Below are 57,671 nucleotides of genomic sequence, written 5' to 3'. Positions count from 1 at the left end.
GTGTGTGCGTAAGAGCGCGACGGGGTGGCGCCCAAGGGTAAGGCCCGTGCTTTGGTAGTCCGCGACGATCGATTCTGCTTCTCGTGGCGCAGCCAGGCTCGGTGTGTGATCGTCCTGGCCAGCGTCGCGAAGCAGCGATTTTTCCGGTACCGATGCGATCGCTTGCCACAGGGCTTCCCGCCGGTGCCCGGCGATTGACCGCAGGGCGTCGGCCGTAGCCAGGATCTGTAAGTCGCGGCGGTTGAGATCGGCGCGCCGCCCGAGGTCTGCGACATCCTTGAAGGGCCGCATTGCGCGCGAGGCCTCGATACGCCAGCCAGCCTCTTGTCGTAGACCAGTAATTCGCGATAGGCCGAGGCGCACGGCCGGGCGCTCCATATCGCCTTCCAAGGTGCTATCCCAGTCGCTCGCGGTGATATCCACCGGCAAGACGGTGACGCCATGGCGTCTTGCGTCCTGAACCAACTGAGAGGGTGAATAAAAGCCCATTGGCTGACTGTTAAGCATGGCGCAGAGGAAGGCGGCCGGATAGTGGCACTTCAGCCAGCTACTCGCGTAGACGAGCAGCGCGAAGCTTGCCGCATGGCTTTCCGGAAAGCCATACTCGCCAAACCCCTCGATTTGTGCAAACAAGGCATCCGCGAATGCCTTTTGGTATCCGCGCTCAAGCATTCCGTTGACGATGCTGTCGTAATAGTGGCCAAGTCCGCCCTTGCGCTTCCATGCTGCCATCGCGCGGCGCAGCTGGTCGGCCTCGCCGGCGCTGAAGCCGGCGGCCACCATGGCGATTTGCATCACCTGTTCCTGGAAGATCGGCACACCCAGGGTGCGCTCAAGCGCGCCTCGCACCTCGTCGCTCGGATAGGAGATTTTCTCCAGGCCTTGCCGGCGCCGCAAGTACGGATGCACCATGCCACCCTGCACGGGGCCTGGGCGCACGATGGCAACCTCGATGACCAGGTCGTAGAATGTGCGCGGTTGCAGACGCGGCAGCATGCTCATCTGCGCGCGTGATTCAATCTGGAATACACCGATCGTGTCCGCCTGGCAGATCATGTCGTACGTCGCGCTGTCCTCAGGCGGAATGTCCTGCAGTTCAAAAAACTCACCGCGTTGCTCAGACACCAGATCGAGCGTGCGGCGAATCGCGGTGAGCATGCCGAGGGCGAGCACGTCGACTTTAAGCAGGCCAACGGCGTCGAGATCGTCTTTGTCCCACTGGATCACACTACGATCGGGCATCGCGGCGTTTTCGATAGGCACCATGCGCGATAGCTTGCCCGCGCTGATGACGAAACCACCGGAGTGCTGCGATAAATGCCGGGGAAAACCCAGCAGTTGGATGGCCAGCCTCGCCCACTGCTGAATCATGGGCGTATCGGCATCCAGGCCGCTTTCCACAAAGCGCGCAAGCAAATCCTCTTTCGAGTCGAACCAGTGGTGCGACTTGGCGACCTTGTCGATGATTGACGCATCGACACCGAGCGCACGACCTGCGTCGCGAAGCGCGCTTTTCGGTCGGTACGTGGCCACCGCCGCGGCAAGTGCTGCGCGATGACGGCCGTACTTTCGATAGATGTACTGGATCACCTCCTCACGCCGCTGATGCTCGAAGTCGACATCGATGTCAGGGGGCTCGTTACGCTCCTTGCTGATAAAGCGCTCAAACAGCATATTGCCGCGCTGTGGATCGACCTCGGTGACACCCAGGCAATAGCAGACAGCCGAGTTGGCGGCGGAGCCGCGGCCCTGACAAAGAATGCCTTCCTCGCGGGCAAATCGGACGATGTCGTAGACAGTGAGAAAGTAGGGCTCGTATTTCAGATCCGCGATGAGTTGCAATTCGTGCTCGATCTGCGCCTGTACGACATAGGGAATGCCGTTGCGATAGCGGCGACACGCGCCGATATACGTTTCCTGGCGCAGATAGGCAGCGGGGGTGACGCCGGGGGGAGCCAATTCGTCCGGATATTCATAGCGCAGCGTCTCGAGCGAGAAAGCGCATTGCGCGGCGACGTCGAGCGTTGCTGCAAGCATCGCCGGCGCATACACGTTAGCCAGGCGCAGACGCGCACGCAGATGCCGCTCGGCGTTGGGCTCCAGCGCATAGCCGCACTCGGCGATCGACTTGCGCAGTCGCGTAGCTGTGAGCGTGTCTTGAAGCGGCTTTCGGGAGCGCACGTGCATGTACACCCCGCCGAGCGCGACGATCTTCACACCGTACGCTGCGGCGGCGCTCTCGGCGCGCTCGCGCAGTAAATCGTCGTCTGGTCCGCCATGCAGCGCCAAGCCGATCCACAGTCGCGCGCCGAACGTGTCAAGGGCCCAGCCGACTTGCGTTAAAAACGCTTGGTCCACCTCTCCGGCACCAGACGGAGTGCCGACGATCACGGTGCAGTCGGGAAGGGCGCGCAGATGGCCATAAGGGCGTGCGGGCCGTGCGAAGTCGTCCCGGCCAACCTGGTAGGTGCCTTTGTCCGCGCGCGTGCGCGCCATCGTGATGAATTCTGAGAGGTTGCCGTAACCCTCCCGGTTGCGGGCAAGGATCGTGAGTGAGGCATCGGGTTGACCATCCGGCCCGCTCAGTTGGAAATAGGCTCCGATCAACAGCGGCATGCCCGCCGCCTTCGCTTCCGCATGCGCGCGAACCACCCCCGCGAGCGAACACTCGTCCGTGATGGCCAAGGCCGTATAACCGAGTGCCTTGGCGCGCGTTACCAGTTCCTCGGCGTGCGATGCGCCGCGCAAGAACGAGAAATTCGTGAAGCATTGAAGCTCCGCGTAGGCGGGTAGGAAGACGGATGCGAGCATGGCGCTTTACCCGAACAGTCCGTGCAGGAACCAGCGTGGGTCGGTATCGTCGGAGAGACTGCCGCGTTCCCGATAGATCCAATAGCAGCGATGGTCGGCGCCCTGCGCGACGAAGTAGTCGCGCGCGGCGAATGGTTCGCTCCACCAGCCAGCCTCGATGCGCTCAGGTGCGGATGCCAAACGCAGCGCACTTCCGTAGAAGGGGCGGTGATTGCGGGTTTTAAGCTCGATCGGCTTGTCCAATAACCAAAGCGGGCGACGCAAGTGTTTCGCGGGCGCGATTGTCCCTGGGCGATGATAGGGAACCCACCGGTTGGCGACCTCTGGTCGATGATCGGCAATCGGTGCGGGCCTGCGCAACCGCTCCTCGCCAAGGCGCGCGGCGAGCAGCTCGATCAGGCGCGCGTGATCGGCGGGAGTGCCGCCGGGCTCAGGAAAGAGCGAGTCGCTCAATTGCTCGGCAGCTCGAACATCGTCAACGCGCAAGCGCAGCACAATCGCTGGCGCCGGCAGTTCGGTGCGCTCAATGCGCTCTTTGATCAAGCGCTGGATACGGGTGGTCTCGTTGGCCGGCTCGGCGAACATCACCTTGATTTCTGTCGGCGCGACCGCGTCTCGCCCGCGCTCATGCTCAAGCAGTATGGTCAAAGCGGTAATCGCCCGAAAACCCGCGGCCAGCCAACCGGTCAATTGGACCACAAGGGCTTGCGCGTAGCAGGCGATCAGATCGGCGCGATCCGTGCGATCAGGTAGTTCTTGCCTGGCATCAAATGTCGGCGGCGGTATCAGCCATGCAAAGCCTTCAGGGACGGCGCCAACGGCCCGATCGAGCGCCAGTAAGAGGCCAGGATCAGCACGACGCGACAGACCTGCGCGCGGCAGGCGCAGTACCGCACCCAAGGTGTGGCATCCGACGCCTGCTAACCATGTTGCCGCCGGTCGCGCCTGTGGCAACAGCGCGACCGGCAAGGGTGTGATTTTGCGACGCAACGACGTCTCGCTTAGCGCAATTTGCGCGCGCCTGGCGAGAAGCCACGCCCCGGTACCGGTCGGCGAGAGCGCCACGCGGCCCGTCAGCGCGAGCACTTTGACAGTGTCGATCACGTGCCTGCGTAGCGCTCGGATGCCGCCGAACAGGCGCAAGCTCGCCCCGATATCCATTAACACCGTCGCCTCGCTTGCAAGCGTCACCTGCGGCGAGAAGCGCAGCAGTGCCATCCCAAGGGCCTGCAACACCGCGGCCTCGCGCAGCTCATCGCGCTCGACTAGGGTGACGTGAGGCGCGAGCGTGAGCGCGCCGGCGCGCCGCATGCCTGGGTGCACGCCTGCGTCACGTGCCGCGCGGCTTACCGCAAGCACGCTCTCGCGCTCAAGCACAACCAGACCGGCGCCATCAGGCGTCCAGGTCGGCCGATACGCTTCGAGGCAGAGGTAGGGGAGATGTACGCCGATCCACAGGCGCATGACGCTTGCTCGCAAAAGGTGAGGGGTAAAGCGGCACGAAAAGCGGCTCGTCGCGCGTGGGGCCACGCCGCTTCAAGAAAAACACGGACACGCCATCGGGCGCGGGCTCAAGGCGCAGCCGCAGCGGCGAGGGCGAGGCCAGATTGGCTGCATTCAATGGCCGGATCATAAAAAATGCCGTCTCGCTGGTTTGTGCGGCCAGATGCAGTCGTCTCAACGCTTCGGAGCGCACTTGTGGTTGCCAAAACAACAGCGCACCGGCGGTGCCGGCCCTTAAAATCTGCTCGGTCGACCACAGCGCGTCGGCTAAGGTTTGCGGTTCGACCAAGTGGAGCCCGCCTGTCGGTACGCCCCAATTGGCAAGGGCCTGCATGCTCGGGCTATGGGGCGGCGAGACGAAGAAAATGGGACGGGCTCCCAGGGAGGTCAACGCGGGCTGCAGCAGCCGCACCTCGCCGACTCCTGCGTGTGGAGTAAGTAGATCGACCAAAGTGCCGACGGGCCAGCCACCACCCGGCAATTCGGTATCCAGATGCGCATGTCCTGACGCCAGGCAGCGCGTGGCACCCCGGCCAAGGGAGGAGGCCCGCCACAGCGCTGGATGAATGGATTCGGGGGCGACAATCATGATGATCGGAGCGCTAGGCAATAAGGCTGTATGGATGCACAGTATCATTCACGTTTGGGATTTTGGCAAACGCCACGCGGGAAGCGTCGTCAATGTGATGAAACTGGATGGCGCGATGCCGTAATTTTTACGGATGCGGTACCGTGTCATTCGCCGGAATGGCTTGCTCGCGATGCGGTAGTTGCGCAAATGCGCGTCCCAAAAACGCAATACCCTAAAAGCAATATCAAACAACTGATGAGCGGCGACAGCGGGCAAACCCATAAAAAGCGCGGATCTTTACGTGAAGAGATGCCCGTTGTCACCCGCTGGATCGACGAGATGCGCGCGGCATTTGGTGCGGATACGATCGATCAGGCGATCCGATCTGGGGTAGGGGGAGAACCCACGTTCTACGCGAGAGAAAACGGGCGAGAGTTGGGCGTGAAATGTCCTCCCTCCCGCTTTGACGGTTTGCCGAGGATTTCGTCCCTTGATCGCGGCTGGTGCCGTGGTTGTCATGGCGAGTGTGTTGGTACTGCTCGCGAATGTGAGCGCTCACCAGCGTCTGCGGATTTTTGAAACAATAAGGGCACTCGGGTTCTAAACGCCGTAGTATTTTTCTCGCTCCTTCGAATCTAGCGAGTCTGTAAGCTCGTGGTGCAATAGCGAAATTGCGCGTCCGAGCACCTCGGCCTCTGATATTCCAGACCACTTCGCAAGCAGTTCGAGATCCATCCAACGTGAGGGATCAAGCGTGAATGATCTGCGACGAGCCGGACTACGTCCCAGCGACACTGTTACGAGATAGGGTTCTCGCACATTCGAGGACATTTGTGGCATCGTGCGGACTGCGCAGATTTCTTTGGGCTTGAGCGGCGGTACTCGTCCGGTTAACTTTCCCTTGTGCCATGGGATTTGATTAAACACAAGCGCACTTTCCGTTTTACTGAGGATCTTCTTTCAATAAAAGAAGATTTAACTATGCTCTTTGTGACGGACGAGTCGGCCGCGATTATGAGAATGGCAGGGACCGCGAGCCGGCATGAAGCGTCTTTTGTCACCGCCGCAATTCGGACATTTGTGTGACTGCCGTACTTCATCAGCTGCCACTCGATCCCCGATGACGCATATGGCATTGTCGGCTTAAGCTGACACTAATGCGGATTGGTTTCACGATAACTTTTAATCATGATTTAATGACAATGCTTCGGTGACATCGGGAGTATTGCGTTTTTACATGAGCCAGTTACGATCGCGTTAAAAAGACAAAAAAAGAGGAGTATACAATTGATCGCCTGCATCAACCGTCTGAAGAATTTCGGTATCTTCACCGATTTCAATGGCACGCAGATTCAAAAGTTCGGCAGGTACAATCTCGTCTATGGCTGGAATGGAACGGGGAAGTCAACTCTGTCGAATCTGTTCTCTTGTCTTGAACTTGGCTCCTTGATTCCTCGCTTCAGCACAGCTCAGTTTTTGATTACTTTAGAGAATGGGTCAACCATCACGGAAACAACTATTCCCGTATCTCAATTGAACATCCATGTTTTCAACCAACACTTCATTCACGAGAACATTGATTGGGATAAATCGGTAAAAAGCATTCTCCTGATTGCAAAAGAAAAGATTGATGAATTGCAGAAACTGGAGAAGTTAAAGGGCGATCTTCAGTCAAAGAGAAAGTCCTACAATGAGAAGCTAAGCGACGTCAAAAAACAGCGCGAAGCATTGGAGAAGTTTCTGACCAATGCTGCAAAGAAAATGAAGCTGGGACTTCAGGCGATTGACACAAGCGACAACTATTATTTGAATTATGATCGTCGCAAGCTCTCCTCTTTCATTCAAAGAAACGGCGATGCAATTGGCAAAGCCGAGTCGGTTCTTCCAGATGAAAAGGTCATTGAGCTGACGAATGCCTCCAAACCCGACCAGCTTCCAAGCATTACTTTCGCCTCAACGGCCATTGAACCTGATTACTTCAAGAAGGCGGCGGTTCGCCTCAGAGACCTAATCGGAACGACAGCCGTCAATCAAGCTGTCCAGCGCCTGACCGACAACCCCGACATCCGCGACTGGGTTCAAGCTGGCTTGGAAATTCATAAACACCATGCCTCGCAATCCTGCGAGTTTTGTGGCTCACCGTTCACTCCGCTTCGTGCAGAAGCACTTGCCGCGCACTTCAGCAAAGAATTTAAAGATTTCCAGAACCGGCTTCAGGGTGCCGCAACCTGGATTGAGTCTCAAGGTGCTCCAGCCAATCGGTTGCCTGCAGCGACGGAGTTCTATAAAGAGTTCTCGGGTGATTCAGAGGCGCTGCAAAAGGAGTACACAGAAGCTGCCCAAAAGATCAACCAGCAGATTGAAGGATGGCGGGAAGCTCTGAAAGCCAAAATCACAGATCCTGCAAAGACAGACATTCAGATTTCGGATGTGATTGAAGATGATGTCACAAAATTCAATAACATCATAAAATCGGCCGTTGAACTCGTCAGTAAGCACAACAACAAAACTTCGAACTTCAAAGCTGAGACCTCAAAAAGCAAGGTTGCACTAGAGCTTCATTTTGCTGCGGCAGAGGTGCAGGAGTTTGACTATGAGGCAAGTGAGAAGAAATGCAATGATCTTGAGGCTGAGGCAGAGAATGACTACAAGGATATTGAAAAACTCGCTCGCGAAATCGGTGCGATAGAGGCGCTTCTCTCAAATGAGACAATTGGGGCAAAAGAATTCAACGACATCTTACATCGCTTCATCGGCCGCTCTGAGCTCTGCCTGAGCTTTAATCAGAAGAAGAAGGGCTATGAGATTATCCGAAATGGGATAGGTGAACATGATGGGAATTTGAGCGAAGGTGAGAAGACTGCGATTGCATTTGTCTACTTCATAACGAAGCTCAAAGAGAACGGAAACAATGTCAGGGACACGATTGTCGTCGTTGATGATCCGGTCTCAAGCTTCGACTCAAATCACTTGTTTCATGCCTACTCGTTTCTGAGAACTCAATGCTTGGAAGCGAAGCAACTTTTCGTGCTAACTCACAACTTCACCTATTTCAAGCTGGTGAGAGACTGGTTTACTGGAACAAACCGAAATAGGATTGCCAAAGGCAAATCGGAGAATTGCTTCTTCTATCGCCTAGACGCTCCGCCAGGGTCGCCTCGCCATTCTTTGCTTGTGAACGCCGATGACTCCCTGAGAAATTATGGCTCGGAGTATCACTATATTTTCAAGAAACTATATGAATACAGGGAGCATAAGACTCTTAACAGAGATCAAGCCTTTTTAACGGCCAACCTTGCTCGCAAGCTTATCGAGTCATTTTTTACCTTCAAATACCCAAAGCGACGGAGCGACATCAGTCAATTAATGGACGTTGGTCTAAAAGATTGCACGATAACGACCTCCGAACTTAAGGAAAAAATATACCGTTTTATCAACAAATATTCACATAGCGATGTGATCGAAATCACTGAGGAATCGGCAGAGAACTTGGCCGGTGAAAGCCATAGTGTAATCGGAAGCATTTTTCAGTGGGTGGAAGAGGTAGACAAGAAGCACTATGACGAAATGGTTCAAGTTGCGAACTCAAATTAAGATCCATGCTCAGATAACTGTCTCGGGGAGCTTTGTTGTCGAGGACGTCAGGCGACGGCGTATGCGCAAAGTTCGACATGTCGGACGCACACGCCCCGAGCGGCTGCGATTGACGGTACAGGCGCCCTTTGAGGTCATCGGCACGGTGAGTCCCGGATGGCAGCTAGGGCCGAATGGCTGCCGACTGCAGTACCGTACGCCATCAGCTTGCACCCAGTGATACAGGGTAGGGATTGACACTTCGAGGTTCTTGCCAACGTCTTTGGGCTGTACGCCGTTTGCCAGCAGCTTCTTGGTCAACGCAATCTTGCTGTCGTTCAGGTTGCGATCACATCAGGCTGTCCGACGATCACCTCTGGCTCGGCGGCGCAAAGATCGGCGCGGGCAAGTTCAGGCCGCTGCCGCCACTGCAACCGCCTTAGCGTGCTTTATTTTCCGTTTTCTGAAGCGCCCCCAATTACGTCATCCACGATGCAGGCAAGGGCAGTGATGCGGCATCGTTTAGCATTCGATGGCGTCAAACGTTTGGCTTGACCAGTTCGGGCCTGTCATGCCGCACATTATTGAGCTCCCGGCTGACCTCATACCATTCGAATTCGTTCACTGCGCGACTGCCGTGGCGTGCGATTTCAGCGGCCAGCTCGAGCGGCGTCTGCGAATCCAGCCAAGTATTGGCGTCCTGTTCGTTCAGCGCGACGGGACGTCTATCGTGAATGTCCACCATGCCTTGGTCGGATGCATCCGTCACAATGACCACCCCGTCGACGAGCGCGCTGGCCTCAGGCGATCGCATTCCTGAATCCGCTTCGACCTTCACGTTTGTCAGTCCCGCGAGAAAAAGCGGCTTCTGGTCCTTTGGACGTAACAGATACGGTTGCTTTTTGCCATCCTCGGCTTTGATCCATTCGTACCAGCAATCCACAGTCACGATGACGCGACCGTTTTTCAGCATTGGCTTCCAGGTTGCTGTTTCGATCTTGTCCGCGCGTGCGTTGATCATCTGTGAAACCTTGCGCGTGACGGCCCAGTGGGGTCGGTAACCCCACCAGACGGGCCGCATCTCTCCCTGCGGATAGGCGACACCAATGCGTGTACCGGGGCCGGCATTGAAGCGGGGTGGGTGATCGTCGATCACCGCGTTTGCGCTACGGAACGCCTCAAGCGCTTCTACATACGATTGCCACGCAGAAAATTGTCCAATACGACCGCACATCGGGTGCCTCGAACTGTTGGAATGGTGACGAAGCGCTTACTTGGACCCGTTTATCAGAGCCCATGCCAATTCGTTTTGGATCTCCGTGATATCCAAGACGTGCTTTGCGCGTGTGCATGCGACGTACAACAATCGTAGCTCATCCTCGTCCAAGGCCGTCTTGCCATCCTCCTTTCTAAAGCGGAAGTCGTTCATCAGCTTCACGCGCCCCCATTCAAGGCCCTTGGCACGGTGAACGGTGGAGATGACGTAATCCGCTTTTTCCTCGGGTGTGATCATCGGCACCAGGCTGCGCAAACCGTTCGTACCGTATTCGTCGATGAACTCGACAATCGGTTGCGTGTCGCGGCCCGCGACGCTGCGCGAATAATCCTGCGCCTCTTTCCATGTCTCGAAAAGCGAGAACGCAGCCGGACGGAATGCTCGCTTGCCGGCCATCAGGGAATCGGCACCGTCCGCGTAGGCGAGTATTTCGGCCGCACTCATCCGAATCGCGGGCTTTTTGCCGGCGACCACGCCCGAGGCAAGCTCCCATATGGCTGTGACGTTTTTGCGGCACAGAACCGCATCAACCGGAGGCTGGATGGACGGATCGTAGACCACGAATGAGCCGAGATTCTCTTTGCCCCGAACCGGTGTTTTCTCACCGAGTACGCGCAGAATCTCGCTCGCCAATATTGCAATCCGTGAGCCAAATCTGAATGACTGCGTCAGCCGGCGCTCGGGCGCCTCGATCGCGGCCATCGCATTGATCGCACCACGCCATTCATAGATTTGCTGGTAGGGGTCACCGACGTAAATCGTTTGCGCATGCTTCTGACGGCTGAGCACAGAGAGCATGACACCATCGCTGTCCTGCGCTTCGTCAAAAAGAATGACGTCGGCGTTGATCTTCGGGTTGGATTGCGCCCAGACTTTCAGATAGACATCCGGGATGATGGCGCTGCGTCCTTTCGGATCGACGCTTTCTTGCCACAGTCGGACCACATGGGGCACGAGATTGGAGCGCAGCCAGGCGGCCGCGCGCTCGTCAACCTTCTCGTCGACGACGATGTGCTCAGCGAGCGGTACAGCATCGGCTGACCGACAAAACCGACCCAAGCCTTCAATGATCATTCTTCCGAGATCGAATTGCTCGAGATCGAGATCTCGTCCCGTTACCGATGGAACCCGAATTGGCTGGATCTTATAACGCGCGGCTAATTGATGAGGTGCTTCTTCCGGTAAATTGAGCCGTGCGGTAAGTGCCGCGTTGACTGACGCGAAGGCGAGCGAGTGCACGGTCCGGCAGTTCACGGATGCCGGGAATTTATGGCGTGCATGCTCGGCGATGGTTTTATTGAACGCGAGGTAGCTGCAGCGCCGCTCGCCCATCGCGCTGGCGAGCAGCTCAAGCGTGGAGGTCTTCCCGGCGCCGGCATAGGCTTTCACTTTGAGATCGCCGCCCTGCAGGGCCGCATCGATCACGGCGCTCTGCTCAGCGGTAGACGGGAAAAGAAGAGACATCGTCATGCCTTGCAGTAAAAGCGACGATCCATGCGGATGTACGCTGCCTCGCTGGTATATTCGCGACCGAGGACGCGACACGGCAGGCCATTATAGTGATGCGTGGGTGTGGCCATGATAGTGAACACCTTTTTCCGATCAAATGTCAACGCGGGGCGTAGCCCGCGCCATTCAATGCCCGCTGTAGCTTACCTACTGCGTCGCGGATAGCGTACGCTTCGTCGTTATCGACCGCGCACGCCTGCATGTCGCTGAATGTGAGGCGCTTGCAGAGCTGCGCAAGCGCCAGGGCCTCGACTTCAGTCATGTCTGCATTGCCGAGCGATGCATCAAGGTCTTTTATCTCGATCGTGAAGCGACTCATGTTGTCTTTTCCGGTTCATTCGACAGGGCGCATAGCGCCACGGCTGCATGCGTGGCACAAATCGCCGTCATGCGTGTTGCGGGCTTCAGTCCGGCAGAACGTGCAACGGTAGAGTCGATACATGGTCTTTATCCTATCAACGCTGTTTCGATGCGCGGTAGATTAAATAGATAGCGTGTACTGAAACTACGAATCCCATGTACCAACCAAAATTCGTTGCTACGAACCTAACAGGATGGTCTGCTTCAAGCATAAGATGCGACACGTCTGTGGGGTGCGACCCAGGTGGCAAAGTCGACTTCCATCCATAAATCCACGCTAAGACACAACAAAGAATCATCACCGTCATGATGGCGGATCGCATTAAAAAAAGGATGGTGACGATTGCGAAATCTTTGGCTTGCTCTGCGACACTAGCGCGCGTCGGAGGTTGCATTGCTCTTGTTCTGAAGCCCGTTATTCTCTTCATGATCTTTTCCGTTCAGTTCGCTTCGTGGGGTTGTAGCCCCCATTTTTGGTTGCTCTGTTTGCTCACAGAGCGCGCAAAAGAATCAATTACAGCTTGGTCCTTCGACGATATTCGATGCTTCGGAAGAATGTTGACCCCTGCAATCTGGAGTCCAGCCAAAAATACTGCGGCGATCAATGTCCCTACAACTAATCTCACATTAACCTTTCGTGACTTAAGGCGGTCGATGTCTTGCGGTTGCGTTTGCAACGACGAACGAGCGTCCATCTTCCTTCGCATAGCTTCGTCGTGTCTATAGCTGATCGCTTGGCCAATACCGAAGCAAAAAAAAATTCCGCCGATAAGACCGAATATGATTGCTAAATTGAAATCGCCCTCGGCCGCGCTTGCATAACTTACCAGAGCGAACATCAAGGCCAATACACAAAAGAGTCCGGCAAAAACATAGGTCGATAACGCAGCCCCAATGCTTGAGAGCCTGTCTATCCTGGATTGCTTCACCGATGTTTTCCTATCTCGCATCAGTTTTAACATCGACGTGCGGGCAATGTCTGCACTGTGCCGTGCTGTTAACGCCATACACGTAATGGCGCGTGCCTAGCTCGTGACCAAGCATCCAGCAAGCAAACTGTGCGCCGAACAGACGAGCCAATATTTCTCTCATTTTTTTCCGATGGTTACGCGAACCGTTCAATGAACTACTTAGACGATTCGCGGACTGCTACCGCGCAGATCTCGCTTTACCCACGTTGGCCATAAATGGGCATTCTGGGTTCGACATCCCAGGGTTTTACCCGGAAACTCTCGCCCACTTCCTCACCTGCTGAATTGAGCATGACCACGCGGATGTACGGTGCCTCGCTGGTATATTCGCGACCCTGTTGCTGTACCGGCTTACTCAACCCGCTTACTGTGCGGCATTCCGATTCAATATCGCATTTTCGAGGGCCGTTACAGCCCAATCCGGACAGGCGCGTGAGCTGGCCTTGTCTGGATCATTCAGCCACGAGCGCACCGCTCTAACGGAACATGGTCGCTGAGTCTGTTCGCAGATGAGTGCAGCACTCTCCGCTTGCGTCAGGCCGTGCTCCATCAGTAGTTGCTGATATCGCTCTCTATTGCTCATTGCTTTCATCGCCTGACACGACTACCTTCATCGTTCCCTCGGCAGGAACCTCCAACAATGATCGAATCTGGCGGTTGATTTTCCCGCCAAACTCGTCGGTGATTCCCGACGGATACTTCCCGACAAACATGCAAAAAAACACGAAAAGCATGGAAAAAATCAGACCAGCTCCAAGCATCCAGCAAATTCCATTGTTCACCTCTGCCGGGGTGGCCTGTCGCATCGCTCCGATGAAGGCCGTCACTTCCGACGGGCCAAGAACTTCAGCCACGATCAACGCGATGAACCAGAACACCGGGACAAAGCGGAGTGAATGTGCGACAAAGCGCCAAGCCGCCCAAAGATAATTTGCAGCCTGGATGACATAGAGGCGTCGGTCGGCACGTACCTCCCTAACGATCTTCTTGTACTTGTCGGCCGGCAACGCGCCGACCTCGATATCGTTCACATAAACCCTAGCGATGGCAGTGCCCATACCGGCTCCGTGTAAATTCGGAAAGAAAATAGGCGCGCGTGCCTATTGATTGAAGTATAGGCACGCGTGCCTATTTTGGTCAAGAAGGATGGCTATTTTTGCCCATCCCCCGAAAATTGAAAATCCTCACAAAAAGCCTGTCCAGTAAGGCTTGCCCGGTACGCTGCTGTCGCGGGTACGGCCCCTGGTGACATTGTTGTTGATCGCCGACTATGGAGCTTTGCCGTCGCTCGCCCCTGTTCTTGTGCGCGAACACGGCTTCGCTACAGATGAAGCGGCAGGCGCGGCCGGAATCGGTTCAAACAGTGCCTCAAGATCTTCGGCCGAGAACTTGACGGCACGAGCGGCGTCCTCGGAGAGGATCACGTCCGCGAGGGCTGCTTTCTGTTCCTGCATTGCGACGATCTTTTCCTCGACGCTGCGTGCCGTGATCAGCTTGTAGACGTACTTGGCAACCCGCTACTCAACAACAAATACCGCCACGGCATCGCGCAAACGCGCGGCCTGATGATCCAGCGACTGTGCGGCGGCCGCTGCCTCTTCAACCAACGCCGCGTCCGATTGCGTGACGCTGTCAAGCTGGCGAATCGCCTTGCCGATTTCTGCAATACCTTGGGTTTGATGCGACGAGGCTTGCGCGATATCGCGCATGATCTTTGTCACCGCGTCCACCGAGTGCAAGGCGTCGGTCATGGTCGTGCCGCAACGCTCGACCAGTTCCGAGCCTTGCTCGATGCGCGCGGTCGACGCCGTGAGCAAGGTCTTAATTTCCTTGGCGGCTGTCGCGCTGCGCTGCGCGAGGGACCGTACCTCGCCAGCCACCACGGCGAATCCACGCCCGCCTTCGCCGGCGCGTGCGGCCTCCACTGCGGCATTGAGGGCAAGTATGTTGGTCTGGAACGCAATGCCGTCAATCACACTCGTGATGTCGGAGATTTTGCGTGAACTCTCGTTGATGCCGCGCATGGTTTCGACGACGTCGCCAACGGCACGCCCGCCGCGCTCGGCCGCCTCCGATGCAGTGTTGGCCAGGACCGCGCCCTGCTCGGCGTTCTTTGCGTTGCCTTCCACCGTGCTCACCAGCGCATCCAGGCTTGCGGTCGTTTGCTCAAGCGCGGCAGCTTGTTCCTCCGTCCTCACCGAGAGGTCGTCGTTGCCCGATGCAATCTCTGTCGATGCAACCGCAATAGATTGCGTGGAGCGCTTGATGTCCGCGATCGTGCGCGCCAGCTGCGCGCGCATCTCCTTGAGTGAGAACAGCAGACTACTCGTGTCGCCTGGTCGTATGTCAATGTCCGCGGTTAGATCGCCCTGCGCAATACGCTGTGCAACACGCGCGGCTGCCGCGGGCTCGCCACCGATGGATCCATACACATCAGCCGATACGCGCCAAGCGACCGCACCCACCACGAGTGCAAGCACGACAAGCATGGCGGCCGACTTGGCCAGTCCTTTATAGAATTCGGCATTGATGTCATCAACGTATTCCCCTGCGACGAAATCCATTTGCCATGGTTCAAAGCGAGCAACATAGCCAATCTTGGGGCTCGGTTCCGTTGCGCCTGGCTTGGGCCACCAGTATTCGATATAACCTTCGCCGCGAGGCATGGCGCCGGCAGCAGCGATAGATCGGTACATATACTGTCCGCGTGCATCCTGGAAACCGGACATGTCCTTGCCATTAATCTTTGGGCTCAAGGGATTGTTGATGACGACCGAGTTCGTACCAACGGTTGTGACATAACCGGTGCTACCGTATCGCTGTGCACCGATGGACTCGATTGCACGCGATTTGGCTTGTGCTTCTGTAAGCTTGCCGCTGCTCACCTCGTCGGCATAAAACTTGGCAATGCTTGCCGCTGTGTCGACGACGTGTGCGAGATCCAGCTTTCGCGAGGCGAGCTGGCTATTGCGCAACTGAAGTGAACTGATGACAGCCTGCAGGGTCAACGCGAGACAGCAAATGAGCAAAGGAAGAAGCAGTTTCTTGCGCAACGTGAGGGAACGCATGGTGGCTCTCGTACGAAATTGTTTTTCCCTAACCCCGGTAGCGCGCGGACGGGTCCGGCGCCTAGCGTGAACCCATCGTGTCGCATATCGCGAGACGGGTCATACTGCTTAACGTCCGTTTCACGGCGGAACTTTATTTTTTTTCTGCGCTTTGTTATGCATTTTTTTGCGATGTACACTACGCGGTACTGCTGACAATGCGCTCGGTTTGTGTGATGATTCACCCGGAGCCATCGCAATCGATAGCGATTTAGGTAGTGTTACTGATCTCGACCGTTAGTTGCTTTCTTCTTGTCGCGGATGGACGTCAATTGCGTTGGTTCCACCTTCACCTTTACTCGAGCTATCGGGGCCGCTTGCTTGTGACGCACTGACGCATGTTTCGGCCGTCTTAACCCTACAAAACGCTCAGCATTCCTTTCCTGCACGCCATATCTGGCCCAATCCCGCAGCATCGCAAAGCAAGGCCCACGCCGAATACGGAATCGTCGTGTCCTCAGTAATCCATCGACGCACCTGCCGACCATTTAGGTCAGAAAGACCCAAAAAACGCGCCGCCCTGCGTGGGGTCATGCCGGCGCGACGAAGGACTTCTTGAACCTCGGCACCGCGCGGCGATATCCATTCGAGCGCGACTTGCAAACATTCCGGCCGAATTTCAATATGAACGATGCTATCCATTGTTTTCTTCCAGGTTTAAAAGTGAACCGTACGCGCAATATCGTAATGACATATACACTGTAAAACGACATCGCACGACGGCGCCTTTTTTAATTATCCACACATCCTATTCCACCCCCCACGGCTACGCCGCGGGGGTAACACGCTTGCCCGACGATCACTACGCGATCGCCGACCAAGCTTGACGACCCCGTGTGACGTGCGAAGGCTGCTCCGAATCGTCCCTACGCTGACGCTACGGGCCGGGCCTCTCCCCATGCTACGCATGGGTCCCCGTGGCCCTCGATTCGGGCGCGACGGCACGCGCGAGACGATATCTTTGCACAAGTCCCGCTGCTTGCAGAACAGGACATGATGATATCTCTTTTGCCTTATTTTAAAAGAGGGTTTTACGTGATTTTCTGATTTTATTTTCATATTAAATGAAAGGGCGCATTAAATTATTTCATCGGCAATATCGTTGATTTAAAGGCTATTTTTTATTACTATAAACACATGGCCTCAGCGCATCGCAGTGGTCTTTAACCGAGAGAAATCATGAGTGATCTTTCATCTATTGGTACTACTAATTCTGAATTATCTTCGCCTTTGCAATATGTTCCCCTTGGATCGCTACGCATTTCACCGCGTAATGTCCGCAAAAAATCGCCCTCCCGTATTCGAGAACTCGCTGACGACATCGCCATAACAGGTCTTTTACAAAACCTCGTTGTGCATGACATCGAAGATGCGCAAGGCGCGTACGGCGTGTGTGCTGGCCAGCGCCGATTAGCCGCGCTCAACTTGCTAAAAAGCGAAGGCCGCGCCAACGATAGTACGCCCGTACCCGTTCGCGTTGTCACCCTGGGCGAAGCCCTGAGCGTTTCGCTCATCGAGAATGCCCAACGGGAAGGCATGCATATCGCCGATCAATGCCAAGCCTATCATCAGCTTGTCATTGAAGGCCGGTCTATTGCGGATATTGCGGGGCGTTTTAGCGTCACCGAAAGGGATGTCCGACGCGCCTTAAAACTCGCCAGCGTTGCGCCCGCTTTGCTAGAGATTTTCCGCGACGATGCAATGTCCTATGAGCAAGTCAGCGCGCTTGCCTTAAGCGACGACCACGAACAACAAGAGCGTATTTGGTTTGACGCGGCGCAATCTTGGCAACGCACCCCCAACGAAATCCGTCGCGTCATTACCGCCGAAGAAACCGATGCAAGCGACAACCCCATCGCCGCATTTGTCGGACTGGATCAGTACGCGGCAGCAGGCGGTTTTGTGCGTCGTGACTTGTTTAGTGATGCCAATCATAAAGGTTATATTAGCGATATCGCCCTTCTTCATCGCCTCGCCGCTGAAAAACTCACTACGATTGCCAGTGATATGGAACGCGAGGGCTGGTCCTGGGTGGAAACCGATATCCAGCGCAACGCAATGAAGCTCATGCGCTACGGTCGATTACGGCCAGAGCAGCGAGAAGCCACGCGTAAGGAGAAAACCGAGGCGCGTAGGCTCGAAAAGGTACGCGAGGAAGCACGCGCCCAACTGGACGCTTATTACGACGATGACGAGGTGGAAGCAGACGACGCGAAATGTGACACTCTGGAAAAAGCATTGCTCGAGGCCGAGACAGCTATCCACGCCTATGCACAGCGTCTCGATGTCTGGACCGAGGATCAAAAATCCCGTGCCGGAGTTTACGTCTATGTCGATCAATACGGCGAACTTCAGATCGAGCGCGGACTTGTCAAACCAACTGACAATGCAAGCACCGAAGGACAAGGTATCGCAGAAGCCCAAACCACTGCACCCACGAAGGTCAAGCCGCTACATGGAGAAACACTCTGCGAGCGTCTGAGCGCCCATCGCACTGCCGCAGTGCAAGCGGAACTGATGGCACAGCCCACCATCGCCCTCGCCTACCTGATGTCAGCCATGGTGCCGCGTGTCTTTTGCGAACATTACCACGCAGCAGGGCAACATGCCTTGGACGTTGAGTTTCGCCCCACGCATGACCGGCTTTTGCAAGTAGCCGACGACATGGCCGCGAGCAAGGCTTGGCTGTTCATCGACGGCGAACGCCAAAAGTGGCGCGCGATGTTGCCAAGCAAGGTAAGCGATTTACTGCCATGGCTGCTTTCATGCTCAGACGATGTCCTTGCGAACCTCTTCGCCTTTTGTGTCTCAGCGAACATCAATGGCTTGAGCCGGTTCGATGTGCCACACAATATCAATTTGCTGGCCGATGCGCTCGAACTCGACATGAGCGTGTACTGGAAAGCAACCAGCGCGAGCTATTTCAATCATGTGACCAAACAGCGCATTATTGACGTGGTTTCACATGCCGTATCGCCCGAAGTCGCCGCCCCGCTGGCGAGTATGAAAAAGACGCAGGCAGCGCAAGCGGCGGAAATCCGCCTCGCCGATAGCGGCTGGTTGCCGGAAGTACTGCGCAATCGGGAAGTAAAGCCGGTTTGGAAAACCCCTGATGACGCAACCGCCGATCTATCGGCTGATATGGTCGAAGAATAATCCCTCCCTGCCCTAATAACCCCGCATATGCGGGGTTATTTTTTTTCAGGCGTCACAGGGTCGAACGGGTTAGGGAAATACTGTTTGGTCTGCGCTTCCGCCCTCTCGACTTTCTGTTTAAACGTCAAGGCGCGCAACTGCTCGCGCGTGAGCGCGGCGGTACGCCAGTCCTCAGGGAGTGTGATGCCCACACGAGCAATGGTGCGCCGTTCATGACCGGCGGACTCGGAAGCAGGCGCGACGGCGGTCGCGGATGGCACGGTTTGCGCGGGGCGAGGTGCTGCTTGCGTTTGATCGACAGTGGGGCGCGTGCTGGCCTGTGTTTGCGTTCTCTGAGATGTCAGGTTGCGTCGTTGCCGCCGAATGCGTTTGAGGGTGACGGCAAAGGTGTTGTAACTGAATGTCAATCCGAACTCAGCGAGTATGCCAATGATGGTGGCGTATCGGACACCGGAGCGGATCAGCGCCTCGACGCGCTCGAAGATATCGCGCAACTGAGCGGCCTTTGGCCGCTCGGCTGACGCGGCGGCCTGATCAAAGCGAGCGAAGAGAGCAACGGTATCCATGGTCGTGCGAAGGCAAAGAGTCGACATAGGGCTAGGGTAGCCAAAAACTGTCACTTTTGCACTATCTGCGCTTGATCGATGTATCGGCGTTGTGCGATTCCGCTCCCTGCTGACCTATCGGCGTTCCGTAGTTGTACCAAGGTTGTTCAGTGGAGGTACCTTAAGAAAGAAAATGCAGTTTCGGGAGGCACGATAGATATGTAAACGGAAATGCTAACGCATTTCCATTTCCATATCCCGTGCTCCAAGGGGATACCCCTTGGAGAACCCGGTCGGCTTGGCCGACGGTGCGCGACAGCGCGTTGTCTATACGCGACGAATGCGCGCTGTACCATGCCGACCTTATGACGTCTGAGGCGTCTGAGTTGGGCGACAGGCGCTCGGCAGTGCAATGAGGTTCGCGTTGGCACCGGATTGCTTACCTCCGTGCGTACTGATAAAAACGCCCTGATTAACATCCGCCACATAACGGCCAGGCATACCGACACCTAAAGATTGGCGCACGCGCAAACCTCGCCGTGAGCGAGGTGGTTTTGTGGATAAGTGGGATCAGGAGGTGACGCGATGCCAAACGATAGGCATCAGGCACGCAATGTGAAACGCGAAGCCGTGTGTGGGCGAGGACGAGGACGAGCGGTCGTTAGATTGTTAGATGGGTAGTCCGCAGCAGAGGTACACCATTACCATAGCTGTTCACCCTGGCCGATTTCATCGTAGGCGACTTGGTAACAGCGCTCGCGGTCCCACTCCGGATGGCGCAGTTTTAACAAGCCGACGCGCCGCGCGACAGCTTCGCCATGATCTTGCCTTGGGTCGTGCCTCTCCTTGGCCTTGGAAGCACGCTTGAGCCCCAGTGCTGCGACGGCCAGCGGCAGCGCGGAACGCGCCGCTGCACGGCTGTCAGTAGCTTGCTGGCGTCGTACCTTGGCCTGGCGCGCGACGGCCCGATAACGGCGCAAAACGGCTTTGCCGCGTTCGTGGCGTAACCACTTCGCCAGACCGAAGGCCGCAAAGAGCGCCGGGGGCATTTGACGAAGGGCGGGCAGGCTACGGTATCCACCGTCCTGGCCATGCTCTACGCGCTGCTGCGAGGTGATCAGCCCCGCGCGCAACAAGTCTCGCATCGCCCGTTCGGCACGCCGAAGGGACAGGCCCGCGTGTTTGGCCAAGAACGGAACTGTCAAGCTCATGAAGCGCCCCTCATGCAGCGGGATGCCGATGCGTAAGCTGGCCAAGTCGAGGTATTTGAGCATCGCGCGCAGCATTTGCACGCAGGCGATACGGCGCTCAACACGTTGTTGCCGGACACTGCCGTTTGCTGCATTGAGCGTGGGCAGGTGACGATTGGGCTGGTCAAGATACGCCTGCAGGCGCTCCCTGAGTTCCGTCAGAATCCGTGGGCGGCCATCCGCGTATGGGCTACGCGGGGTCATAGGGCTGGTTTCGTGTCATCGAACGGCATCGGCCGATCGTGGCTTTGCTGCACGGTGCGCTGTCCGCTTTGTCCGGGTGTCCCGAGCACGTCTTGCACATGACGCTCGATGCGCGCGCTGCGATGTTGGTCCATCGCCTGATTTAATCGTGTATCGCTGAACCGCACTCGCAGGCCCGCTTCGACCGCGACTTGGGCAGCGGCCAGTTGGTACGCCTCGTTGCCGCAGAGCGCGAGCGTGTGGCCGAACTTGCTCTGCGCCAGGCGCAGCCCGGCTTCGATCGCGCCGCGGTTGACTTGCAAAACCTGGACATCGGCACCACGATCGCGCACGACGTCCAGACCGTCCTTGCAATAAGTGACGTGGCCGCGCTCGTCGACTGACCAGGTAAGGTCCGGAGCGCGGAAGATAATGGCGTTGTATTCGGGCGGGTGACCCTGATCGGCCCGAATCACATTGAAAGCCGCATCGGCCTCCGGTTGCACCACAGGTGTGGTACGGCGCAGCTCTCCGAGTGCCTGTTCATCGCCTTGATCGGCACGGGTGCGTAAGAATTGCGCGAAGCTCGGCCCTTGCGCACTGGGAAACCGTTCCTTGAGCGCGGCCCGCTCCTGTGCGATGGCCTCGCCAAGCGCGTCGTTGCGGGCAAGATAATCGGCTCGTGCGAGAGACTGCGCCGCGCGTCTTGCCGCCGGCGTGAGGCTTGGGTCTTGCTTGATGGCTAAGCGCTGGGCATCGAACTGGCCACGCACCACGGCGCGACGTTGCTGCTCGTCGGTTCGCTGCGTCAGCCACGCCTCGCGCCGGGCGGTGACATGCGCCTCACGTGAATGTGCATATTGCCGCCAAAGCGCCGCGCGCGGCAACTCGCGAACCGCCGGAATCGGCTCCCCCGCCTGTTGGCGTGCGTACATCGCGCGCAGCATGGGCGCGGCATCGGTCCAGGAAAGGTTTAGTTCCTTGGTTAAAAAGTCCGAGACGTTCAACGCGCGCCGCCCAGCGCGAATGCGCTCACTGCCGTCGCGCCCCATGACAACGGTATATTTGGCTGGACGCACGCCATGGGAATAAGACAGTTCTGCAAGCACACGTTGCGCGCTTAGGGTGCGCCGTATCTCGGTGAATTCGCTGTTCTGCGCTCGGATGCGATTGCGCTCACGAATATCGTAGGTGAGCTGTGACACAACGTTGTCCGATACCCTGCCGGTGCGTCTGTGCTGCAAAAAGGCATCGTCGCCCTCTCGTGATCGACGCGAGCCATACGGGGTCGACTCAGGAAGGCCCTGGTCATCGGGTGGTGCAGGGGCGCGCCATGCGCCGAAATCAAAGGCGGCCTCGCGGGCCTCGAAGTGATCGAGATAACCAGTCTCTTGGTGATCCGGGAATGGCACCGATGGTGGCATATCCGCCGGCGGCATCGCCGGTAGATCCACGAAAGGATCTCCAAAGGCATAACGCGCTTCAAGCGCACGATGATACGCTTGGAGCGCCTCGGGGCGAGTGTTATCGCCTACCCATGATGGACGTGAGCCGTCCGCGTCCGACGCGGGATTATGCTGGTCATCAGGTGGCGCAGCGGGCCACCACGCGCCAAAGTCAAAGGCGGCCTCGCGGGCCTCGAAGTGATCGAGATACGCAGTCTGTTCGTGATCCGGGAATGGCACCGCTGCTGGCATATCCGCCGCCGGCATCGCTGGTAGATCCACAAAAGGATCTCCAAAGGCGTAACGCGCTTCAAGCGCACGATGATACGCTTGGAGCGCGTCGGGACTATGGGGCGCTACTCGTTGCGCTGCAAACTCTCCAGCGCGATCTGCACCCCATCGCACGCTGTCCTCGGGTACGGCGAACTCTGGCTCCAGCTCGTGAACCGCATCACGCGACAGAAGCACTGAAGATCGATCGCCGAGGCGGTCCAGAGCGCTCCCGGGCAGGTTTCGCATAAGGTCGAAGGGCTCGGCCGACGGCTGCGGCCCACCTGCGACAACGTCAAACTGTGCATCGAGACCGAGGTATCCATCGGCGCTGCGCGCTGGCTGGTCTTGCCATTCGGGCTCTTCGCGCCTTTCCCACCCGTCGTGCCACCCGGGGCCTGCGACGCCAAACTCTCGTTCGCCTCGTCCATCTGCGGGATCGAACGGCTCGGCATCGAGTGCAAATCCGTCATCGGCTCGTGCGCCTCGCCATCCCACTGTCCAGAAGGTGTCGTCTGATCCATCATGGTATGCCTTTACATGTTGTGCGTAAAAACCGCGTTCAAGTTCCGCGAGCATGAGCGCGCGGTCGTAAGGAGAAGATTCCTGGTAACGCTGATACTGCCTGCTGCCGCTATTGAGATATTTGACCTCGCGCGAACGCGTGGCGTACCACTCATCGAGTATCGCCGTTGCCGCTTGCGGCGTGTCGCGCGGCGCGGCACCCACCTCGTACCGATCGGCTGCATCGGCGGATAAGGCGCGAAGCTTTTCCTGGGTGGGCAATGCGATAAAAGCCGGTGTGAAGACGTATTCCTTCAGATTCGTGCCTTTGGGTGCATCGTGGGGCTTGACGTTCGGATAGGCATCCTCGTGCCCCGCGTTACGCATGCGCACCGCACCGTGCTCGGCCAGCAGCCCCATGAAGTCATCGTAATTGACGATATTGCGATCCAGCATCGCATCCAGGATTTGCTCTTTGAGGGCACGACCATTCGCGCGAAACAGATCGCCGCGATAGCGGCTGATCATCTCCGACGCATCGCTAAGCACCGTGCGGCGGTTATCTTTTGGGCTGGCCAGCCCATACTGTGCATTCGTGTGCTCCTGGAAAGCGTCGATGTATTGGATGTTGTATTTTTCAAAACCCAATGGCCGCAATGACTGTCCAGAAATAAGATTGGTCTTCGGTATAACAATATGAATATGCGGCTTGCGTTCCACGAGCTCGCCGCTCGACTGGTCGATGTAGCTCTTCACACGCGGCAAATGCGCCTCGGCGTAGAAGCAATATTCGTCCGAACGATACGCATGCATGGCGAACGACTCAAAATCACGCGCAATTTGCAATAACGTTTGACGATCGATGTGATCCTCCTTGAACGAGAGCGTGATGCTCAGATAGCGCGAGACGCGCGGTGGCGCATCGATCGATTGAATCACCGCGTCGGTCAGATCGAGGTCACCTGCGAGCACCACCCGCTCGTCAAGCTCGTCGCGGCTAAGCGACCGACCTATCTTCTGACCGTCCTCGAGGTACTGCTTGACGCCGTCATGACGGCCGGAGGGCCTAATCAACACGATACAAATGCGCCTTGAGCAACTGCGTGATCATTTCAAGCTCGTCGGCCACCGCCGCGAAAGTCGTTTCGGAAAGCTTGCCGGACAAGCGCGCGGTGTTCGCCACGTGCGCGAGTTGGTTCAAGTTGTTGCCCGTCTTATTGATCACATACATGATGCGGCGGCGCTCGGCCGTGACCGGCGGCCGCGCCACCACTTCGGTGCGGTTCGTCAGAATGCAATCGCGCAAGAACTCGGAAGAACTCATACCCGAGTGCTTCACCTTCTCGCTGAATGTGCGCCATTGCTCATGATTCAAGCGCGTGCTGATTGGCTTGCCAAGCGACACGGCAAGCTTTTTTCGGCCCCGGCGCGTCGGCTCAGCGCTCGTATTGCGATCGTGGGTGCTCATCGCAAAGCGTCAAGGTCCGTGCTGGACGGTTCCGTATTTCGAATTTACGGCACCTTTTACATCGCTTCCCGCGGATTGACACTGGTCCAAGAAGTTGCCACGTGCAGTAGCCGTGCCGCTCAGATCGAAGTGACCATGATGAAAGCGCACGATGGAGAAGTAATCCGCATCGTATTTTCTGCACGACTCCCCCCCATCGCTACCCGTCATCAAACCCGCAAGGCACAACACCGCGCCGCACGCATCCTGGTTGTCGTCCGCATGTGCCAGGCTCGCTATGAGCGCCGCGCTCACTGCCGCCGCTGTGATCATTGACTTTTTCATCGCTTCCCATTCCCGATTGCTAGAGACCGTGACCGCCGCGCTATCTATCTGTCTGCCGCGCCTTTCCTACCGATCCAGGCTTCATCATCAGGATCGAACAAGAATAAAATCTTCTTCACCGCAATTTCCCATGCCTCGCGCTCGGTATCAGCTCTCGGTAGCAGGTCTTCCGGTATGAGTTGGTCGATCTCGTTGGTAATCGAAATAAACCACTGCGCGCGTTCGGCTTGGCTTAATGGTCGACCGTCATCATCTACCTGATAAACATCGCCCACGCGATAGACCGCGACGCCCGCTGCCATCAAGCGCCGAACGGCCAGCGCGAAGTCTCCCGTGGCGTTGAATCGAGCAAGGTAGCGCGCGAGTGGATCGGCATCGGCCACCACATAAACCGGTTTCTTATCTTCTGACATGTCTTATCACCTCCCGTTACGGGCTCATGGGGTATCGTTCTTGGGGACCTGAATACGCCCTTAACGCACGGGCTTGTAGGGCACGCCCTGCTCCCACCTGCTTTGCCAGTGCGTTTCATAGCTGCGCCCGATCGCAGGGCAACTGGCGATCACGATGACGTTTTCACTATTGCGCCTCGCCGCGGACAAGCTGTAATTGAATGACCCCGTTTGCACGGTTTCACCGTCGGCGATAATGTATTTATCGTGATGTATTGCATACGAAGAGATGGTGCGAACCGCAATGCCCGCTTCGACGAGTTGCGCCAATGCGCTCGGCCCCATCCTTGCGCCAGGTTCGTTTTCGGTGGCATCCGCGATTACCGCCACATCGACGCCACGTTCCTTTGCTGCGATGAGCCGGCGCACCACATCAGGCGAGGTGAAGGTGTAGGCAGCCAATTGCACACGTGAATGCGCCTGGTCGATCACGTCGTCAACCAGCACCGCGGCGCTGCCCTCTGGCGAGAATCCCGATTTCAGCTCGCAGACACTGCTCGCCGTACTCGTCCAGCGCGCGGCGCGTTGGGAAAGCGTCGGCCACTTGATAACCATCATCGCCAGGAGCGCCGCGCTTGCACCCGTGACTGCGCTCCAGCGAAGGGCGTTCCGAGCCCGGCTCACCCGTTCATGCTTTGGCTGTTGTTCGAGCATCTTATCTCTCCATACTCATTCGATATTGATTTGCACCGCGTTATAGCCCGAGCAGGTGCGAGAGGTGCAACGCGCCCCATAAAGCGACGGCGCCCGCGCAAAAGGCAATTGCGACAGGGATGCTCGCAAAGCGCGGCGAGAGCGGCGCCGTTCCTGGCCAGCGGATCTTGATCGGGTCGCGCCGCTCTAGCGCCAGGCGCAGCCGTGCCAGTTCGTCGGCCACTTCCGCCGTCGCGGCTTGGCGCGCCTGGTCCGCAGCCTTCGCCGCGAGTTCGCCAACGAAGCTCTGCCGCGCTTGGCCAACGAGCTTTGACCACTGCGTGGTTTCTTCGCGCAGTGCCTGCACTGTTGCGGTAAGCCGTTGGTCGGTAGCGTCCATGAGCATGGCGACATGGTGCTGCGCATCCACCACTTTCATCTGCTCGATCAGGATTTCGGCGAGCACCGCTAATTCGTTCGATGCGGGCATCGTGGCGAGCACCTTACCCAGGCGTACCGATGCTTTCTCTGCACTATCCGAGTCAGGGGCGCGCTCGTTCACGGCCGCACTCCGTCCATCAAGGCATCAAAGGCCTGATCCAACAATGGCTCGATCGATAGCGCCTTGCGCTTGAGCGCCACTAACCGCACAAGCCTGTCTTTCTCCGCTTCACTTGTCGCATCGTGCAGCTGCGCCTTGTAGTCGATTCCATCGGTCGCGATGTCGTGAATCGTGCGCCCAGCGGCAGCGGCGAGCGCGAACACATCGCTCCTGGGCACCAAGGCATCCAGGTTTAACGTAAATGTTTTCGCACGCTTGTGCAGTTCGAAAAGCTGACCAAAGTAACGACGCAACGTCACGTCACGCTCCTCACTCTTGATCAACTCGACCTTATTCAATAGCAAGCGAATGCGATTTGACTCCACGCCAAGACTAGCGAGAAGATTGATCGTCTTGATTGTGTCCTTCATCTGCTTGCTTTCCGGCTCGACCGGCACGACGAAGCAGGTATAGTCTTCTTGTGAGCCAGCGGACGCATCCAATCGATTTAAATATTCCTCCACATTCGAGGCGCCGATGTCGACCAGGAAGTCGGTTCCGCGCATCAGATCGGCATGCAGCTCATCAAAGCGGGCGGCAATCATCACCTCGACCGGCGCTCCCGCCGAATCGTCGGTGTTGATCGATTCGACTTGTCGCATGCTCATATGCGCAAGACGGGGAGCAAGCAACTCGCGCGTCACGGTGGTCTTACCGACGTTGCCCGAGCAATTCACAATGGCAATACTCATTTCACGTTCCTTTTATCCAGACAGACAGATCGCGACCTGCGTTACATAGCGGGCTTGTTGCTAACCGGTTGGAGGGATGGCGAGGCCTGTGCGACAGGCGCGGCCTTCGGGGCGCTCCAACCGTCCCGCAACGCGGCGTGGCGTTTATCGAGTTCGGACACCGCCGCCTCCCAGTTCAACCCACCTTGATTCATCATTCCTTCGACCTCGACACCCGCCTTCATTCGCGCATCGAAGCGGTTTAGCACCTCGTTACGCGCGCGCAATGGCATGCCTTCCATGGCCTCGATTAACCGTTCGCGGATCTGCGCCACCGTCACGGGTGGCGCTTGCGTAGCCGGTTGCGGCGCGGCCTCGCGTGTGACTTCCCAGGTATTGCGAAGCACCTCCTTGTCTTGCATTCCCGTCACTCGACCCGCCGCATCGCGCACCGGCTCCTGTACGGTCACCGGCGTCTCGCCTATATTTTTCAGTGAGATCGTGTCGCCCGGTTTCGCTTCGCTGGCCTGCATCGCTCTTTTGAGGTCCACGCCCCACACGGTCTGCTCATGCCCTGTGGCATCGCGGTACTGCACGAAGTACGAATACGACGCATCGGGTTGATGCTGGAAGCGCGCGGCGCCATGCGCGAGCAATACCCCGTTAAGCGTATCGGCGGGCTTCGCGGCAACGCCGGGTACCGGTTCGTCAATCGCCGATTGCCTGGCGGCCTGCACCGGCGTGGCCGCTGGCGCTGTACCGGCTCGCGGTACATCCCGTTTTACCGAATCTGGCTTAGGATCAACGACGGGAGCAGGAGCACTACCGGCTTTGATCGTCAGCGCATCGCGCTCGCGCTTAGCCGCTTCCAGCAAGGCAAGATCGGATTCCTTGGGCGTGAAATTCTTGACCTCAATGCCCCCATCGAGCGCCGCTTCAAGCCAGGCGTTACGCCGAAACGTCTCACTGCCCTTGACCGTGATCGCGTCGATGTTCTTGGCCTTCATCACGGCCAGCATGTCCGCGATCGTGCCGCGATCGTTTTGCTGGGTAATTAAGCGCTTACCCACATCCTCAAAATGGGGCTTGGTCGCAGGTGTGGGTTGCGCACCTGGCTGCATCGAATCAAGTCGCCAATATCGCCCCTCCTTGATCATGTAGCGCGATGCGATATGCGCGGGGACCGTATAGCCGTCACTCGTCGTGATCGGTTTGCGCACGGCCGCATCGATGTCGATCTGGTTGTCCTCGATGTCTGTACCGCGCTCATCAGGCGGCGCACCCACCTCGGGCGATGCGTCTTCGGGCCGCGGCAGCGCTTGGCCGCGCTCGCGCAGCAGGGTTTGCGCAGCGACACGATCGGCCTCGCGGACCTTGCGAACGCGGTTGAGATCCGATTCGGACACCGTGTCCAGCACGGGCGGGGCCGCGTCGTTGGCCGGATTTTTTGCATCCGGCTCGTTGCTCGCGGGCGCGGGTGAGACGAGCGGCGCGGTTGCATCGTTGGCCGCCGCTCGGCCCTCGGAATGGTTTTGCTCTTGCTGGTTTTGCTCTTGGTTTTGCTCTTGCGGCGCGGATGGCGTGTTGGCCGTCTCGCTCTTCGAAGGCCCGGCAATGTCGGACATCGGTGGCGCATCGGCCTGGTCAGACGGTGCGAGCGATTCCGGCACCTGCCGCAAATCCCGGTCATCGACCGCTTGGTCTGCCTCGATGCCGATAGGGCTCAGTCCCGCCTCTTGCCGAAGGGCGTTCAATGCCCGTGCCGCGCGCGGCGGCAGCGCCTGCGCCGCGAAGTCGCTGCCAGCTCGGATGCGCTGTCCTATCGCACGCTCACCGTTCTCGGGCGAGCCCGACTTGCGCCACGCCTCGCGATGAATGGTCTCCAAACGCTCTTCCAACGCCAGCGTCGCCGTGACCTCCGCGCCGCGTAGCGTCGAAGACGTGGCGATCGACTGAATCATGTCGCGGTAGCGGCGGCCCAGCGTTACATCGTCCAGCACAGCCCGCGCATCCGCTTTAGGCAGGGCACGCGGCTCGGCTTCGGCGTTACCTTGCTCGTATAGATGCTGCCGCTGGGCAAAATACGCACGCCGCGCCTCGATGATCGCACCCCGTATCGCATCGATACTCTCGAATGCCGATCCGCCCTGCTCCTGGACGCGGTCTCGCGCGGCCAGCGCCGCTTTTTCCTCCGCGAGACGCAACGCTTCGCGCACAAACTGGCGTGACTCGTCGATGGGCTGATCCGTCAAGCCGCTAAGACGCTGTGCCTCGCGCTCGATATCCGATTCGAAGTCATCGGATTGCCCCTCGCTCAGTGGCCGCTCCTTCGGACCTGATGGCATCCAGCGCGCGAACAGACTCAGGTCGCTTCCCGCTGGCACATACCATTTCTTCTCGCGGCGATCGAACTTCGCCCCCAGTTCCCGCGCGCTCTGCTTTTCCTTGAACGGCACATCAAGATACGTCCGCTCGCCTTTGGGCTTATTTGCATCAGCCATTCGCTGCCTCCGTCATGTCGTAATCCGCCGGCACGTTGACCGGTTCACTCAGGGAATCGAGACCCACGCCATGCGCAGCACCGATATCCAGTCGGATGCCGGCCAACAGTGCGCGTACGTCATCGCGCATCACCAGACCCAGTTCGACCAGGTCATCAGCAAATCCGGTGAGCGCCACGTTCGTGGCGACGGGTCCGGGCTCGCGTTGATCCAGCGCCAATAGCTCGGCCGCTGTGAGCGCCTTTGCACCGGCTTGGCGCGCTAGGCGAATCTCTCCTGCCGCCTTGGCGGACAGCGCGGCGTGATATTGCCGTGGGTTGTTGATTGGAATACCGGTGGCACGCAGTTCACCCGCTTGCCAGGCGGCCTTGATGTCGTCCTCGCACGGCAAGTCATCGGCTACCGCCGCAAGCGTCGGACTCACCGCACGCATGCGGTCGATGAAAAGCGCATCCTCGAAATACGTGGCCTTCTCGCACAGGATGGGGCGTTGGAAACCCAGCACGATCTCCTGATAGGGCTCCATGCGCTTGAGCTCCTGATCCAACATCAAGGCGCGTCCCTGGTCCGACGTATTCGTTCCCGTGGAGGTGTTGCGCCCGCGACTGCGACTGGTCGAGGTCGCTTTTTGCGTGAATGTACCGAGTGTTTCGGATAATTCCTTCGCATCCTGCTGATTGCCAGGCGCGTAAGCGACGAGCACCGCGTGGTTGGTGAAGAGCGTACGAGTGCCGGCCACGCCATACAATTCGTTTGGCTCAGTCTGCGTCTTCGATTGCAGGATCGTCAAAAGACGTATCCAGTAGCCCGCGATGAACGCGTTACCCTTATCGATGACGTCAATGCGCCCAATCGCGGGGAACTCATCGAGGACCAGCAAACACTGATACCCAATTGTCGGGTCCTCGCCAGGTAGCACATCGAGGTTGTCTTCGATGCATTGCGTAAAAAACAGGTTGGCAAGCAAGCTGGCGACTGACAGGTCACGCACCGGCAGGACCACATAGATGGATATCGGTTCACGCCGCACCCGATCTAGATCGAAATCGCATGCGCTCGTGGCTTGGTCCACAATCGCATTACTGAACAGACGCAGCCCTGAATTGAAGGTCGAGACGATATTGAGCATCGTTTCATCGGGGGAGGCCAGCACCCGGGAGAGCGCGCCCAGGCAGTCACCCGAAAGCGGCTCGCCCTCTTTGGTCTCGTGCTGCATCAGCTCTGAGAGGTGTTCCCGGACCGTCTTGTCGGGCTTGGTCGCAAGCCGCAACACTTGCCCGAACGTGCAATCGGCTGTCATTTCCATTAAATAGAGGGCCAAACCCAAGAACAGGTCGCTTGCCTGCTCGTAAAAGAATTTATTGCGCGCATCACTCGTGTGATACAGGCGCGCGGCGATCCTTTGCAAGCGACCCACGCGCACGAAGGCGGGGCTTCTGGCAATCTTGAACAGCGGATTCCACCGGTGGGTATAACCCCCTTCATCGAACGGCGCCCAGCGAAACACCTTTTGGCCGCAAGCCTGCCGATACCGCGATGTCAGATCGAAGTTCTCGCCTTTGACATCGAGCACCACGACCGAATCCGAAAACGTAAGCAGATTCGGAATGACGATGGCCACGCCCTTGAAGGAACGCGTCCGGGCAGCCACCATCACGAACTGCGTGCCGCGAAACGTCAAATACTTGCCCTTGTACCGTCCGACGATGATGGAAGGGTCGCGCGCGCCCTCCTTGCCCCGCGTACGCCCATTCGCCTCGTCCATCAAACCGTAACGCCGAATCTCGTGCGCCCGCGCAAAGCGTGCATCGCCGTGTAGTTCGCGCTTAGGCTTGGCGACCAGCGCGGCGGCCACCGCCACGATCGGCAGCAACGGTATCGCAGCCGACACCACGCTCGCGATAAACAAGGAGCGCTTGACCGCCTTCTCATCGCCGAACGCTTGCCAATAATCGCGAAGCGTCCACAAGCCAATCACCGAATCGGGGAGTTTTTCTAATTTGGCGAAGAGCGCAGCGCCCGCGAATTGGCCGGCCACAACCAGTGCCGTTATCGCCAACAGCGCGACCAGCCCGCCGGCGACAACCCGATCAAGCATCGTGGCGCGCTTTAGCAGGACCGCACTCGCGCAGATTCCCCACACAACACATGTACCGCACAAGGCCCCGATCAGCAAGGCCCGTTCAACGGCATCCGTTACGAGGCCTTCAAGGTGCAATGGCCGCGCACCAAGAAAGAGCACTGCACCCGCAAGCGCTGCGAGTAATATGTCCAGGAGGATGCGCTTTTTCATACGCATCTCTTGCTCGGTATATGCGGCAAATCAAACGTGTTGATCTGCTCCATGGCCTCGCGTGCGGCGATCGGATCGCGATCCCGCATTGCCAAGGTCAGCATGGCCAGCGCGGGCCAGTCACCCTCCACCCGTATGGGCACGGTATTGTCCGCCGCTGTCGAGTGATACAAAGGACTGACCAGGCAGGCCATTTGCCGCATGATCCGGTTGGGGCTCGCCGCCATAACGGCGGCATGGAGTTCGACGTGCGCTTGCACATACGCGCCAAGTGTCTTGGCGTGCATCCGATTCGCGCACGCTGAGATAACCCGAGCGCGCTCCTCGGCAGTCGCGCCCTGCGCCGCATCGCCGGCGGCGATCGGTTCGAAGGCGCGACGCAAGGCCACAATAGCGGCCCTGAAAGCACCGTCCGTGTCGAACGAGAGACGCCAGCGCACCACATCGCCATCAACAATTTGCCATTGATCTTCTTGAAGGACACGCATACCCAACCGTGTGCGCACCTTGATTGCCCCGCACGCCAGCAATCGGCTCATTGCTTCGTGAAGTCGCGTCCCGCTCACGCCCAACTTCCCGGCAATCGCCTCATGCGAGGGTAACGCCCGGGTCGCATCGCACAGCAGCAGTATCTTCTCGGCCAACCAGGCCCGCCTCTCATCAGATGAACCCTTGCTGTAACTCATGCTTCTCCTCTAAGTAGTTGCATTTTCGTGACTGGATCGAAGTAGATTTCCGTCAGCTCACGGTTTTCCAGGAAGAGCACGACGTCGAGCGTCGTGCGAATCTCGCGCATCAAATAGTCCAGTGACAGCGTCTGCCCCACGGGGCTTTGTTTCACCAACGTCGCGATGCGCGAAAGCGCTGCGATCGAATCGTTGGCGTGCACCGTCGTCAATCCGCCGTCATGGCCAGTATTGAGCAGCGTGAGATAGTCCCAGGTCTCATCCCCCCGCAATTCGGCCAGTAACACCCGATCGAACTTCATGCGTAACGTCGCCTTGACGATGCGTCGTGCGGGAATCGCCTCGCTATAGAACAAATGAACGTGATTGCGATGCAGCGGCAGGGGCAATTCGTGGGTGTCCTCGATCGTCGCGATGCGCGCCTCGCGAGGGATGATCGGAATCAAGTCGGCCAGCGCCTTCATCAAGGTCGTCTTACCCGATCCGGTGCCGCCAACGAGCACGATGTTCAACCGGTTCAATATGGCAAGCGTCAAGAAACGCACCACGTCGCGTTGACGTAGCGCGTCGAGCATGTCTTGCTGATCGCGCGAAAGACCACCGGCACCCAACGCACGAGCGGGGTTAAAAACCGGGGTGGCACGGCTCACATCGAGCCCTTGGGTGCCTGCGCGTGAAGCCGCCGCCTCAATGACATCTTGCGTCATGCGTGCCGCGGTGCCTTCACGAACCACATCCCGGAACCGATCAAACTTGCCCGCCTGCGCCCACTCATTGACCGAGAAGCGCGTGGCGCTCGGCACGCGTATCGTGAGCGAGACCGTTCCAGGCTCGCACGCCGGCGCAATGACGATTTGCCCGCGCTCACCATCGGGCAGCCGCACTGGCTTTTCCGGTTCCGACGCCGACAGTGGCGGTTTAGCCTTGTTGTAGATAGCGAGGGCCGGTGCGAACTGGTTGAGCGCTTCGAGCGAGGCGTTCGGTAAGTCGTGCCGTTGCCAGCCCTCACTCGTCTCCGTCCAGCCTTCATGGGGGCGATTAATCGCGAACTCGGTCACCCCAGGTGTTGCCAGCAGTGCAGCGATACCAAGCGTTTTGAGGTGGCTGCGCACCGTCACACTGTCGTCGTATGCCATGTGTTTACTCCTACGGTTTCGCAAGCTCGTAGACATCGGAGAAATCGACATCTCGCGCAACGAAAATCGTCGTCATCGAGCCGTATTTCGAATACGCCGTCGGCGGTACGTTGATCGTGTTACGCAGCGTCTCGGAGGCAACCTGCCCGGCCGAATTCGTCGTGTTGTTGAATTGCACGCCATTGCTACTGGTTCCCGCGTTCGCCGCAATGCTCGACAGCGCCTGACCTGCATCGCTGATAAGGCTGACCATCATCGCCCCGCCGAACCGTGTCCAGAAATGGGTATCCACATACGCGGGCAAACCACTGCCGCCAAGCGCATCGGCGGCGGGCGAATCCAGTTGAACCTTCACCCCCGCCGGGGTGGTGAGCCGCGTCCAGATCACGAAGATGCGGGCCTGCCCTTGCATCAGTGCCTGCCGCTGTTCGCCCACCACCTCGGAGCCACGTTCAACGAGCAGCACCTTGCCGTTTGCCGAATAGACATCCTTGGCCACATGGCAGGTGGTCATGCCGGGATAGTCTGTGACGATCTCCGCACCCTGCACGCAAGGAATCGTCGTCCCAGCAATCAACAGGAAGTCGCGCGAGGGCATCAACTCGGCCTTGACGCTCTCCAGCTTCGAGGGCTGCAACTTGCCGTCCAGGCCATCTTTCGCAAATTCACCACGCGCAGTGCCGATGGCAGACGCGGCACCTGGCCCCGACGAGCGCGGCGTCTGGTCGTTGAAGCTCAGTAACACGTCGCCATCAAGCTTGCGCTCCTGCGGTGTTTGCACCGCGCTCGCGGCATTGGCTACCGCAGCGCCGCTCACATTCGATGCGGTGGCGCCATCCGCATGCGCTGGTTTAGGCAGCGCCGCGTTGGCCGCCGCGACCTCCGAGGCCATGGCCGCGTCGGCGGCGCGCTGCCTTTCGATTTTCGCCTGATCCCGGCCGAAGTCGTGATGCGCATCCGATGGCTTGTCCTTCGCCGCATCCACTCGTGCCGCGAGGGTTTGCGCATGCTGCTGCGCGCTCCAGCGCTTGATCGCGAGACCCACTGCAATCGCGCCAAACAGCAACACCAACACAAGCCCGATCACGACCGGCAACATCCGCAGTGGGCTCTTGCGCTTCGTGCGCGTGATACCCGGCACACCTCTCTCACCCAAGCTAGCCTCGGGCGACGCCGGTACAGAAGAAGGTGTCGTATTGTTCTCATTGATCATCGCCGGCCTCCTTGTGCTTCACCAGACGCACCGTGCCGGGAACCGTCGTACCCGCGGGGTCGAGCTGCCCATCGGGCCGGTATGCGTTATTACGGATACCGAGCACGGCGTCCCCCAGGCGTAGATTGAAACGCTGCGCCGTGTCATGCACGACGAGCACAGGGCCGCGTACATCATCGGGATTGACCAACGCTTCCTTGTTATCCCCATACACGCGGTAGATCTGAGGCAGGTCGCGGTTGGTGCGAAACTCGAAGTAGGTAAAACGCCCGTCATCCCACAAGGCCGTGGGCGCCAACGCCGTGTCGCCGTGCATGTCGTAGTCGGCGTTGCCCGTACCACGCGTGTCAACCGTCTGCGCCAGCAGTGCGCGTGCTTCGGCCGAGCGCACGGCTGCCGCAGCACTTTGTTTTGCCTGCGTGTCCGGATACGCGAAACTCAATGACCAAATCGCGTCTTCGTGCCGTGCCACAGGCACGAGCTTGAGCACATAGCGCCGTCTATTCGTCAGTAAAATCAGATTGGTTGCCGCATGGGCGGCCTTGGGCTTGAAGAAAAAGCCATTGCCCGCCGGACCCGCAGACCACGCCTTGCCATCGCCCATGCCACCGCCGTCAATTTTTTCGCCTTTCTCAAAAATCAGGACAGTCGCCTCCCCGGCCCGATACGCCACTTGGTAGGTCTCATTCGGGTCATAGAGCGCGCAGGCAATATGCGCGTCACTGCCGCACGCGCCGGGCACGACTTCGGCAAAGACGCTCATGGGCGTTGCGGCCAGCGCGGCGATCAGTACCGCGCTCGCCTGCCTTTTACGAGAAAAAAGCGTCATGGCCTGGCACCTCCGCCCGAGGGCGCGGACTGCGCTGCCGTTGCCGCCGAGGGCATCGGTACCACGCTATCAGTCGTGCTGCGCGTCCAGTCGCGGTCGACCGAATAGCTCGTCACGCGAAACCCCGTCGGGTTGCGTGTCTGGTCGTTGCTGCGTGTGGGCAGCTCGCCGATTTCATAAGTGATGGTCGCGACCCAATATTCGGTCTTCGGTACCACAACGGCACCGCTACCCTGCGACGACAGGGGCACCATCGTCTTGGAGAAAAACACCTGCGCCGTCGATCCGATAAAAGTAATCGCCCCAATGCGTGCGATCACACGGTATTTATCGGTCAATATGTTCTGCGGCGAATTCTTATGGTCGTAGAGCGATGCATATTGCCCTTGCTCGCGTTCCGAATTCATCAGACTCACGGTGTCATAGGCATCTTGTATCGTGTACCAGTCGTAACTCTCGCGTAGCTCCACGTACTGGCGAAGCGCAGCACGCACCTCCAGTTCACCAAAGCTGACCGAGCCACTGCGCGCGACATCAATGACCTCGACATTACCCGTGGCGGTGTTGTCTCTGATGATAACCGGAGGAGAAGGTCTCTTTAGTTGTACTAACGCTGCTGAGCCAATAATGGAAACCAATGCGATAAACAGCGCACCGCCTGCCACGCGCCATGCGATTTTCCTGGCATTCTCTTGCAACTGCTGACGAGATTGCTCAAACACGAGCGCTTGCTTGAAATACATGCGAGCCATATCGCGTGGATCGGCATCCGCAAGCGCGGCTGCGGCATCGCGTAGCGCGGTAGCGTAAGCATTTGCCGCAAGGGTGCCCGGCGCAGACGTTGTTGCCACCAATTTCCTTGGAACCCATTTCATCGCACACCCTCCTGTGTCGCATGGTTCACCGGCATCCACGGCCCTTTTGGCTGCGTCGGCTTTGGCACCGACGAACACGCCCCGAGCAACGCGACGCTGCAAAGCACGACGATTATTCTCATGGTCACTCCCGATTCATGCGGTTTGCCGGAACCATCCGGCAAACACGATTCGATTTACTTCACTCGTTCAAATTCGTAGCCTGGCATGACAAGATGACCCGTGCTTTTGTCTATTGTGATGAAGTATGGAATATCACCGCTCACAAGCAGTTTTCCATCTTGTGCGACCGCCGGCTCTTTAACCACTTGCCAGCTATCAGCCGCGCTCTCTGCCGCGAAATTGGGCGCTTTGTGAGAAAGATAGAAATCGTCTCCGTCTCCATTTCTCTCGATACTTATCTGATCCCAACCACTCTTTCCGACATTCTTCCAGGTACCTACGAATTCGTTACCGTTGTGGTGACCACACCCTGATAGCGTGACGGTCAGAAAAACCAAGGCGGCTGATGCAATTAATCCGATAAGTCTCATGTAATACCCCTTGAAGATAATCAATGTCAGGCACCTTTCATCGCGTTGTTGCTCGCCCCTGACCCTCCACCGCCGCCAGAAAGGCGCATGGCCCGCATCGCCGCGCCGGCAGCGTTGCTGAACTGACCCACCATCGATGAGATACCAACTCCACCTGCCAGTTGCGATGCCAGGGACGGCAGGTTCAACGAGATAACGATGAACACAATCCCGCAGCTAACAATTTTTCCTTCGGTTGCGTATGTCAGGATCACGTCCGACACGTCAAACTTAGTTGGAAGCACCCAGGTCATATAGCTGACTTCCAAAGCACCCGCCGCACCGAAAAGGGCAACGAGAATGCCGTAGTTCAGGCACTGACCCACCCAATTCTGAAAGTACTGCCGAGTCGCCGGGAAAAGCGCTGTGACGATAAACGCGGGCCCCAAAGCCAGCAGCAGTCCGAGGGCGAACTTGGCAAGAATAATGAAGGCGGCCGCGATCGCCAGAAATGGCAATCCCACCAAGAGGACGCACACAGCCAGTACCGAGACTTCGACAAACAAGCCGATCTGAAGGGCTGTTAAACCCTTGTACATACTCGTAATCGCTGAAATGTACAGGTTCAACAAGGAGTCAAGTCCGTTGCTCAAACTGTCGCCGTTCATGATGGCGCTGCTTAGGTCGTCGCCGAGGCCATTAAAGAACGGGACCACGTATTCGCTGTAGTAACTGATGTTCATCCCGAAGGTCAGGACCGCCGCCCACCCTGCCATCTTCAGGAGAAAGTCCACGATCGGACTGTCGCTATGGCCACGCCAATACGACACCAGCACGAGCAACACATACAGACTGAAGCAGGCCGCGACCAACGGACTGATCAGCGAGATCATCTTGGCTGAACCCGTGTTAATGGTGTTGAGGACGGTCTCATCGAACCAGCTGAACATGTCAGAAAAAACGTGTAATTCCATGATGCATTACTCCCGTATCAGTTGGTATCGTCACCATCCAAACGCTGCTGCATATCCTGGTGAGCTTCCTGCTGTGCCAATTCCTTTTCCGCGTCCTGGAGCCGTACCATCAAATCAAGGCGGGTCTTCTCCGCGTTGATCGACGACACCTCTGCCGACCATCGGTTTTGCAGATCGGCTTTAGCAGCGGGGTCCTGCGTCATATTGGTCTGCTGCATCAGTTGCTGAATATTGTTAAGCCTGTCGATCGATGCCTGGTAGGAACGCATCGTCATTGCCTTATTCGCCGCAAGCGTATCGTTCAAGCGCTGCTGGCCAGGGGTGTACGCCGTCATGCCCTCCTGGGTTTCGATACTGCTCGCCAGCCCGCTAATGCCGTTCAATTGCCCGCTTTTGACCTGGTCGTACACCGACTGCCACTGATCGGGCAGGTAATTGCGCAAGGACGCATCGTTATAGATCTCGCCAAGTCCCCGGTTGCCAGTCATCGACTGGTACTGGTTCGTTAATAGCCCGTATTCCTGCTGCAACTGTTTGACCGTTGCGATGGCTTGGGCAATTGCCTGAATATCAAGCACCGGCACGCCCTGTGCATGGGCCATGGGCAACGTGCAGGTCAATGTCATTAACGCGGCCGCGCCGAGGATTCGCATTGTTTTCATCGTCCTATCCAATTCTCAAAGATCTATTTCAAGGATGCGTTGTCATGTATTGGTGCTGTTCAAGCTCAAGCAACTGCTTGAGCGTCGTATCGATTGAAATCAACTGCACGAGCATTCGTTGGTTGATGTCGTTGTCCGGGCGTGGCGTGCAATGGTACGCGTCGGGTTGTGTGAGCACACCCGCCTGCGCCTGCTTCGCGAGAGCAGCGCTATCAACGCCCTCCTGCGCATGTGCCGAAGTTCCTACAATGAGCAATGCGGCGATTGCCGTGACTTTAAACATGCGCATCATCGTCGTGCTCTGCCTGACTGCTTTCATCGGTTTGCTCCATGGAACGATCTGCCGCGGCCCGTCCTTTAGCGCCGCGCTTGCCTTTACGACGCGCTTGGAACAATTGCATGCGCAGGTCCGTGTCACCATGTGCCTCCCGCGTACAGGCCTCCCAAATCGCGACGTTATCCAAGCTGCTGGAGAGCACCGCGATCTCGTCGTCCATGCCGCCCAGGTCGAGCGTGACAAACGCCGACTGATTGCTTTGCTTGATTAAAAACGTCCGCGCTTCCTTCGGAAGCTGCTTATACGCATCAAACTCGCGGTCGGTCATGTTCAGAAGCTTGGCGCTTTCCCGTTTGGCCTCCGGATTCGGCAAATAGCATTTCGTCGCGGTGAGATCACGTATTTCCGCAAAGACCGGGCATTGAATCGCATCCTCTGGTGATTGCGAATCCAGTATCAGAAACTCGTCTGCCTTGCGGCCAGTCTTGAGCGACTTGCGAATCAAGGCCTGTGTGCTCGGATAGCTCGCCGGAAGCCAGAATTCCGCTATCACCGTGGCAAGCAAGCCGCCCTTTCTTTGCATCTGCTCCTTGAGGTAGAGCAAATGCGCAAGCACCGGCTCCGTTGCCGGATAATCCTTTTTCAAAAAGTCGCTTACATCGAAGCCAATACGACGGACCTCGGCAATATTCGTCAACGCCCGGGGCACATTGTCCAAGGCCCATGCAAAACGACCGTCCGTCGCCCCGCACCACTGACTCAAGCGCAGCCACAGGCTATTGTGCTCACCCGTATCCGGGATGGATTCCAGCAGACGGCTGAACGTACGGTGCTCGATATTTTCGAGCTTCATTACGGTGTCTACCGCGTGCTTGATATGGCGTTGATCCTCGGCACTGAGCTTGCCGTTCTCGTCTCGGCAACAGGCACCGACTAAGTCATACAGGTGCGCGAGGTGACGTTTGGTGTACGGCAGCGCGAACGGTGCAAGACCCGTCGGCTCCCCTTCACGCAGCGTGTAATATTCAGCCCCGATTTCCTCAAGGAAGATTCTGAGACCTTGATCCAGATCCAAGGCGAATATCTTTGGATCGAACCGTTCCAGAAAGGTGAGCAGCATGGTCTCAACGGTGGTTTTACCCGTGCCGGTCGCACCCAAGAGCAAGAGGTGGCCCGCGACCTTCTCACCCACGCTATTCTCATCGAGGCGAGAGGCGTGGCAATTCAAACTAAACAGGCTTTTTGCTACCGTATGCACCGGCATCAGCGCGGAACCGTCACCCAGTGGATTACCCCGAGCCTTGCCCGCCGAATACGTGTGCATCGAGAACGACGAGGCGAGGTTGCGGGTCGACTTCGGCATCGGACGCGGCTTTTTGCGGAAACCCGGTACCTGACTCAAATAGGTATAGGGTGCCGATGCGGTTGCCTTGACGAACTTGAAACCACAGTCATTTAACGCGCGGCTCGTAACGTACGCACCATTGCTTATCGCCTTCGCGGCGGTTTCGCCATACACAACCAATGCGCCGTGATAGTCGCCAAACGCCAGATCGCGACCGGCGATGAGCGCCACGGCCTGATTCAGCTCCTTGATCTGATGGTGCGCCTTGTCGCCGACCGATTTCAGGTGATTGATTTGATCTTCAATCGTCTTCATCGCCTGCGCCGTGCTCAAGCAGCCAAAACTTTGCGTGAAGGTGAATTCGACAGGCAGCGTGAGCAGCGGGTTCGTCTGCCCCCATCCCGCATTCGGAAAGTCCTTGAGGTCATAACAGACGGCAAATCGCGTCGACGTGTCGGTGCGCAATTCGACGGTGTCATAGTGGAAATGCAGGTGGGCGGTCGGAATCAGGTCGCGGCCGGTCGCCTGCGTGACGGGCACGCGCTCATCGATCCCATTAAGCAGCTCACCGATGAATTGGTACGCCTCCGAAAACACGACACCATTGTGTCCATATGCTTGCAGCAGTTGCGGATCATAGGCGACAAGGGCCTTGGTTAAGCCCTCGCCCAACTCCTCAAGCTCACGCAAGGTCTCGTCCAGATCGTCACCGGTGAGGATCGCGGTGATATAAAAGCTATTCTCGAAATGGTCGTGTTTGCGAAAACGCTCAAGGTATTTGTCAACCGTGCGCTGAATGAAAGGGCTAGTGAAGCGGTATTCGTCGCCGAAGGAGATGCGCCGACGGCGAAACGTCATCCACAATGCGAGACGATTGCCCTTTTCCAAGGTCATGGCGGCAAGCTGGCGATTCCAACCATCGTATCGCGCCTCTATCTCTGCACGGCTCACCGATTCAAACGGCACGCCGTTCACGCGGATCACGATGAAGGCACCACCCGAATCCAGGCTCGTCGCCGTTTCAGAAACGGGCCGGCCAATCTTAGGCAAATGATCTTCGACTGCCGAGACAAGCCGGGTCAAACTATCATTCATCGATATTCTCCAAGTTTGGCGACAGCAAGCTTTGACGAAGTATTTCGAATCGCACGAGATCTCTTCCCCCCGAAAACGAACGGGTATACAAGTCGAGGTCACGTCCATAGCGCATTGGTGCGAGCGTGTAGGTCTTGCCGAAAACAGAAACACGTCGGCGATTGATCCAGCAGCAAAATTCCAGCCACATCAAATGGAGCGCCCGATCGTCGGTGAGACAGACTGAACGAAAGAACATGAATACCGGCACGCCCGCCGAGCCGATCAAAAGCCCGCCCGGCCCAAGCGCGAAGCCACCAATCAAACTACTGATCAAGGATGTGCAGGCGATGATCAGTGCCGCGAACATCGGCACGCCACCGATCATCGCCGCACGATTGAGCCCGGCGTACGACGGATGCAGGATGCGCTCCTCCTCAACGGTCATCATGCGAACAGTCCAAACGCCCAGCCGGCAAGGACAAGCGAACCGCCCACCGCCGCCGTCTTCGCGATAGCACCGCCGAAGTCATGAATCCAGTCTGCCTTGTTGGACCAGCACTGAATGCCCACCCACAGTAGGTATGAACCCGCTAGAACGCCGACGAACCCATAGAACCATAGCGTGAAATTACTCACTGCTTGGGTACCGGCAGTGAGCCCACCACCCGCCCAACTTGGCCCGGCCAATACCGAGAGGATGGCAAGGACCCCCACGCGCCACATGTTCACGCGTAGTGAACCGGCTATACGAATTAAACGGTCGTTAATAGACATACTGCGCATCTTGCACTCCATCAAAAATCCCCCAGGGCGTCCCAAGCAGGGTGTTGATCAATAGGCTTATCCTGGCCAGGCCCGGCGCTATCGCGCGGCACTGGCTCACGCCGCGGGCGCGCGATCGGCGCGGGCGATTCGCGAGTCGGTACGACATCGATCGGCGGAACACTCTCAGGACCACCATTCACCCGCGCCGCGTTTGCAACCACGCGCTCGACATAACTCGTTGCGTGACTATCGGGTACGAAACCCCGCGTGAAATTGCCACTGTAATAACAACTCAACGCGGCCCGCAAAGCGGCCTGGGGCGTTCGGCCCCCTGCAAGTGCGCGGTCATAGCAGCCGGAGAGAATTGCGCCACCTGCACGCAGATTCGCGCACGGATCGAAAGCCGTTTCGTGCGACAAATCGTAGGCGCGCAGATTCGCTCGGTTGATCTGTGTCAGACCCATGCTGTAATTCCACCCCGAAGCGTCCAGCGCCCGTACCGTCGCGATCGCTTCATCACGATTACGTGGCTGCCGCATTAGCTTCCCACCCACCACGCCGATCGCATATGGGTTAAATCCGGACTCTGTCTTGACAAGCGCGCGCAGCGTGGTCGGGTGGACCGAAGGCGCGCACTGCTGAGCGAGCATCGCAAAGTCGATTGGCATCACCATGGCTCGGACGATAATGAATGATTGATGCTCACACGCCGGACCGGCGCGATCTGGACCGCTGCGCGATGCACTTAACGGTGGCAACGATTAACAATGGCACTTGAAAAGTGGCCAAAACCGCTATCGAAGCCAAAATCGCTAGACTGAAAGCGCACGGCATCATGACCCATAATGACAAGTCTTGAACGCGATTGACGGCCCAAGCAAAGTAAGAGTGTATAAATAACCGCATCCCACCAGCAGCCCAGGCAATTAGTACAACTAATTCCATAAAGCCAATAATGATTGGCTCGGAGATCACGTGGCTTAACAGTTTGCGCATGATTCACCAGTCCCGGCTATCGCGGGGCCACCCGCACTTGTAGAGGAAATAAGCGATCGACACCCAACCGGAAACGACAATCGCGACTTCGATCAGTTCAGGCAGCGTGGAATGTCTTTTGATCAACCAAAACACAAAACCCATCAAAGATGTCGTGACTATGAACAAGAGCAACCCGCGAATGACCTTGCGAATCAAACCGAGAATTCCGCCTAACACGATCTCCTCCTTTGCATGTGGTAAATGCAGTTTCACTGGAACCACTTCATTTACGTTGCAGCCGAAGTGTTTCCAGCAGTAGACATATCTGCTGCGCTTCGGACCATGACGTGCTGTTACTTCACATAAAATAGTAATACTAATTGAATAGCGATTTCTTCAGACTTGCGACGTGTGTATATTGACTTCGGCATCGTCTCGCCGAAGTCAAACCGTCACTTTTTACGGCTTATGGCGTAAATCATCTGACGATAAACGCCATATTTTCCCCTCTGTCTTGATCGTCAGATTCCGACAGTCAACACAGTGTTGTGAAACAAACGCAAGCACGTCATCCAAATATCGCCAAGTCTTGGTCGTACCACGATTGGTTTGCAGCATGTGGCTATGATCCACGTTTTTTTGTGAGTCCAGGATAGTTGCCTTAATTACCCATTTCCCAACATCCGCTTTAAAAACCTCTAGCGAGTAATTGTCAGCCCCCGTCAAGGCAACAGCCGCCAATTCCCTAAAAGTAAAGAACATATAGCCCTCATCCGTTAGCACAGGATCGTATTTTCGCTGAGCCAACGTTATATAGGGAGCTGCGCCGCAAATTCTTTTACACTATACATCAAAATTGATGTTTTGAAATCAAAAGATGCTTATGCGCTTATGCCAATATCATCTTTTTGACGTTCAATACATACTTTTCGTTCCGTTCGCGCATTTCTACTCGCGATGTGTCAGAGGACTCCCTGCGGGAACGACCTCGGCACCACGCTCGGACAAGGCGGCTCGAATCTTCCGCGCAAATTCCACTGCGTGCGCACCATCACCATGTAGGCACAAGGTTTGAGGTTTCACCTCTATTTCGCTACCATCACTCAACCGAATGCGCCCACCGCACACCATCTTGATCGCTTGCCTACATGCCTCATCGTCGTCCTGGATCACTGCGTTCGGCTCCGATCGCGGCATCAGCTTAGCCAAGGGCGTGTAACCTCGGTCAGCGAAACCTTCATCGATGGCGATCAACCCTTCTTCCCGCGCAACCTGTACGAGTTGCCCACCCGCAAGGCCAAACACCGCGAGTTTGGGATCGAAGTCGCGTACTGCATGCACGATCGCACGGGCGAGATCCACGTCGTCCTCGGCCTGGTTGTATAGCGCCCCATGAGGTTTAACGTGCGTTAAGCGTGCACCCTGTGCTGAAGCAATCGCGGCAAGCGCTCCTATCTGGTACTGAACACCGGCATAGACCTCTTCTGGCGGCAAAGACATCGCAGTACGGCCGAAATTCTCTCGATCCGGAAAGCTGGGATGCGCACCGATAGCGACACCACCTCTTAATGCAAGTGAAACGACTCGGCGCATCGTCATAGCGTCGCCAGCATGCCATCCGCAAGCCACGTTAATGGACGTAGCGTATTCAATCAACGCCTCATCGTTTCCACAGCCCTCGCCCATGTCAACGTTCAGATCAATTTTGTTCGCACCCATCACTTGCCCCTTCTTTGAATCGTCAATTCTCTATGAAGACACTTGCCCTGCTTACTGAGCGTGCTCAGCGGCAATGAAACCGGTTACAGCACCGACCTAACTATTTGGCTATATTCTGTTGGCACATGCGAGAGCCATTGCTGCATCCGCGCATCACCCGCATCACGAAGATATGCCTGCAATGCATCACCAATATCGGTGTTGACTCGAATGCCCGACGAACGCATGGCCGTATAATTTTGCTCGATGCGCGCTGGCAGAGCGGCCCATTGACGACGCTGTACTTCCTCAGCTGCTACATCCACCTGATGTTTCTGCTTTAACGGCAACGCTTCGTAGGCCGACTGGCTCATCACCACGAACGAAACCGGGAAGGCATAATGAATCGCCGTGAAATTCGGCAGTTTCCCAGCGAAAGACCTGCCTACGGCGCCGTCGCCAGAAGACAGTACGCCATCCAGTTCCCCCCGCCCGAGCAACGCGCTCACCTCCAACACAGGCATCTCCGAAGCTTGCATGCCAAGGTCGGTAAGTACCTGTGCTGAACTTGCATCGTAGGTTCTGACACGCATTCCTGACAGGTCTGCCTCTACAGTTATCGCCCGACGAGACCAAAGCCCGGTAGGTGGCCAGGGCGAGATAAATAGCATGTGAAGACCGGCCCTCAACAACGCGCGACGGTATAGAGGTGTAAGGGCGATCGTAAGGCGCTGCGCTTGCGCAAGGGACGTAACCTGAAAGGGAATCGTAGGCAAATCGAATATCGGATCTATCCGGGAAAGCGACCCGGTGAATACATCCGCGAGTTGCAAGCGCCCGCTTTGAACATCAGAAACAAGATCTTTCCCACCGGCCTTGGCCTTGAACTGCGGCGCAATAACAATGTCGCCTGCCGTCTTAGCGTTCAATTCACTGGCAAAAGACGCGACACCCTGGCCCGCGATCGTGTCACGTGGATACGCCGTGGCCATTGACCAAGTCTGCTGAGCATGGACCAAGTGAGATCCTACGCAGCACCCGAGAGCAAGGGCGATAGCAAGTTGCTTGGATAGTCGACCTAATCTACTCATTTTTCCCATTGCGAACAACGACTCAAGAGAACTGCCGTAGGTCGCCGCCCGCCCTGGACACCGATCTAACGGCTCAACGGGCTAGACTGTAGCGCAAAAATCTAGGGTAATTCCATTTCCGAATTACCATTACCAAATTCGCCAGAATTTGTTATTATTTTAGGTTTTTCTTCTATTTCAGCAAGCCATTATCGAATGCTATGGTTGCTGCCTTGTTGATATTGGGCTGCCCTAACTTCGCTGTAATGCCTGGATACACCACACCATAGACCGTTTTCACGGACACCCGCAGGGCTTGCGCGATATTCGCGGCCGTCCCACCCGCTCGAACGATTCTCAGCACCTCTAACTCCGTGGCGCTTAAACGAAATTGGGTGATCGCTAATTGTTCCAGGCGCGCCAGGCGCCAGTCCAATAATTCGCACGCCAGCATCCTCAAATGGCGTCGATTGCGCCATAAGAGTTCATCACCTGTCGTCGAACGCTCCCCGTTGCTCACTTGGAGCATGACAAGCGCAGATTTCGATCCAGCGTGAACCGGACAAACGAGACTATTTCTAAATCCATGTGCAGCAGCCTCTTCTAACCAGTGCACATCGTTATAAGACCTTAGTCGCGATAGTAGTGCTGGTGTGGCATTGCGTTTCGCATACTCCAGCAGTGGATCATTCATATACCAGACATTGTCCAAGTACTTTTGCAACCACGCCGGATGACAACCGACCAGATACCGCTGCTCCCTCACGTCGTTGGTCTTTGCATCCAGCACCAACCAGCTGAAGATGTACTGATCAGCTCCGAGCGCCTGAGTAACCGTTTTTACAATCGGCAGCAGGTCCGTCTCGTCGCCACACGCCTCTATGCGATCAAACTCGCCAAACATATCGATGGCTTTAAAAGCATGATGCCCACGTACTTCCCTAGCCGCGTCGGAGTAATGTTTCAGCAAGCTTTGAAAAGTGCTTTGAAGACTATCGCCCAGGGGGTCGGCGGATAAAAATTTATGCAGCCCCTGCTCATTTTCAACGGGATACAACTGTGTAAGTGTCGCCTCGTCGGCGCGCACGAGTTGTCGTTCTATCGAAAAAAGACCGGCCTGCGAACGGAACAAGCGAATCGTGACTGAATCGCGATTGATCCGGCTTACGGACTCGTAGAGTGGTTCGCGTGCGGCATCCGTGGTTCTATCCATTGCGGTAGTCATGCGACTAGGCCCTGGTGGCGATAGGCAACATCGCAGCGGACACAGGCCGGGAGAAATAGAAGCCCTGAACCGTCATATCACCAAATCGCGCGAGCCACGCCACTTGTTCACGTGTTTCGACTCGCTCAATCACCACAGAAAGTCCTCTTGCGCGTACGAGGTCAATGAGATGCGCCAACATCTCGGAGGCTTCGTTTTCAGACGGCACTTGTTGCATTAAACGCCAATCAATCTTAATGCCATCTATTGCCGCGTTACCGAGGCATGACAAGGACGAGCGGCCTGAACCGAAGTCATCGAGCACGACCTTAACGCCCGTCTTGCGCAAAGCTTCTAACTCTGACTTAACCGTGACGTTCTCGTCATGGAGCAAGGTTTCACTGACATCCAGATGCAAACGATCCGGTTCGATCATGTACTCATTCAGGCACCGTGCAACCGTGCGCGAAATGGCACCGATCGCGAATTGGACCGGCGACAAATTGATGGTGAGTGATAGCGGGCGCGGATCATAGCTCTGCCACGCCTGAAAATCCTGGCAGGCCTGCTCAAGCACAAACTCACCGATCTGGACAATAAAGCCGCTTGTTTCTGCAAACGAGAGAAAATCTGCGGGAGGCAAAACGCCTTTCTTAGGATGCCTCCATCGAACTAGCGCTTCGACCCCGCGCAATTGCCTGTCAAGACCCACTATCGGCTGATATTCCAGGAAAAACTCACGATTGATGATGGCATATTGAAACTCTTGATGCCTCTCGATATCCTGCAGAGCGCGTTGGGATAACTCCGGCGTGTACGTACACTGATGACTAAGATACTCCGCTTTCCCTTGTTCCTTAGCCGAATACATCGCGAGATCGGCTTGTGTAAGCAAATCGAATTCGTTGTCGTCAGCTTTATCATAGGCAGTGATGCCGATGCTTAAGCAGATCAGATAGCTGTTTGCGCGTATAACGAAAGGGCGCTCGAAAGCCTTGATGATGACCCTGCAAAGTGCTTGCGCCTTCCTTGCAGCATCGGTGCTTTCAACGAGGATGACAAATTCGTCGCCGCCGATGCGGGCAATCAATCTCTCCTTCCCAACAGCATCTTTGAGCCTATACGAGACCTGCAACAAGAGTTCGTCGCCTTTTTTATGTCCCAAGGCGTCGTTCACTCTTTTGAAGTTATCGAGATCGATATAGATCATCGCCAATTGGCCCGATGGTCCCAAGGCATGCATTCTTCGGCGCAGCGTTTCCGTAAGCAAGTATCTATTCGACAAACCCGTTAAGGAGTCCGTCTCCGCCACTGCCTTTAATCTTGCAAGCATCAGAGTGACAATGCCTGCGACGATGAGAATCAAGAGGCTAATGAATGAGGCCAGCCCCAGGTAGAAGACTTTCCAGTGCTCGGAGCTAGCAAGTTCGTCTCTCTCGGAGAGTCCGACGATAACGGAAACCGGATACTGGGCCAGATGGTGATACGTGACAAATCGCCTTACACCATCGACCGGGTCGGTGAACACCCCGCCATTTGACCCGATCATGTCGCTGTACGCTGAGACCGAAGGGCCTTCATGTGAGGAGCTCGCCGAGCCGGTTCGGCGCGATATCAAATATCCGTAGTCCGATATAACAGACAGCAGTGTGCCAGGCGCAAGGGTACCGGCACCATAGAATCCATCGGTAAGAAAATTCGGACTTTCAGAGACAACGACGATGCCAGCGAAGGAGCCGTCTGGATTATCTAATCTGCGAGTCAGTTGTAGGGTCCACTTCCCGGAAACACGGCCGATGACGGGCTTGCTAATGTACAGGCCGGCGTCGCGATTGTTCGCGTGGATCAGAAAGTGCGGCCTGTCTTGTACGTTTATTGCTTCTATGGCCGGCGTTGTTGTCTGCAGAACATTCCCGTCCTTGCCGACAATCGTCACCTGCACGACCGTGTCTCCGGACATCAAGCCCCGATTTTTGTAATCAGATAGGGTGAATGAGCGAGGAGCCTTCTCGTACTCGTATTCCACCCACCTTGCTATGGTATCGGCGTCGTTGAGGTTCTTTGCAACGTGGGCGGCAAACGTCTTGGACAACTCGATGCTAGCGGCAACTGCTCGATCTCTTGCCTCCCGCTGGTCCACTGCAATTCGAACCAGTGTGCTTGTGAAGATAACGATGACGAGCAAAACGGCGATTCCGCCTATCACCGCAGTAGCCGATGATGAACGATAGCGGTTTTTCTCTGGCCGATCTTTGCTTCGGCGTTTGATAGTCGCTATGCCTTGTCGCGTCATGACAGATATTCTCCCCTCTATTTTATAGATAATAAATAGGGTGGCAGACCAAGCATTGCTGTGTATTAGTTCAATGCTAAGGCGTTTTTCCGTTAGCGCCCTGACGCACCTGGGAGAGGGAAATATAACGCAAATCACCTACTCCAAGGTCCGCTTGGCGTTAGTGACTTCGAAGTATTTTTAACATTAAATATTCCTAATTGTTAATTGTGTCATTCATCCACCCTCGTGCGCGAAGCAGGCAGAGGTTGACTTCACGAATGCTCTTCTGCTCGCGCAGCGCGATTACCGCGTGGTTCACATCTTTGAGCGTTTCTTTGGCGTTCGCGCTGCTACACAGGAACGATAGCGACGCCGTCGGCCATTGGTGCTGATGCTCAGCCAGCAAGAAAGACAACCAGGTCCGCTGCCAGCCGATTTGTCGCGCTTGCTGGGTCTGGGCTTTCGGAAATTCTTTGTCTTCAAGCTCATGCGTGAAGCCAGGCAATGCGGCAAACGACTCTCTGAGGTCGTGAGCGTGGCTTGGGAGCATCTGAGCCAGGCACGCTCACCGATCAGCTACCTAAACGCCCTCCTACTCAGTTCGACCGATTTCCACACCCTCGCCCGGCAGCGCGCGCTTCGCGACACTCAAGACCACGCCACGCAGCGCGACCGTGTGCAGCGAGCAGAGCTCACCCGTGCCCTCGCCGGCAGGCGGTTTGTCGATGCGCAGCACACGCGCCGCTTCGAGGTATCCAGCGACGGGGCAGTCGTCTCGGTCCACGGGCCTGGCCAGCGTGTGCGCAGTGCAGGCGGCGCTTGGCACCAGGCATTTGTGCGGGCCTTGCGGCAAGGCCAGGTGATTGCGCAGCCTGATTCGCTATCCCCTGTCGCTGCGCCCATGCCATCGGGCGTACCGCTTTAACGTCGTAACTTTATATAGTTATGCAGTCACATCTCATCAGACGCCCCGGCGCTAAACCACGTCAGGTTAAAACGGTATGCAGTGATGCAGTTTTAACTTTACGCAGTTATGACGTTACAACGTTGAAACGTCATGCATTTGTAAATTTTTGCAGTTGAAACGTTTTACGGTTATGAAGTTATGACGTTTCGCAGTTCTAACTTTATGTAAGCGCGATGAAAGCGATCAAAGGTGTTGAGGATCTCGCAGCCCAACTAACGAGTGCCGCGAGAGCGCCGCTTGTTTCGCCCGCCGAGCGATCTATAAGTCCGGCGGAACGTGGGAGTGAAAAGCGTGCGCGTGCCGACACGCTGCAATTGACCTTGCGGCCGGCACGCACCCTCTACGAGCGCTACGTTGCTATTGCCGCGGCCCGCATCCAGGCGCGGGGCCTGACGGTGACGGTGCAAGAAGTGATGTTAGAAACGTTGGAGGAAGCACAGACATGATCACGATTATCTACGTGGGTGGCCAGAAGGGTGGCACTTCCAAGACGACGACGGCACATTTGCTGTGCCTGGGTGCCGTGTTGAAACGGCAGCCGGCGGCCTAGGTGCTGACTGATCCGCACCGACGCGTGAAGAGTGAGGGGCGTCCATATGGCGTGCTCGATGGCAGGGACGGCAACGCACTTGCGCAGGTCATCACATCGAGCCGCGTGACGCAAAACGGCTGGCTGATCATCGATGGCGGTGGCAATCGTCCTTCATTCGACCAGGTCATGACACGGCAGGCCGATTTGACTTTATTGCCCTTCAGGGCGTCCGAAGAGGATACCGACGCGGTGGCACTCGATCTCGAGAGCTTGCCGAACGCGATTGCGCTGCCGGCGGCTTGGCCGACGAACCGATATGCCCGGGCCAGCGCGCAACGGCTCATCGAGGAACTGTCCGGACGATATCCGGATCGGGTGGTGAGCTCACCCGTGGATTTCGTCAATTCCACCGCGGAGCTGGTGGGGACGTCATTGGACAACCCGGCATCCTTGCTTCGCAATGCGGCACGCAGCGCGTTTGCGCTGCTTCAACAGGTTTGGTTCACGCGCGCTGATTCGCTGTCGCGGGACACCGCGGCGTGACGTGACAGGGCGCCTTGAAGCAGCCCCCGCAGGGCATCCACATGCCGTTTCGTATCGGTTGAGGATCGGCGTTCTGGGTGGCGAAGCTTGTTTGGGTTTCGCGGCTGAGAGGCATCGCCGAGATCACGGTGCAGCGATAGCTGACCGCACTGAACGGCGTTGACCAAGGTCATCAGAACCGTACCCGTTGCGAATCGTGGAACGATCTCAGTGGGTGTACGTACAGCGGCGTGACTCCCGTCGGCATCGAAGGTGACAATGGCGCCCTGAGCATCCGAATAGGTTTTCCCTCTGACTTCATCGAGGAGCTGGCGTTGCGCGGTCTGCTCGCGCGATTTGAGATCCTCGGTTTGGGAGGTGGCGCGATTTACACGGGCGATGTGAGCGAAATCGATCGGCTTTGCCAGCAATGCTTGCAAGTAACAGATTGGCTTGGAGGCGGCCTTTAAATGCGTCCAGGAGGCTTCGACGACATCGGACAAGCGCTTGCCGTTCTTCGAGGCGATGCGCATGAGCTTAAAAATAAAATATTTCCCAAAACCCAGTTCAAGCAAGCGTTGCAAATCTTGCGGCAGGGCGCCTGGTTGTCTTTCTTGATTGGGTTGAGGGTTTACTTCCTTATATATAGCACCGTCTGCCAGGTTGGCAGGCGGACTCACCTGCTTGCCGGTCTGATGGACATCGACCGGCTGTTGCAGGGGCATTTCAGCTTGAATGAGTCCGAGGGTAAGGGCGGCAGCTTCTGTGAGGTGCAGGTAGGCTCGCCCGAACAGTCCGGCGTTCTTGTAACGGCGCTGCTCGGGACGTGTGATGAGGCCGGCAGCTTCGAGATCATCGAGCGCACGGAAGAAGGTTCGCTCGGAAAGCATGGCGCGGTCGATGAGCAATTCACGACGGGCGAAGATGGCTGCCAGGGGATCATCGGCAGATACGGTACGAGCGAGGGCGGCGAGAACGGATCGGGCGCGAAGGGGGAGAGCGTGAATGCGTTCGGCGCGAAAAGCGGCGCGAAACGAGATCCAACGCAGATTGGTGGTATCGGTCTCGTGGGGGCTAGCCAGAGATGCAGCGTTGGTGAGAGGAGTAGCTGGTTCATTAGGGTAAGTGTCACCCTCGCCAGCAACGAAGCGTTGCGCGATCGACATGATGCTACGGTCCATTAAAAAATGGGTCGCAAATGCTTGACTGCCGATCGCAATGAGATACACTTCAATTGTCATCAGAAGTGCAGGGCGATCAGCATCAAGCCCGAAACAAAGAGAGCCTCCAGGTTGCCGCCTGGGGGCTTTCGCCTTTCTAAGAGGTCTTCGGGTGGTTCATAAAATGAAGTCCTTGAAATATATAGGTTTTATTTGGAGCGATCCCCGCAAATCAAGCTTGCTTGTTCTTCGCCTCAATCTCCAGCAGAGATTGCACTGCGGCATGAACCCGAGCCGCTTCCTCCTCTGACTGGAAGTCAATCCTAAGCGTCTTATTGGAAATGCGTAGATCACAATATGTTGCGCGGCCTGCGCGGATTTTCAAAGTTTGTACTGCTTTAGCTTTAGGCTTGCTGCCGGACTCCTTGGCCATTCTGACAGCCTGACTCTGATCTATTTCGCCGCGAGCAAGGCGTTCAATGGCCTGTACAACGGCATCGTTTTTTCCTTCCTTCGTGAGGCCAGCTAGCGCATATGCTGCATTGGCACCAATCAGATCAGGTCTTTCATCCAGCATCTTGTGCGCTGCGCTGGGTAGGCTGCCAAACGAAAGAAGCATCGTTAAAACGTTCTCGCGAACGCCAGCCGACTGAGCTATAGCGGCTTGAGACATGCCAGGGTGCCTCTCTTGCATATCCTTAAACCCCTTGAACTTTTCGTAATCACTGAGCTCGGATTGCATCAAGTTAGCGAAGAAAGCACTAGCTGCAGCCTCCTCCGCTGTAGTAACCTCTGGCACGGCTCGAATCTTGTCTCTGCCTAGCGCGCGATACTGGTCGACCCGGTTGTGACCGGAGACAATTTCGAACTTTCCGTCATCCAATGGGCGAACGGAAATAGGATGTACTAGACGATTGCTTCTCAAGTTCTCACGCAACTCCGTTTGCTGATCGCTGGTGAGAAACCGCCGTCGACCAGGTACCTCGATGAGCATATCCAGAGGTATCTCCACCGAAGTCCCAGTAGATTTGGCGCTAGCGAGAGCCGCTCTTAACTCCTCAATTTCCCGTTGCTGATTTAGAACGCGCCCTTGCAACCCCATAAGTTGTCCAGGAGCCGTGCGCGGTGGGGACGGAACATTCGTTGACGTATCGTCTAAATCGTCGTCGAGCCTGATGCTAGCCGCTTTCATCTTTTGTTTCGAAGCAGTACTCATATTCACTCCTGCTCCCACAGATAGCAGACTTTGTTGTCAATAAGATCGACCATTTGGTCGTACGACTCTCTTATTCTTCGGAAAACAGCTCCATTGCCGTCGTAAGTAGGGAAATCGTACACAGTCGAGAAATCGTTCGTAGTCGTCCGCGCTATATCCGTGTCCGGGATTTCTACGGGCAGCACTCTCTCTCCGTACGTCGTGATCACCCAGTCCCGCACCAGTGAAGCGTTCGATCGGTCTTTCATTCGAGTCAACAATATGTCGATAAAGTCAAAAATCTTGACCTGACCGTCGGATGACGCCTGAAATTCACGCATGCCGCTCACCATGTCTGAAAACAACGACCAGAATTGAACCATTGAGGCGAAGGACAGGGTGTCAGGCATGACCGGTACAATGACGCCATCGGCAGCAAATAGTGCATTGATCGTCAGATAACTCAACGTCGGTGCTGTATCAATGACAATGTAGTCGTATGTTTTTTTCAGTTCACTTAGACCTTGGCTAAGCACATTCCAGAATTGGGCATCCGGTGAGCTGTGCACCCTTGCCGGCAGCATAAATTCGGCGTTGAATAGGTCGGTTGACGAAGGGATAAGGTCTAAGTTTTGCCAGTAAGTGGATTGAGGTAATCCCGTCATGTTGTAGGCCTCACCACTCACATAAGCTTCGATCAAAGGCAGAATGGTCTGCTCCGCAGTTACCTCTGCGTGCGGGTTGATGCCATATAAAGTCGTTGCGCTACCCTGAGGATCCATGTCTATATGAAGCACGCGACGTCCGCGCCTCATCGAGAGGCCTTGAGCCAATATCATCGACGTTGTCGTTTTGGTCACGCCACCCTTGAAATTGCCAATGGCTATAACTTTTCCGTCCTTGCCTGACGGCCGTTCTGATGGGCGTCGCTCGGCTTTTACCCATTGAATAACCTCGGATAAAGAAAAGTTTCTTGCGCCTCCTGGACGACTCTGTGTTCCTTGAGGCAGTTCACCTTTCTTTATCAAGTATGAGAAGCGGGGCTTATCGATTCCGCAAAGTTCTTGCAACCGCGCACTCGGAAATACCGGGGGAACCTTCCTCGGAAACGGTTGGAGCATCTGGGTTCGGATCCTCTCGAGCATGCGCGCCGAGCGGCCTGACAAATTCACGAGGTCGTCAGGAGAGACTTGAATCGGCGGCTTCGACAGGTTGAAATCCATCACGCATCCCAAGGGTTGATCTTCAAATTTGGCGATTCTTCCTAAAAACAAATAAAACGCCAAAACAGGAAGAAATTCTTTTAAACGGAGAGTATAGTTGTGCCGGGAGTATGGCAAGCAAAATTTGCTGATTCTTGCTCTCGTAACAATAGAAGTGGGGCCCGATAAGCGGGGACGGAAAAAATGCTGTCTTGTTTGTGTACGGCAAATTGCCGTATAATTCACTCAGGAGGATAAAACTATGCCCGCCACTGCAGCTACTTCCCGTCTTGAAGCCCGAATCAGTACTGATCTGCATTTGATGCTAAAGCGTGCTGCCGAGCTTCAGGGACGCACCATGACCGATTTCGTGGTGTCTGCCGTGCAAGATGCCGCGCAGCGCGCAATCGAGCAAGCGGAGGTCATCCGTCTATCGCTCGCAGATCAGGAGTGTTTCGCACAAGCCCTGCTGGCACCACCGAAAGCGGCCCCAGCGCTAGAGCGCGCCTTCGCCCGTCGCAGCAAAATTTTGCGCACTGAATGAGTGATGCACCATTTCGCCTAGCACCGCTCAATGCCACTCATGACCGCGCTACTTTTCTCAGCGACGCTGAGCTGCTTAACCGCTACCTGCGGGAGCAAGTCTCACAGGACATTCGCCGCCGCGTGGCTGCCTGTTTTGTGGCGTTGACGGACAAGCAGCGTATCGCTGGCTACTACACACTAGCGTCGGCGAGCTTGCTGCTGTCTGAGCTTCCGACCAGTACGGGCAAGAAACTGCCACGTTACCCCACCGTGCCCGCCGTCCGTATGGGCCGCTTGGCCGTTGATAAGTCATTCACGGGACAAGGTTTGGGGGGTGCGCTTTTGGCTGATGCACTCGACCGTGCAGCCAGGTCGGAAATTGCGGCTTTCGCCCTGATGGTGGACGCAAAAGACGACACCGCAACGGCTTTTTACCGCCATCACGGCTTCATCCCCTTACCAGACTCACCGTGCACCCTGTTTTTGCCGCTTGCGACGGTCCGGCGCTCTTGAAATCGCCGTTTCAGGACAACTGGATCAAGAACATATTTCGAATACTTCTACAGAGATAGTCCCTCATGGATGCCGGTTACGCCAACGACCGTTGCGGCTCGGAAGCTGCCGTTGGCTTTAAGCATTCTTGAAGGTCGGTTCGGGGTCGATAGCCTCCCCCCACGCCGACATCGCCCGATAGCATTCGCCAATGTTCGGTGCGCGGCGGACTGCGGGCATTGACTGAGTGAGTGTCCAACTTCGGTTATGGCCGAACAACCGTCCGAGACCGGCGCTCGCAGCTGCTTGGGCGCACGCTGATCCACCAGGACGGGATGGAGAGGCAGTAATGCAACTAACGGACAATGCTGCCCAATTCATGGGTGGGATCGGCACCTAAGTGCTTGTGAACACGGTGCTTATGGCAAGGCGAGCGGCTAGGGTGGGGAGAAGGGCTAAAAATCTCACACTTCTGATTATAATAGTAATCATTAGTGGCAGATTGCAATTAAATTGACAAGAACAAATAATCGCACTAAATTTGATGCCTTAAAAGGAGCTTTACCATGGCCCACACGATACTCTCCCAAACCACGGCAAGCGTTTCGGAACTGAAGAGGAACCCGATGGGAACAGTTGCCGCTGGCGAAGGATTTGCCGTCGCTATCCTTAACCATAACGAGCCCGCCTTTTACTGCGTGCCCGCGCCGGCGTACGAAGCGATGTTGGAGATGCTAGATGACATAGCGCTCAACAAGATTGCTGATGCGCGCGCAAAGCAACCCTATGTCAAGGTCGGTCTCGGTGACTTATGAGCTTGCATTTCGCGAGGCTGCTCTTAAGGAATGGCTCAAATTGGATCGTTTCGTCAGAGAGCAATTCAAAGCAAAGCTTGCGCAACGGCTGAACAATCCTCGCGTGCCCGCTTCAAAGCTCCATGGGCACCAAGATCGCTACAAAATCAAGCTTCGCAGCGTCGGCTACCGGCTTGTGTATGAAGTAGTCGAAGCAGAACTTGTGGTGATCGTCGTTGCGGTCGGGCGGCGAGATCAAAACGCAGTCTATGAGGCGGCGAGTAAGCGGTAACGCACAGCGTGCTGCTCTGGGAAAACGTCGCGATTCGAAAGAAAATGACCAAAAAATCGGATCCAGGGGCAGTACGCCGGAATCCTCGGAAATTCCGGCGTACTAGGGGTCCGGTCAAAGGGACTTAAGTGGGTTGGCGGTCCCGTTGCTCCCCGGACCCGAGCATGAACGGTTCCCGCAGCGCCCTTCAATTCGGCGCTGCAAGTAAAGATTGAAGGGGATTGACCATTAACCCGGAGGTCCGTCAAATTATGAATGGCGGCGAAGTCGATTGCAATCTACGTTTTTATAGAGTTTTTGCGTGAGCGACACCAATTCAGCATTGATTGCGCTTGTCGGTGTTTTGGCAGGCGGTTATCTGAACAACTTCCTTGGGGAAGACTTCAAGCGCTTTCGCGACGGTCAGGCTCTTGCCGGTGCACTGGCTGGCGAACTGG

At 56.7% G+C, this 57,671-nt stretch carries 51 protein-coding genes and 1 pseudogene (2 of these 52 cut by a window edge); 10 read left to right on the top strand and 42 right to left on the bottom strand.

From position 1 onward, the window contains the following. The 3 genes in view from SJQ66_RS05195 to imuA are tightly spaced (at most 6 nt apart) and all read right to left on the bottom strand, a layout consistent with a single transcriptional unit that may run on beyond the window. Positions 1 to 2,811 carry the 5' portion of an error-prone DNA polymerase gene (locus tag SJQ66_RS05195; RefSeq protein ID WP_320533875.1) on the bottom strand. The gene continues 336 nt to the left of window position 1, outside the view, so only the first 2,811 of its 3,147 coding nucleotides appear in the window; the start codon lies at positions 2,809 to 2,811; the stop codon falls past the left edge of the window. A 6-nt stretch (positions 2,812 to 2,817) separates the two neighbouring features. Further along, on the bottom strand, positions 2,818 to 4,275 hold the full coding sequence (locus tag SJQ66_RS05190) for a Y-family DNA polymerase (protein WP_320533874.1): 1,458 nt from the start codon (positions 4,273 to 4,275) through the stop codon (positions 2,818 to 2,820). Next, positions 4,205 to 4,903, bottom strand: a complete 699-nt coding sequence (gene imuA / locus SJQ66_RS05185) for a translesion DNA synthesis-associated protein ImuA (RefSeq protein ID WP_320533873.1) — start codon at positions 4,901 to 4,903, stop codon at positions 4,205 to 4,207. The genes SJQ66_RS05190 and imuA overlap by 71 nt, the downstream gene beginning before the upstream one ends. Positions 4,904 to 6,172: 1,269 nt before the next feature. On the opposite strand from imuA, the gene SJQ66_RS05180 reads away from it, so the two are divergent. Then, complete coding sequence (locus SJQ66_RS05180; RefSeq protein ID WP_320533872.1) at positions 6,173 to 8,479, top strand: ATP-binding protein; 2,307 nt, start codon at positions 6,173 to 6,175, stop codon at positions 8,477 to 8,479. A 517-nt stretch (positions 8,480 to 8,996) separates the two neighbouring features. Here SJQ66_RS05180 and SJQ66_RS05170 read toward each other — a convergent pair. The 7 genes and pseudogenes from SJQ66_RS05170 to SJQ66_RS05145 all read right to left on the bottom strand — a co-directional run bounded on the left by SJQ66_RS05170 (position 8,997) and on the right by SJQ66_RS05145 (position 15,642). Beyond that, positions 8,997 to 9,692, bottom strand: coding sequence for an SOS response-associated peptidase (locus SJQ66_RS05170; protein WP_320533871.1), 696 nt, complete (start codon positions 9,690 to 9,692; stop codon positions 8,997 to 8,999). 36 nt (positions 9,693 to 9,728) lie between these two features. After that, entirely contained in the window at positions 9,729 to 11,198 is a 1,470-nt protein-coding gene (locus SJQ66_RS05165) for a 3'-5' exonuclease (RefSeq protein ID WP_320533870.1), read from the bottom strand. A 145-nt stretch (positions 11,199 to 11,343) separates the two neighbouring features. Continuing rightward, positions 11,344 to 11,562: a DUF7706 family protein gene (locus SJQ66_RS05160; protein WP_320533869.1), complete on the bottom strand. Its 219-nt coding sequence runs from the start codon at positions 11,560 to 11,562 to the stop codon at positions 11,344 to 11,346. Between the two features lie 481 nt (positions 11,563 to 12,043). Beyond that, positions 12,044 to 12,532 (bottom strand): hypothetical protein, encoded by a 489-nt coding sequence (locus SJQ66_RS05155; RefSeq protein ID WP_320533868.1) that lies wholly within the window; start codon positions 12,530 to 12,532, stop codon positions 12,044 to 12,046. 614 nt (positions 12,533 to 13,146) lie between these two features. Continuing rightward, a complete protein-coding gene (locus SJQ66_RS05150; protein ID WP_320533867.1) occupies positions 13,147 to 13,632 on the bottom strand; it encodes a hypothetical protein in 486 nt (161 codons plus the stop codon). Positions 13,633 to 13,842: 210 nt separating this feature from the next. Next, positions 13,843 to 14,079, bottom strand: a pseudogene (locus SJQ66_RS29590) (hypothetical protein); the annotation flags it as partial. Between the two features lie 12 nt (positions 14,080 to 14,091). Next, complete coding sequence (locus SJQ66_RS05145) at positions 14,092 to 15,642, bottom strand: methyl-accepting chemotaxis protein (RefSeq protein ID WP_320533866.1); 1,551 nt, start codon at positions 15,640 to 15,642, stop codon at positions 14,092 to 14,094. A gap of 1,218 nt (positions 15,643 to 16,860) precedes the next feature. Between SJQ66_RS05145 and SJQ66_RS05135 the strand changes: the two genes are divergently transcribed. Further along, complete coding sequence (locus SJQ66_RS05135; protein WP_320533865.1) at positions 16,861 to 18,837, top strand: ParB/RepB/Spo0J family partition protein; 1,977 nt, start codon at positions 16,861 to 16,863, stop codon at positions 18,835 to 18,837. Positions 18,838 to 18,872: 35 nt separating this feature from the next. Here the strand turns inward: SJQ66_RS05135 and SJQ66_RS05130 are convergent, their stop codons facing one another. The 29 genes from SJQ66_RS05130 to SJQ66_RS04990 form a co-directional block, all read right to left on the bottom strand. Continuing rightward, complete coding sequence (locus SJQ66_RS05130; RefSeq protein WP_320533864.1) at positions 18,873 to 19,403, bottom strand: hypothetical protein; 531 nt, start codon at positions 19,401 to 19,403, stop codon at positions 18,873 to 18,875. A gap of 680 nt (positions 19,404 to 20,083) precedes the next feature. Next, on the bottom strand, positions 20,084 to 20,836 hold the full coding sequence (locus SJQ66_RS05125; protein WP_320533863.1) for a hypothetical protein: 753 nt from the start codon (positions 20,834 to 20,836) through the stop codon (positions 20,084 to 20,086). After that, positions 20,833 to 24,111, bottom strand: coding sequence for an LPD7 domain-containing protein (locus tag SJQ66_RS05120; RefSeq protein ID WP_320533862.1), 3,279 nt, complete (start codon positions 24,109 to 24,111; stop codon positions 20,833 to 20,835). The genes SJQ66_RS05125 and SJQ66_RS05120 overlap by 4 nt, the downstream gene beginning before the upstream one ends. Then, positions 24,101 to 24,502, bottom strand: a complete 402-nt coding sequence (locus tag SJQ66_RS05115) for a plasmid mobilization protein (RefSeq protein WP_320533861.1) — start codon at positions 24,500 to 24,502, stop codon at positions 24,101 to 24,103. The genes SJQ66_RS05120 and SJQ66_RS05115 overlap by 11 nt, the downstream gene beginning before the upstream one ends. Positions 24,503 to 24,511: 9 nt before the next feature. Next, a complete protein-coding gene (locus tag SJQ66_RS05110) occupies positions 24,512 to 24,826 on the bottom strand; it encodes a TrbM/KikA/MpfK family conjugal transfer protein (RefSeq protein WP_320533860.1) in 315 nt (104 codons plus the stop codon). Between the two features lie 44 nt (positions 24,827 to 24,870). After that, entirely contained in the window at positions 24,871 to 25,239 is a 369-nt protein-coding gene (locus tag SJQ66_RS05105; protein ID WP_320533859.1) for a hypothetical protein, read from the bottom strand. A 60-nt stretch (positions 25,240 to 25,299) separates the two neighbouring features. Next, positions 25,300 to 25,932, bottom strand: a complete 633-nt coding sequence (locus SJQ66_RS05100) for a phospholipase D family nuclease (RefSeq protein WP_320533858.1) — start codon at positions 25,930 to 25,932, stop codon at positions 25,300 to 25,302. Positions 25,933 to 25,972: 40 nt separating this feature from the next. Next, positions 25,973 to 26,473 (bottom strand): hypothetical protein, encoded by a 501-nt coding sequence (locus tag SJQ66_RS05095; RefSeq protein ID WP_320533857.1) that lies wholly within the window; start codon positions 26,471 to 26,473, stop codon positions 25,973 to 25,975. Then, a complete protein-coding gene (gene stbB, locus SJQ66_RS05090; RefSeq protein ID WP_320533856.1) occupies positions 26,470 to 27,204 on the bottom strand; it encodes a StbB family protein in 735 nt (244 codons plus the stop codon). The genes SJQ66_RS05095 and stbB overlap by 4 nt, the downstream gene beginning before the upstream one ends. A gap of 41 nt (positions 27,205 to 27,245) precedes the next feature. After that, positions 27,246 to 29,684: a DUF5710 domain-containing protein gene (locus SJQ66_RS05085; RefSeq protein WP_320533855.1), complete on the bottom strand. Its 2,439-nt coding sequence runs from the start codon at positions 29,682 to 29,684 to the stop codon at positions 27,246 to 27,248. Then, complete coding sequence (locus SJQ66_RS05080) at positions 29,677 to 31,977, bottom strand: type IV secretory system conjugative DNA transfer family protein (protein ID WP_320533854.1); 2,301 nt, start codon at positions 31,975 to 31,977, stop codon at positions 29,677 to 29,679. The genes SJQ66_RS05085 and SJQ66_RS05080 overlap by 8 nt, the downstream gene beginning before the upstream one ends. Continuing rightward, positions 31,974 to 32,663 (bottom strand): FadR/GntR family transcriptional regulator, encoded by a 690-nt coding sequence (locus tag SJQ66_RS05075; RefSeq protein ID WP_320533853.1) that lies wholly within the window; start codon positions 32,661 to 32,663, stop codon positions 31,974 to 31,976. Before SJQ66_RS05075 ends, SJQ66_RS05080 begins: the two co-directional genes overlap by 4 nt. Then, positions 32,660 to 33,799: an ATPase, T2SS/T4P/T4SS family gene (locus tag SJQ66_RS05070; protein WP_320533852.1), complete on the bottom strand. Its 1,140-nt coding sequence runs from the start codon at positions 33,797 to 33,799 to the stop codon at positions 32,660 to 32,662. The genes SJQ66_RS05075 and SJQ66_RS05070 overlap by 4 nt, the downstream gene beginning before the upstream one ends. 10 nt (positions 33,800 to 33,809) lie before the next feature. Further along, positions 33,810 to 35,012, bottom strand: coding sequence for a type IV secretion system protein VirB10 (virB10, locus tag SJQ66_RS05065; protein WP_320533851.1), 1,203 nt, complete (start codon positions 35,010 to 35,012; stop codon positions 33,810 to 33,812). Beyond that, on the bottom strand, positions 35,002 to 35,841 hold the full coding sequence (locus tag SJQ66_RS05060) for a TrbG/VirB9 family P-type conjugative transfer protein (protein WP_320533850.1): 840 nt from the start codon (positions 35,839 to 35,841) through the stop codon (positions 35,002 to 35,004). The genes virB10 and SJQ66_RS05060 overlap by 11 nt, the downstream gene beginning before the upstream one ends. After that, positions 35,838 to 36,692, bottom strand: coding sequence for a VirB8 family type IV secretion system protein (locus SJQ66_RS05055; protein ID WP_320533849.1), 855 nt, complete (start codon positions 36,690 to 36,692; stop codon positions 35,838 to 35,840). Before SJQ66_RS05055 ends, SJQ66_RS05060 begins: the two co-directional genes overlap by 4 nt. Positions 36,693 to 36,892: 200 nt before the next feature. Continuing rightward, entirely contained in the window at positions 36,893 to 37,273 is a 381-nt protein-coding gene (locus tag SJQ66_RS05050; protein ID WP_244141727.1) for a hypothetical protein, read from the bottom strand. A gap of 2 nt (positions 37,274 to 37,275) precedes the next feature. Then, a complete protein-coding gene (locus tag SJQ66_RS05045; RefSeq protein ID WP_320533848.1) occupies positions 37,276 to 38,202 on the bottom strand; it encodes a TrbL/VirB6 family protein in 927 nt (308 codons plus the stop codon). A 17-nt stretch (positions 38,203 to 38,219) separates the two neighbouring features. Further along, complete coding sequence (locus tag SJQ66_RS05040) at positions 38,220 to 38,864, bottom strand: TrbJ/VirB5 family protein (RefSeq protein ID WP_320533847.1); 645 nt, start codon at positions 38,862 to 38,864, stop codon at positions 38,220 to 38,222. Positions 38,865 to 38,892: 28 nt separating this feature from the next. Next, positions 38,893 to 39,183, bottom strand: a complete 291-nt coding sequence (locus SJQ66_RS05035) for a hypothetical protein (protein WP_320533846.1) — start codon at positions 39,181 to 39,183, stop codon at positions 38,893 to 38,895. Continuing rightward, positions 39,140 to 41,581 (bottom strand): VirB4 family type IV secretion/conjugal transfer ATPase, encoded by a 2,442-nt coding sequence (locus SJQ66_RS05030; RefSeq protein WP_320533845.1) that lies wholly within the window; start codon positions 41,579 to 41,581, stop codon positions 39,140 to 39,142. Before SJQ66_RS05030 ends, SJQ66_RS05035 begins: the two co-directional genes overlap by 44 nt. Next, a complete protein-coding gene (locus SJQ66_RS05025; RefSeq protein ID WP_320533844.1) occupies positions 41,574 to 42,011 on the bottom strand; it encodes a VirB3 family type IV secretion system protein in 438 nt (145 codons plus the stop codon). Before SJQ66_RS05025 ends, SJQ66_RS05030 begins: the two co-directional genes overlap by 8 nt. Then, positions 42,008 to 42,346 carry a hypothetical protein gene (locus tag SJQ66_RS05020; RefSeq protein WP_320533843.1) on the bottom strand — a complete coding sequence of 113 codons (339 nt, stop codon included), beginning with the start codon at positions 42,344 to 42,346 and terminating at the stop codon, positions 42,008 to 42,010. The genes SJQ66_RS05025 and SJQ66_RS05020 overlap by 4 nt, the downstream gene beginning before the upstream one ends. Positions 42,347 to 42,357: 11 nt before the next feature. Continuing rightward, on the bottom strand, positions 42,358 to 42,996 hold the full coding sequence (locus tag SJQ66_RS05015; protein WP_407691468.1) for a lytic transglycosylase domain-containing protein: 639 nt from the start codon (positions 42,994 to 42,996) through the stop codon (positions 42,358 to 42,360). 331 nt (positions 42,997 to 43,327) lie between these two features. Continuing rightward, positions 43,328 to 43,543: a hypothetical protein gene (locus SJQ66_RS05010; RefSeq protein ID WP_320533841.1), complete on the bottom strand. Its 216-nt coding sequence runs from the start codon at positions 43,541 to 43,543 to the stop codon at positions 43,328 to 43,330. 711 nt (positions 43,544 to 44,254) lie between these two features. Next, positions 44,255 to 45,025 (bottom strand): 5-oxoprolinase subunit PxpA, encoded by a 771-nt coding sequence (pxpA, locus tag SJQ66_RS05005; protein WP_320533840.1) that lies wholly within the window; start codon positions 45,023 to 45,025, stop codon positions 44,255 to 44,257. A gap of 83 nt (positions 45,026 to 45,108) precedes the next feature. Next, positions 45,109 to 45,996 carry a TRAP transporter substrate-binding protein DctP gene (gene dctP / locus SJQ66_RS05000; protein ID WP_320533839.1) on the bottom strand — a complete coding sequence of 296 codons (888 nt, stop codon included), beginning with the start codon at positions 45,994 to 45,996 and terminating at the stop codon, positions 45,109 to 45,111. 271 nt (positions 45,997 to 46,267) lie between these two features. Continuing rightward, on the bottom strand, positions 46,268 to 47,299 hold the full coding sequence (locus SJQ66_RS04995) for a helix-turn-helix transcriptional regulator (protein ID WP_320533838.1): 1,032 nt from the start codon (positions 47,297 to 47,299) through the stop codon (positions 46,268 to 46,270). Between the two features lie 4 nt (positions 47,300 to 47,303). Continuing rightward, positions 47,304 to 49,571, bottom strand: a complete 2,268-nt coding sequence (locus SJQ66_RS04990) for a bifunctional diguanylate cyclase/phosphodiesterase (RefSeq protein ID WP_320533837.1) — start codon at positions 49,569 to 49,571, stop codon at positions 47,304 to 47,306. Positions 49,572 to 49,944: 373 nt separating this feature from the next. On the opposite strand from SJQ66_RS04990, the gene SJQ66_RS04985 reads away from it, so the two are divergent. From SJQ66_RS04985 to SJQ66_RS04975, 3 genes are all read left to right on the top strand, one after another. Then, positions 49,945 to 50,478, top strand: a complete 534-nt coding sequence (locus SJQ66_RS04985; protein WP_320533836.1) for a hypothetical protein — start codon at positions 49,945 to 49,947, stop codon at positions 50,476 to 50,478. Between the two features lie 215 nt (positions 50,479 to 50,693). Further along, on the top strand, positions 50,694 to 50,966 hold the full coding sequence (locus SJQ66_RS04980; RefSeq protein WP_320533835.1) for a hypothetical protein: 273 nt from the start codon (positions 50,694 to 50,696) through the stop codon (positions 50,964 to 50,966). Between the two features lie 104 nt (positions 50,967 to 51,070). After that, the gene (locus SJQ66_RS04975; protein ID WP_320533925.1) at positions 51,071 to 51,595 is read left to right on the top strand and encodes a hypothetical protein; all 525 of its coding nucleotides are present in this window, start codon (positions 51,071 to 51,073) and stop codon (positions 51,593 to 51,595) included. Here SJQ66_RS04975 and SJQ66_RS04970 read toward each other — a convergent pair. The 3 genes from SJQ66_RS04970 to SJQ66_RS04960 all read right to left on the bottom strand — a co-directional run bounded on the left by SJQ66_RS04970 (position 51,541) and on the right by SJQ66_RS04960 (position 55,269). Beyond that, positions 51,541 to 52,815: a Replication protein O gene (locus tag SJQ66_RS04970; protein ID WP_320533924.1), complete on the bottom strand. Its 1,275-nt coding sequence runs from the start codon at positions 52,813 to 52,815 to the stop codon at positions 51,541 to 51,543. The two genes, SJQ66_RS04975 and SJQ66_RS04970, sit on opposite strands and share 55 nt — an antisense overlap. 151 nt (positions 52,816 to 52,966) lie before the next feature. Beyond that, entirely contained in the window at positions 52,967 to 53,950 is a 984-nt protein-coding gene (locus SJQ66_RS04965; protein WP_320533923.1) for a ParB/RepB/Spo0J family partition protein, read from the bottom strand. Between the two features lie 2 nt (positions 53,951 to 53,952). Beyond that, positions 53,953 to 55,269 carry a ParA family protein gene (locus tag SJQ66_RS04960; RefSeq protein WP_244141724.1) on the bottom strand — a complete coding sequence of 439 codons (1,317 nt, stop codon included), beginning with the start codon at positions 55,267 to 55,269 and terminating at the stop codon, positions 53,953 to 53,955. A gap of 124 nt (positions 55,270 to 55,393) precedes the next feature. Between SJQ66_RS04960 and SJQ66_RS04955 the strand changes: the two genes are divergently transcribed. The 5 genes from SJQ66_RS04955 to SJQ66_RS04935 all read left to right on the top strand — a co-directional run. Further along, the gene (locus SJQ66_RS04955; protein WP_024905760.1) at positions 55,394 to 55,675 is read left to right on the top strand and encodes a type II toxin-antitoxin system TacA family antitoxin; all 282 of its coding nucleotides are present in this window, start codon (positions 55,394 to 55,396) and stop codon (positions 55,673 to 55,675) included. Next, positions 55,672 to 56,169 (top strand): GNAT family N-acetyltransferase, encoded by a 498-nt coding sequence (locus SJQ66_RS04950; protein ID WP_320533922.1) that lies wholly within the window; start codon positions 55,672 to 55,674, stop codon positions 56,167 to 56,169. The genes SJQ66_RS04955 and SJQ66_RS04950 overlap by 4 nt, the downstream gene beginning before the upstream one ends. A 545-nt stretch (positions 56,170 to 56,714) precedes the next feature. Next, positions 56,715 to 56,963, top strand: a complete 249-nt coding sequence (locus tag SJQ66_RS04945) for a type II toxin-antitoxin system Phd/YefM family antitoxin (RefSeq protein WP_320533921.1) — start codon at positions 56,715 to 56,717, stop codon at positions 56,961 to 56,963. Beyond that, on the top strand, positions 56,953 to 57,234 hold the full coding sequence (locus SJQ66_RS04940) for a type II toxin-antitoxin system RelE family toxin (protein ID WP_320533920.1): 282 nt from the start codon (positions 56,953 to 56,955) through the stop codon (positions 57,232 to 57,234). Before SJQ66_RS04945 ends, SJQ66_RS04940 begins: the two co-directional genes overlap by 11 nt. A gap of 301 nt (positions 57,235 to 57,535) precedes the next feature. Further along, positions 57,536 to 57,671: the 5' portion of a hypothetical protein gene (locus SJQ66_RS04935; protein WP_320533919.1), read on the top strand. The gene runs 407 nt beyond the window's last position; only the first 136 of its 543 coding nucleotides appear in the window; the start codon lies at positions 57,536 to 57,538; its stop codon lies beyond the right edge, outside the window.

The sequence above is a fragment of the Robbsia andropogonis genome, from assembly GCF_034047095.1.
Lineage (GTDB): Bacteria > Pseudomonadota > Gammaproteobacteria > Burkholderiales > Burkholderiaceae > Robbsia > Robbsia andropogonis.
This window is presented reverse-complemented; position numbering and strand designations above follow the sequence as displayed.

Coding starts and splice junctions, on each gene's coding strand:
- SJQ66_RS04950 (WP_320533922.1), top strand. CDS start 55,672: ATGAGTGATGCACCATTTCGCCTAGCACCGCTCAATGCCACTCATGAC.
- SJQ66_RS04945 (WP_320533921.1), top strand. CDS start 56,715: ATGGCCCACACGATACTCTCCCAAACCACGGCAAGCGTTTCGGAACTG.
- SJQ66_RS05075 (WP_320533853.1), bottom strand. CDS start 32,663: ATGAGTTACAGCAAGGGTTCATCTGATGAGAGGCGGGCCTGGTTGGCC.
- SJQ66_RS05085 (WP_320533855.1), bottom strand. CDS start 29,684: ATGGCTGATGCAAATAAGCCCAAAGGCGAGCGGACGTATCTTGATGTG.
- SJQ66_RS05015 (WP_407691468.1), bottom strand. CDS start 42,996: ATGCCAATCGACTTTGCGATGCTCGCTCAGCAGTGCGCGCCTTCGGTC.
- SJQ66_RS05025 (WP_320533844.1), bottom strand. CDS start 42,011: ATGATGACCGTTGAGGAGGAGCGCATCCTGCATCCGTCGTACGCCGGG.
- SJQ66_RS04990 (WP_320533837.1), bottom strand. CDS start 49,571: ATGACGCGACAAGGCATAGCGACTATCAAACGCCGAAGCAAAGATCGG.
- SJQ66_RS05115 (WP_320533861.1), bottom strand. CDS start 24,502: ATGAGCACCCACGATCGCAATACGAGCGCTGAGCCGACGCGCCGGGGC.
- SJQ66_RS05135 (WP_320533865.1), top strand. CDS start 16,861: ATGAGTGATCTTTCATCTATTGGTACTACTAATTCTGAATTATCTTCG.
- SJQ66_RS05125 (WP_320533863.1), bottom strand. CDS start 20,836: ATGACCCCGCGTAGCCCATACGCGGATGGCCGCCCACGGATTCTGACG.
- SJQ66_RS05160 (WP_320533869.1), bottom strand. CDS start 11,562: ATGAGTCGCTTCACGATCGAGATAAAAGACCTTGATGCATCGCTCGGC.
- SJQ66_RS04970 (WP_320533924.1), bottom strand. CDS start 52,815: ATGACAATTGAAGTGTATCTCATTGCGATCGGCAGTCAAGCATTTGCG.
- SJQ66_RS05145 (WP_320533866.1), bottom strand. CDS start 15,642: ATGCGTTCCCTCACGTTGCGCAAGAAACTGCTTCTTCCTTTGCTCATT.
- dctP (WP_320533839.1), bottom strand. CDS start 45,996: ATGGCCACGGCGTATCCACGTGACACGATCGCGGGCCAGGGTGTCGCG.
- SJQ66_RS04980 (WP_320533835.1), top strand. CDS start 50,694: ATGAAAGCGATCAAAGGTGTTGAGGATCTCGCAGCCCAACTAACGAGT.
- SJQ66_RS05105 (WP_320533859.1), bottom strand. CDS start 25,239: ATGTCAGAAGATAAGAAACCGGTTTATGTGGTGGCCGATGCCGATCCA.
- virB10 (WP_320533851.1), bottom strand. CDS start 35,012: ATGATCAATGAGAACAATACGACACCTTCTTCTGTACCGGCGTCGCCC.
- stbB (WP_320533856.1), bottom strand. CDS start 27,204: ATGAGTATTGCCATTGTGAATTGCTCGGGCAACGTCGGTAAGACCACC.
- SJQ66_RS05045 (WP_320533848.1), bottom strand. CDS start 38,202: ATGGAATTACACGTTTTTTCTGACATGTTCAGCTGGTTCGATGAGACC.
- SJQ66_RS05080 (WP_320533854.1), bottom strand. CDS start 31,977: ATGAAAAAGCGCATCCTCCTGGACATATTACTCGCAGCGCTTGCGGGT.
- SJQ66_RS04985 (WP_320533836.1), top strand. CDS start 49,945: ATGCTCAGCCAGCAAGAAAGACAACCAGGTCCGCTGCCAGCCGATTTG.
- SJQ66_RS05020 (WP_320533843.1), bottom strand. CDS start 42,346: ATGCGCAGTATGTCTATTAACGACCGTTTAATTCGTATAGCCGGTTCA.
- SJQ66_RS05150 (WP_320533867.1), bottom strand. CDS start 13,632: ATGGGCACTGCCATCGCTAGGGTTTATGTGAACGATATCGAGGTCGGC.
- SJQ66_RS05100 (WP_320533858.1), bottom strand. CDS start 25,932: ATGCTCGAACAACAGCCAAAGCATGAACGGGTGAGCCGGGCTCGGAAC.
- imuA (WP_320533873.1), bottom strand. CDS start 4,903: ATGATTGTCGCCCCCGAATCCATTCATCCAGCGCTGTGGCGGGCCTCC.
- SJQ66_RS05110 (WP_320533860.1), bottom strand. CDS start 24,826: ATGAAAAAGTCAATGATCACAGCGGCGGCAGTGAGCGCGGCGCTCATA.
- SJQ66_RS05060 (WP_320533850.1), bottom strand. CDS start 35,841: ATGACGCTTTTTTCTCGTAAAAGGCAGGCGAGCGCGGTACTGATCGCC.
- SJQ66_RS04965 (WP_320533923.1), bottom strand. CDS start 53,950: ATGAGTACTGCTTCGAAACAAAAGATGAAAGCGGCTAGCATCAGGCTC.
- SJQ66_RS04955 (WP_024905760.1), top strand. CDS start 55,394: ATGCCCGCCACTGCAGCTACTTCCCGTCTTGAAGCCCGAATCAGTACT.
- SJQ66_RS05070 (WP_320533852.1), bottom strand. CDS start 33,799: ATGGCATACGACGACAGTGTGACGGTGCGCAGCCACCTCAAAACGCTT.
- SJQ66_RS05165 (WP_320533870.1), bottom strand. CDS start 11,198: ATGTCTCTTCTTTTCCCGTCTACCGCTGAGCAGAGCGCCGTGATCGAT.
- SJQ66_RS05130 (WP_320533864.1), bottom strand. CDS start 19,403: ATGGATACCGTTGCTCTCTTCGCTCGCTTTGATCAGGCCGCCGCGTCA.
- SJQ66_RS05040 (WP_320533847.1), bottom strand. CDS start 38,864: ATGAAAACAATGCGAATCCTCGGCGCGGCCGCGTTAATGACATTGACC.
- SJQ66_RS05035 (WP_320533846.1), bottom strand. CDS start 39,183: ATGAAAGCAGTCAGGCAGAGCACGACGATGATGCGCATGTTTAAAGTC.
- SJQ66_RS05190 (WP_320533874.1), bottom strand. CDS start 4,275: ATGCGCCTGTGGATCGGCGTACATCTCCCCTACCTCTGCCTCGAAGCG.
- pxpA (WP_320533840.1), bottom strand. CDS start 45,025: ATGGGTGCGAACAAAATTGATCTGAACGTTGACATGGGCGAGGGCTGT.
- SJQ66_RS05030 (WP_320533845.1), bottom strand. CDS start 41,581: ATGAATGATAGTTTGACCCGGCTTGTCTCGGCAGTCGAAGATCATTTG.
- SJQ66_RS04995 (WP_320533838.1), bottom strand. CDS start 47,299: ATGACTACCGCAATGGATAGAACCACGGATGCCGCACGCGAACCACTC.
- SJQ66_RS05170 (WP_320533871.1), bottom strand. CDS start 9,692: ATGTGCGGTCGTATTGGACAATTTTCTGCGTGGCAATCGTATGTAGAA.